This window comes from Paraburkholderia solitsugae (genome assembly GCF_013177695.1).
GTDB lineage: Bacteria > Pseudomonadota > Gammaproteobacteria > Burkholderiales > Burkholderiaceae > Paraburkholderia > Paraburkholderia solitsugae.
This window is the reverse complement of the sequence record NZ_WOEY01000090.1, coordinates 57,672-114,433: the sequence shown is the minus strand read 5'-3', so window position 1 is coordinate 114,433 and position 56,762 is coordinate 57,672. Positions and strand designations below refer to the sequence as shown.

Sequence of the window (56,762 nt, the reverse complement as noted above, 5' to 3'; positions counted from 1 at the left end):
CCGGCAAATGCTCGACGACATGTGCCGGCAAATTCGCGCTCAATTGTTCGGCAGGAATGACGTCCAGCTGCTTTACGAGTTCGTGCGAGTGCATAGTGATAAAAGTGTGAAGGTCCATCGGCATTCTAACGGCACACCTGCGTGCGACGTATCGCGGGCACACGCATACAACGCTTGTCGCTTGTTATAGTGACAGGCACAAGGTTTGCGAAAGGCCTCGATGCGCGGAGTGCATCAAGGCCACCTCGGGCCACCTCAACGGCACGCACACGGCGCATCCGGCGCCCGTATCCCATTGAGAAAAACGACCATGGACATCGACAGGCTTTCCGCCGAGAACCTCCAGTTGGTGGCGCGCAAGCAGGCCAATTGGGCAATCGGCGCATTCAAACAGTTTGCCGACGACCGCTGCGCGGCCATGGCCGCCAGCATTGCCTTCTATGCGGCATTTTCACTCGCGCCCACGCTGGTCATGGTGATCGCCGTGGCCGGCTGGTTCTTTGGCGCTCAAGCCGCGCGCGGCGAACTGTTCACCCACATTCACGGCCTGCTTGGCGACCAGGCCGCCGCGGGCGTGCAGACCATCGTCGAGAATGCCCATCACAGCGGCAGCGCCGGTGGCATCGCGGCGATTATTTCGTTCACGATGCTGGCGATCGGCGCCTCGGCGACCTTCTCGTCGCTCAATAGCGCACTCAACCTGGTGTGGCCGTATACGGGGCCGCGCTCGTCGAGCGTGATCGCGCTGGTGCGCGTGCGCCTGATTTCGTTCGGTCTGGTGCTCGGCGTCGCGTTCCTGCTGATCGTCTCGCTGGTGCTCGATACGGTCATCACGTTCATCGGCAAGTGGCTGTGGGGCGACTCGCCGTATGTGGTGATCGGCAATCTGCTGCAACTCGGCGTCGGCTTGCTGGTGCTGGCGTTTGCCTTTGCCGGTCTGCTGAAGTTTCTGCCGGACGCCAAGGTGCAGTGGCGCGATGCGTTCGTCGGAGGGATCGTCGCGGCCGTGCTGTTCTCCGCGGGCAAGAAGCTGTTCGCGCTGTATATCGCGCACGCCGGGATGGCGAGCTCGTTCGGCGCGGCCGGCTCGCTGGCTGTGCTGCTGATGTGGCTGTACTTCTCGGCCGTCGTGCTCCTGCTCGGCGCGGAGTTTTCGGCGGCGCGCGGGCGCATGCACGATCCGCGCGGCGGATGGGGCATGCAGGAAGCGTCGCCACCCGGCAGCCGCGCCAAGCTCGCTTCGGTGCTCGCGGCATCGACGGTATCGGCCGATGCGCTGCCTCGCGTGGAAGACCGCAAATCGCCTGCTGCGGGGTTAGCGCCTGCCGTCGGAACGGCAGAAGCGGCGGCGCTTGCCGCGAACGCGCCGGCATCGGCTTCACCGCGAGAGCAAGGGCGAGAGAAGACTTCAGCCCGGGCGACCGCGGTCAAGATCGGCCGCACCGTTGTCGTTGCTGAAGCACAGGCGACACACGCTGCCGCTGTCACGCTGGTCGAAGCGGGCCGCCGGGCCGTCGCGGCCGATCGCTATGTCAGACGGTATCCGTGGACCTCGGTGCTGGTTGCCGCGGCGGCCGGGCTAGCGGCCGTTGCCGTAGCGCGCCGCAACGGCGGACGATAACGACCGTCACGAGCGAAGACTGAAGCGGGCGGCGCCCGCTCACAACGCATAAATTCTGTCTAGCGCGCCAGTCAAGCGAAACGCGGCTCTGTTTTTATATGGACGCTGCAGAACGACGAGGACAGCTAGACAACTAAATTACAACCGCCATTCAAACAAGTGTCTAAATTGCAGGTACCGACGCCTTCACTGTTAACAAAACAACAATAATGTGCGATCAATGAACGAATATTGCGGAAATAGCAATAATCGTTAACGGGCTTTAAATACAAGGGTTTGCACGTTTTGTCGGTTTTTGGCGACACTCTTTTTTTTCCAGTTCTTGCCGGTTGAGGCGGTGAGCTATTCTCCTTTCCGCAACGACAAACTAATCATCTGCGTGGAGAAATGGATGAAACGAATCGCCCTGTCTACCCTCTCGCTGGCGCTCCTCGGCGCCACCGGCGTAGCACATGCTCAAAGCAGCGTTACCCTTTACGGCCTGATCGATGACTCGATCCAGTACATCAACAACAACAACGTTTCGGGCAGCAACAAGAGTTCCTTCGCTATGGCCGCAGGCAACCTGCAGGGCAGCCGCTGGGGCATGAAGGGCACGGAAGATCTGGGCGGTGGCCTGAAGGCTATCTTCCAGTTGGAAAACGGTTTCGACCCGAACAGCGGCAAGCTGAACCAAGGCGGTCGCGAATTCGGCCGCCAGGCCTTTGTTGGCCTGCAAAGCGACCAGTTCGGTACGGTCACCCTCGGCCGCCAGTATGACCCGGTGGTCGACCTGGTTCAGCCGCTGACGGCAGACAACTACTTCGGTTCCACCTTCACGACGCCGAGCGACGTTGACAACAACGACAACAGCTCGCGTACGAACAACGCAGTCAAGTACACGTCGAACGTGTACTCTGGCTTCCAGTTCGAAGCAATGTACGCATTAGGCGGCGTAGCAGGCTCGACGGGTGCAGGTCAAACCTGGTCCGCCGCAGCAACGTACGCGAACGGTCCGTTCAGCGTCGCTGCTGGCTACATCCGCATGGACAACTCCAACTCGGCGGCCGCTCGCGCAGCTGGCGACCCGAAGGGTTGGAACGCGACGTCGGACGGCACGTTCAACTCGATCAATGCACCGTTCGCATCGGCGAAGTCGATCGGTATCGCTTCGGTTGCTGGCCAGTACGTTATCGGCCCGGTCACGGCTGGTATCCGTTACAGCAACGCACAGTACAAGCCGGACGCCCTCTCGACGTTCAGCTCGACCGAGCGTTACAACGTCGGCGCTGGCTTCGTGAACTACCAACTGACGCCGGCAGCATTGCTGGGTCTGGGCTACACGTTCACGCACGGTTCGGGCAACGGTCCGTCAGCCTCGTATAACCAGATCTCGCTGGGCGGCGACTACAACCTGTCGAAGCGCACGGACCTCTACCTGGTCGGCGCCTATCAAAAGGCATCGGGCACGGGCGCAACGGCATCGGTTGCCGACTACGACGCCGAATCGGCCTCGAACTCGCAAATAATCGTCAGCCTGGGCATCCGCCACAAGTTCTAATCAAACTTGACGGACTGCTGAAGCGACACGCAGTTGAAGACCAGCCACGGGTGATAAGCCTGTGGCTGGTTTTTTTTTCGTCCCCAGGTTTTGCATCCCCTGGCTTTGTCGCTCGCGGCGACGGCGGGTCCGTTCGGGTCACGCCGCGAATAGACGGACAGCCATGCGCGCACTGCGCGTCCATCGTGATCAGTTGACCGGTGAGGTAAAAGAAAAGGCCGCCAGCAAGCCCTTAACAGGCTCGTGACGACCTTGATGTAATGCTCCCGGCCGCAGAGACCGACTCTGAACTGCCTAGCGCCGCTGGGCCTTGCCCTTCTCCGCCTGCGCCAACGTCTGCGCCGGCTTCGCATCGAGCTCATGCTCCACGCCGTCTGCCCCCACCGGCGCGCGATGCAGCACCAGTGCACGCTCGCGCTGCAGCAGCGGCACATTGGGCGAATCCTGCCAGTCAGGATCGGGAATCTCGCCGAACACCTGGCGCAGCCGCTCGCCCCACGTGCGGTGAATCATCTCGAAGTACGCATTGTCGTGATCGATCGAGACGAAGCGCGTGACGTGCAGCGAATCTTTCTCGTACACCAGCAGATCCAACGGCAGTCCGACCGACAGATTCGAACGCAGCGTCGAATCCATCGAAATCAGCGCGCACTTGGCCGCTTCGTCGAGCGGCGTGGACGGCGTCAGCACGCGATCGATGATCGGCTTGCCATACTTGGCCTCGCCGATCTGGAAATACGGATTCACGGCCGACGCTTCGATGAAATTCCCCGCCGCGTAGATCATGAACAGATGCGGCCGGTTGCCCGCGATCTGGCCGCCGAGAATGAAGCTGCAATTGAAGTCGATGCCGAATTCCTGCAACGCCTCCGCTTCGCGCTGATGCACGCCGCGCACCGCGCGGCCGATCACGCGAGCCGCGTCAGCCATGGTGGGCGCATTCCAGAGCGTGGGCTGCGAGGGATCGGCGGGCTCGGACAGCTCGTGCAGCACCGCTTGCGTGAGCGACAGATTGCCGGCGCCCAGCAGCACCAGTATGCGTTCGCCCGGCAGCTCGAACACCGACATCTTGCGCGCGGTGCTGATGTGATCGACGCCCGCGTTGGTGCGCGTGTCCGACAGGAACACGAGCCCGTCGTCGACGGACATCGCTACACAGTAAGTCATAAGGAAAAGTACCCGCAAAAAACGACAGAACGTCGCTATTGTAATGCGGCCCGCATGCGCCTTTCTCCGTATTACGGCGGACGCGGGCCTAATCTGAATAGCTATGCGGGCTGACGCTCATTCAAGCCCTTGCCATGGCTGCCGGCAAGCGGCCCTGCAATGCGCCCGTCAAGGCGGCCCTGACAACCCATTGGCCTCCTCCCAGCGGCCGCTATTGCGACAGTTGCCCACTGACCGTGACGGACACCTTCAACTGCTCTTCCAGCCCGCCGATACGCCGCCCGCGCACCGGTGCGGCGGCTTCGTAGTCGCGCGCCACGGCGAGCCGGCAGTAGATCTCGCTGGCAAACGCGGCGTGCGTGACGTCGATGGAAATCCAGCCCTTGCCGTCGAGCCACACGTCGACCCATGCGTGGCTCGCTCCGTGCTCGACATCGCCGGGTTCGATGTAGCCGCTCACATAACGCGCCGGAATGCCGCGCGCGCGGCAGCAGGCCAGCATCAGATGCGCATGGTCCTGGCACACGCCGTTGCCGAGCGCGAGTGCCTGGGCAGCTGTGCTGGTGACTTCGGTGATGCCGGGGTTGTACTTCACGCGCTGCAGGATCTGTTCGGACAACGCGATCAGATTGCTCGAGCTCGCGAGGCTCGGCACCGATTCGGCCAGCTCGCGGATCGCCGCATCAGCCTCGGTGAGACGCGTCGAGCAGGTGAAATGCTCGAGCGGAATCGGGCCGACGGCGTCGGGTAACCGGCCGTCGCTCAGCGGGATCGTGTCGACTTCGCCCGCTACATGCAGACGGATCTCGCCATGCGGCTTGTTGATCACGAGCGTATGCAGCACATTGCCGTAGGCGTCGAAAGTAGCGTCGAGCTTGCCGGGCGCATCGATGCTCCAGCGCCGCACCACTTGCGAGGCGCCGCTTGCCGGCGTCAGACGCAGTTGCTGGATCGAATAATGGACAGTCGCTTCGTAACGATAGGACGTGTCGTGGCGGATCGTCAGGTACATAGAAAAACTCCGTCAGGCGACTGGCAACATCAGATAGGTACGCGCAACCAGATTGCCGAGCTCGAACACGCGAGCAAGGAACTGCGTCAGATAGGCGTGCAGGCCGGCTTCGAAAATCTGCCGGATGTCGGAGTACACCAGCTCGGCGCGCAGCTTGCCGGCAAACCGCTCGCACTGGTTCGAGCCGGACGTGCGCAGCATCGCCAGATTCGTGCAGACGCCTTCGAGCGACGCGAGCAGCGAGCGCGGCATCTGCTGGTTCAGGATCATCAATTCGACCACCCGCGCCGGCGTGACGACATCGCGATACACCTTGCGATAAATCTCCAGCGCCGACACCGAACTGAGAATCGAAGTCCAGTAGTAGAAGTCTTCGAGCTGGCGCGCGGCATCGCGTGAATTCGGCTCGACGTCGGCAAAACGCACGTCGAGAATCCGCGCGGTGTTGTCGGCGCGTTCGAGGAAGGTGCCAAGCTGCGTGAAGAAGAATGCGTCGTCCTGCAACGCCGTGCCGATCGTCACGCCGCGCGACAGGTGCGAGCGGAACTTCACCCACTCGAATAGCGCGCCCGGATTGCTCGCCGCCTGGCCGGCCGAGGAACGTTCGTTGAACTCGAGCCAGGTGTCGTTGATGGTTTCCCACCATTCGGTCGTCAAGGTGCCGCGCACGGCGCGGGCGTTTTCGCGCGCGGCCTGCAAACACGAGTGAATGCTCGACGGATTGGTCGCATCGGCCACCATGAAATCGAGCACATGTTCGCGGGTCGGTTCATCGTAGCGCTGCGCGAACGCGCTTTCGAGTTCGGAAATGCGCAGCACCGAGCGTTGCGCGCGCGCCTCCTGTTCGGGCGTCTGCGGCAACAGCAAGGCCTTCAGGTTGATGTCGAGCATGCGGGCGGTGTTCTCCGCGCGCTCCATGTAGCGGGCCATCCAGAAGAGGTGATCGGCGGTTCGGCTTAGCATGACGGCGTTCCGTATCTGATGACGCGAGACCTTTGCAGAAGTAAAAGGCTCGCGCGGGTTATCCGTGTGCGCCGGCGGCGGTTTGACTCATCTGCCGGCGCGTTGGGTTGCGGGCGCGGTTGCCTGCATGGCGACAGGCATTGCTGCATGCGCTGCCACATGAGCTATTACAAGAGCAACCGCATTGGCAACCGCGTCAGTCGACCATCCACGTATCTTTGGTCCCGCCTCCCTGCGACGAATTGACGACGAGCGAGCCCTCCTGCAACGCCACGCGCGTGAGACCGCCCGCGCACATCGTCACGCTCTTGCCGGACAGCACGAAGGGGCGCAAATCGATATGGCGCGGCGCGATGCCCGCTTCGACAAAGGTCGGACACGCGGAGAGCGCGAGCGTGGGCTGCGCGATATAACCCGCGGGCCGCGCAATCAGGCGCTCCCGGAACGATTCGATTTCGGCTTTCGTCGACGCCGGCCCGACCAGCATCCCGTAGCCGCCCGCGCCGTGCACCTCCTTCACGACCAGCTCCGGCAGATGGGCGAGCGTGTACGCGAGATCGTCAGGCTTACGGCACTGGAACGTGGGCACGTTGTTGAGGATCGGCTTCTCGCCGAGGTAAAACTCGATCATTTCCGGCACATACGGATAGATCGATTTGTCGTCGGCGATGCCGGTGCCCATGGCGTTCGCGAGCGCGACACGTCCGGCGCGATACGCGGTCAACAGACCCGGCACGCCCAGCGCCGAATCGTTGCGGAAGGCGAGCGGATCGAGAAAATCGTCGTCGACGCGGCGGTAGATCACGTCGACGCGTTTCGGCCCCTGCGTGGTGCGCATGAACACGTAGTTGTCGTCGACGAACAGATCCTTGCCTTCCACCAGTTCGACACCCATCTGCTGCGCGAGGAAGGTGTGCTCGAAATAGGCCGAGTTGTACATGCCCGGCGTGAGGACCACCACGACCGGATCGTCGACGCCTTCGGGCGCCACCGAGCGCAGTGTGTCGAGCAGCAGATCGGGATAGTGCGCGACCGGCGCAATGCGGTTCTGCACGAACAGCTCGGGGAAAAGCCGCATCATCATCTTGCGGTTTTCCAGCATATACGACACGCCCGACGGCACCCGCAGGTTGTCTTCGAGCACGTAGAACTCGCCCTCGTCGCCCGCGCGCACCACGTCGACGCCGGCGATATGCGCGTAAACACCGAGCGGCACATTGACGCCCTGCATTTCAGGCCGGTATTGCGCGTTGGTATAGACCTGTTCGGCCGGCACGATCCCGGCGCGCACGATGTTGCGATCGTGATAGACGTCGTGGATAAACAGATTGAGCGCCTGCACCCGCTGGCGCAACCCGGCCTCCAGCGTCTGCCATTCGCTGCGCGGAATGATGCGCGGAATCAGGTCGAAAGGAATCAGCCGCTCGGTCCCGGACAAATCGCCGTTCACCGCGAAGGTGATACCGACCCGGCGAAACAGAAGGTCGGCTTCCGCACGCTTGCGTGCGATCGCCTCGTTGCCCTGCTTCACCAGCCACCGCTCAAAGCGCGCGTAGTGTGGCCGCACGGAATCGTCATGATGACGCATCTCGTCATAGCATCGCATGTCACGCCCCGCTCTTGTTGTCGGATAGAAGGCGAATGCGCTGCGCATTCGGTGTTCGACAAACGTTCAAGCAAGCGCTATGCCACTGAGCTTTTCGCGTGCGACACACGGTGCATGCACGCTAAAAGCGCATCCCGACCGGCATGGCTTCGTTGCCATCGTACTGCGGCGGCTCATGATGCGCTAGTACGGTGCATCGGGGCACCGTGGCGGGCGGCGGCGAGTTCGCCAAACTGCAAGCAGACGCCCATAGTAAAATCCCCGAGGATTCGCATCCACGGGGATTCGGACAACTCGCACTGCGGGTCGGCTCAAACGTTAACGACGGTTAAAAGCGGACGGTTAAAAGCGGATGGCTAACAACGCACCGTTAAAACGCTCGCTCAAAAACCGCCGTAACGCATGAAGCGCGATCAGCCTGCTGCTGCGTCTTTCAGCTTCTTCAGCGGACGTGCCTTGATGCGCACGCTAGCCGGCTTGGCCGGGAACCAACGCTCTTCGCCCGAGAACGGGTCTTTGCCGAAGCGCTTCTTCTTCGCCGGCACAGCTTGCACGACGATCTTCAGAAGACCCGACAGCGTGAATTCGCCAGCGCCCTTCTTGTGCACGGCGCCGAGGATCGTGTCTTCGAGCGCGGCCAGCACAGCCTTGGCAGCCTTCGGTTCCACAGCAGCGCGTTCAGCGACGTGTGCAGCCAGCGAGGCCTTCGTGAAGGTGTCCTTGATCGGCGACGGAGCGCTGGACGCCTTCACGGCGACCTTCTTAGCTGCGACGGCTTTCTTCGCAGGAACTTTCTTTGCAGCAACCTTCTTGGTCGGTACCGGGGCAGCAGCCTTCTTGGCCACCTTTTTTGCGGAAGTCGGCATGTTTCTCCTACCTGTAGTGGTCAGTGAATTGCACGAAGCGCACACGGTATGTGCACGCTTCAACGCCGGATTCTACAAGCGCTAATACGATTTGCGCGACTCTTTTGTGTATAACAGCGAAGGTTTGTTGCGCGGCGCAGACTGCGCAACACATTTTGATCCTTGTTTTAGCGGGTAAACGTGCGTCGTCGAGCGTCGGACTGGTCTGCAACACGAACACGTAACGTGCGTTACAAGTCATTTCGATGCCTGAATAGAGGCACTTTCGGCACCGGGCGATGGCCGGCGGATGGCGACTCGATGGCCCGGCCGCGGCTCGCCGGCACGCTCGCCATGCCGATTCACGCGGCGGAAAAAACACGCCCCCTGCAGCGAAAGTCTCTGCAGGGGGCGGCTAACGTTGCTCTGCGACAGAAAATCTCAGGTGTTTTTCAACGCGCGATCATGGCCGGCTGACGTGCTTCAGATCGTGCTCGCTCTCTTTCACGTGGGCCCAGTACGCGTCTTCGTCGCGCGCCATGCCGAGCTCGCCGTTGCGATAAGCGATCGCCAGCGCCAGATTTGCCTCGGGTAACTCCGCATTGGCCGCGCGCGTCAGCCATTGCAGCGCGAGGGCGTCGTCATGCGGCAGCGTCGAACCGAAGCGATACGCGTTGGCGAGCTGGAATTGTGCGAGCGGCACACCCGCGTGCGCCGCCCGTTCCAGCCAGTGAATCGCGAGACGTGGATCGCGCGCGACGCCGTAGCCGTTGCGATAAAGCGTCGACAGATCATAGGCAGCCTGCGGATCATGCGATGCGGCTACGCTCAACCAGCGGCGACTTTCCGCAAAATCCGGCGCGATGCCGGGCAGTCCGCGCAGCAGCAGACGGCCGAGCGTGGCTTGCGCACTCGGCACGGCATCGAGCGCAAGTTGACGGTACAAGTCGACACCTTCGCGCCGCTCGTCGAGTTTCGCCGAGCTCACCAGCACGTCGGCCAGGGCCTCGCGCGCCGCCGCGTTGCCGAACGCCGCGGCGAGGCGCAGCCGCCACACCGGCCACGCCGCGTGTGTGGCCGTGCCCTGCATCCGCCAATCGTCGATCTGCACGTTGGAGACGGGCGTCGCCACGCGCGTGGCTGCGACCGTGGCGAGCGTACCGGCAACGACGGCGACAGCCACCGCCACGGTCACCGCCACGGCCGCCGGCTTCAAAGACAAGCGCGCCGTCATTGGCTGAGGTTCACCGAGTAGACCGCGAGCCCCTTGCCGCTGCCGTCGTCGGCCTGGAGCTGGGTGACGTTGGTGATGCCGTAGGTTTGCGCGAGCGCCACCAGGTTCGGCGCCGCCTTGAAGGTCACCTGCCCGGCCGTCGCCACCTTCGTGAAACGCCAGCTACGGTCGCTGCCGTTGCTGGCCGCCTTGATGGCTTGCACCTTCTTGATGTAGGAAATCAGGACGTCGCGGCTCGCATCCGGCGACGCGTAAATCGTCTTGCTGCCGTCCAGCCCCGGGAAATTGCCGCCGCCGCTCGCGCGATAATTGTTGGTCGCGACGATGAACGACTGCGACTCCGAGATCGCCGCACCCTGATAGGTCAGGTTGCGAATCCGGCTGCCGACCGCTTGCGTCACGTCGATTTCGTAGCTGAAATCCTTCGACGTGATCATGTCGAAGTTATAGCCGGGGTAGGTGCTGACCAGCGCCTGCGCCGCCGTGTTAGCCGGATCGATCTTGTTGAAGCGCTTCGCCGCGGTTTCCAGCCAGGCCTTCAGATCGGCGCCCGTCACCTTCACCGCGTAGATCGTGTTCGGGTACAGGTAGAGGTCGGCGGCGTTGTTGATCGCGACGTTGCCCTGCGCGACGTCGGTGAAATCGTTGCCGCCGCCAAAGCCGCTCTTGAACGGCGCGCTCACCGACAACACCGGAATACCCGCATATTGCGGCAGATTCGCGCTGATGTAGTCCTGCACGTAGGCGGCCTGCGCCTGATTGACGATCTCGATGGCCGACACGTCGCCCACGTCGGCGAAGTAGGTGCTCATGCGGAAATCGGTCGTGCCAACCGGCGTTTTCACATAATTGATGGTGGCACTGTGTTCGGCCGCGATTGCCTGCGAGATCGCCGGATCGACCGCCACGTAGCTGTTATCCGCGTTCTGGATCGAGCGGGCTTCCGCCGTGCTCGAATTGCGGTCCACCGTCCATGTGCCGTTCGTGTAGTTCAGCGCGAGCTTGATCACGCCGAGATGCTTGCCCCAGAAATTCGCCATCACGGTCGGCACGCCGTTGACGGTGCCCTTCACCTTGTCGACGCCCGGCAGGTTGAATTGCGTGACCGTGCTGTTCTTGTCGGGGAATACCTGGTGCGAGTGGCCGATCAGCATCGCGTCGATGCCGGGCACCTTCGAAAGATAGTAGCTGCCGTTTTCCATCGACGGTGAATAGGTCGAATTGTCGAGCCCCCCATGCGACATGGCGACGATGATCTGCGCGCCCTTCGCCTTCATTTCCGGCACGTACTTCGATGCGCTTTCCACCAGCCCTTGCGTGTAGACGTTGCCGTCCAGCCAGCGTTTATCCCACGCCATGATCGCGGGCGGCGTAAAGCCGATCACGCCGATTTTCACGGGCGCGCTGACGGTCTTGCCGTCGGGCGTGGTGGCGCTCAGCGTGCGCTCGAGGATCGTGTACGGCTTGAAAATCGGCTGCTGCGATTTCGCGCCGAGCACGTTGGAGAGCACCAGCGGAAAGTTCGGCCCCGCGCACGCCGGTTGCGACGCCACCGGGCTCATGTTGGGCACGTCGAACGCGCTGCCGGTTACCTGCGCGAGGAACGGCAAACCGTAGTTGAACTCGTGATTGCCGATCGTGCCCGCGTCGTACTTCAGCAGGTTCATAACCTTATAGACGCCGAGCGTCGTCTTGCAATCGATCGGCGCGACCTGCGCCTCGTAATCGGCGAGCGCCGTGCCCTGAATCGTGTCGCCATCGTCGAGCAACATCGTGTTCGGGAATTCCTTGCGCGCGGCCGCGATCAGCGTGGCGGTGCGCTCCAGACCGAGCGACTTGTCTTCGGCCAGCTTGTAGTAGTCGTAGCTGAGGAGATTGGTGTGGATGTCGGTCGTTTCCAGCAACGCGAGCGTCGCCTTCGTACCGTTCGCCACCTGCGGTTGCAACTGCGGTGTTTCAATGTCGCTGCTGCTGCATGCCGCGATGCCGATCGCGCTCACCACGCCCAATCCACCCAGGGCGCCGACCGCGCGAAGCCTGCGCATCCTCTTTGCTGCCATAAACGTCACTCGCATCCCTACTGCCCTCCGGTTTGTTGTGTGGTCGTGCCGGCTCATCCGGGCCGGCGTTGCATGACAAACAATTACAGAGGCGCAAGGGTACGGCTGATTTGTGACACCTATTTGTATGGAATTAGACAGGTTTGAGTAATATTCGAGCTTCGGATCGTCAGCGCGCGAGGCGCGGCAGAATGCCGGCGAGCTTCGTGAGCGCCGCGTCGATGTGCTCGACAGCGATGCTGCCGTAGCCAAACATCAAGCCGGGCTGCGGCTTGACGCGCTGATAAAACGGCGCGAGTCCATACAAACCGATCGACGCTTCACGCGCGGCGCTCACCAGCGCCTCCTCGGTCAACGGTGCTTTCAGATGCGAGGCCATGTGGATGCCGGCGGTCGGCACGATCGGTTCGAACCACGGCGCGAGATTGCCCTGCAGATGCTTCAGCAGCATCGCGCGGCGCGCCGCATAGGTCTTGTGCATGCGCCGCAGATGCTTGGCGAAGTCGCCGTTGAGCATGAAGGTCGCGAGCGCGGTTTGCGTGAGGGTGCAGCCGTGGCAATCGGCGATCTGGCGGGCCTTGATGAGCGGCCCATAGAGGGAAACCGGCGGCACCACGTAGCCGACTCGCAGCTCCGGGAAAATCGTCTTCGAAAACGTGCCCACGTATGCGACGAGACCGGCGCGGTCGAGACTTTTCAGCGGCTCCATCGGCCGGCCTTCGAAACGGTACTCGCAGTCGTAGTCGTCCTCGATGATCACGGCGCCGCGTTTCTGCGCCCATTCCAGCAACTCGACGCGCCGCTCCAGGCTCATCGGCATGCCGAGCGGAAACTGATGCGAGGGTGTCACGTAGACGAGCCGCGCCTTGTCCGGGAGCTTGCTCACGATCAGGCCTTCAGCGTCCACCGGCACCGGCACCACACGAGCGCCCGTGGCCGTGAAGCATGCCTGGACCGGCGGATAGCCGGGGTCTTCGAGCGCCGCGATCTCGCCGGGCCGCAATGTGACGCGTGCGATCAGATCGAGCGCGTGCTGTGCGCCTTGCGTGACGATCACGTCGACCCAGTTGCTCGTGACCGCGCGGTTGAACGCCAGGTAGCGCGAAATCGCGAGGCGCAATTCCTGCTCGCCGGCCACGTCGCGATACGTGCCTGGACCACGCGCTTGCACACGCAATGCGTGGTTCACACAGCGGCGCCAAACGTCGAAGGGGAACAGCGATTTGTCGGTCGCGCCACCGATGAAATCCTGCGGCGAGGCCACCGTGGGGCGCGGCAACGGCAAGGTCTCGGGCATCTGCTCCCAAAGCGGCTGGGCGCGCGCCGCGGCTTTCGGTTTAGCCTTCGCCCGCTCACGCGCGGACTCGGCAGCGAGAGCATGCGACGAGCGCTCCACCGGCAGACGCTCGAGGCCGTCGGCGACGAAGGTGCCCGAACCGGCGCGGGTGTGCAGATAGCCTTCGGAGAGTAACCGTTCGAACACGTCGAGCGTCGTCTTGCGCGAGACGCCCAGTTGCGTGGCGAGGTCGCGCGTGGACGGCAAACGCGTGCCGCCGGCGAGGCGCCCTTCGAGTATGCCGGCACGCAACTGCCGGTAGATCTGTCCTGACAGATCGTGACGCCCTTCGACCGCGATATGGATCTCCATCCGAGTGGTTACCTTAAATATCCGAGAAATGGTTATTCCGAAAGACCAATACCAACCGTAAGCTTACCTCCGTCGCCGCCATCGGAGCGGACACTTACCGGACATTTACGACAAGGAACAGCGCATGCAATCCCGACTCGACTTCTACAAGGCCACTTGCTGATCATTGCGATCAACGGCTGGAACCGGATTGCGGTTTCTTTCCGGAAAATGCCGGAGTAAAGGCGCGGAGCAGGGACGATTACGCGCAAGCGAGCAAGCATAGCGCAGCGCATGAAACGCAAAATGGCGCGCCCCTGTCATACGGGGCGCGCCATTTTTTTCGCTGCTGAGCGCGGCGGACGCTGGGTGTCGAACGGCCGGCGCTTACTTTCTTGCGACTGGCGCCCGGCACCTTGGCGCCGTGTTTCGACGCCGTGACACGTTACTCCGCCACCGCGCCGCTCAATGCAGCCGCTTGCCGCGCATTCTCGCGCGCTTCGTCGCCGCAACGCTGATGCTCACGCGACAGCTTGCGCATCAGCGGCAACAGCAGCACGGCAACCAGCGCGCCCACTGCCGCGAGCCAGCCCAGACCGGTAAACAGCTTGGTGTAGAGCGGCAACGATTCGAGCGGATCCATATTGCCCGCCGGCATCTGCGCGAAATTCGCCACCACGCTGCCCAGATATTGCGACACGCCGGTTGCGACGAAGTAAGCGCCCATCATGAAGCCGCTCATCCGCGCCGGCACGTAGCGCGCAATCATCGCGAGACCCAGCCCGCTCACCAGCAATTCGCCGAGCGAATACAAGCCGTAGCCGCCCACCATGAACCACGACGACACGCGCCCGTTCACCGCGTAGTTGCCGCTCGCCGCGTACACGAAGAAGCCGGCCGCCACCACCGCGAAGCCGAACGCGTACTTGACCGCCACCGGCACGTCCTTGCCGCTCTTCGCGAGCTTCGTGTAGAGCAGCGCGAGCACCGGGCTCAGCAGCATGATCCAGATCGGATTGAGCGCCTGGAACTGCGCGGCGCTCCACGTGAACAGCGTCTCGCCGAACAGCATGAAACGCGGATCGACATTGCGCAGCGCGAACAGCGTGAGCGACGTCGACATCTGCACGTAGAACACGAAGAACAGGATTACCTGCGCGGTCAGGACCAGCGCGGCAATCAGACCCGAGCGCTCCGAGCGTTCACACTTCATCAGCATGTAGCCGAAGATCGCCAGAATCGCGACGCCCGCCGTGTACACGCAGGCCACGGCAATCGCCTTGTGTTGCAGCACGAACATCGTTGCCGTGCCGAGCACGATACCGCCCAGCGCGACCGCGCCGACGCGTTTCCAGCGGATCGGTTCGGCGTCCGGCGCGGAGCCGATATGCGCGAGCGTGCGGAACATGATGAAGTAATTCAGCACCGACAGCAGCATGCCCGCGCAGCAAACCGCGAATGCCGTGTGCCAGCCCCAATGGTCCTTGATCCACGGTGTCGCGAGCATCGACGCTGTCGAACCGATATTGACCGCCATGTAATAGATCGTGAATGCGCTGTCGATGCGCGCATCGTCGCCTTCATAGATGCGGCGCACGAGATTCGCGGCATTCGCCTTGAAAAGCCCGTTGCCCACCACGATCACGCCGAGCGACGCGTACATGTAGCTCAATTGCTCATTGGGCAGCGCCAGCATGAAATAGCCGGCCGCCAGCACGCCGGCGCCGAAGATCATCGTGCGGCGCGCGCCGAGAATCTTGTCGCCGATCCAGCCGCCGATCGAGGGCGACGCGTACACCAGTGCCGTGAACGCCCCCCACGTGAGGGTGGCGTGGCTGTCGGTGAAGTTCAGCTTGTCGATCATGAACAGGACGAGCAGCGCGGCCATCCCGTAGTAACCAAAGCGCTCCCACATCTCGATCAGAAAGACCGTCGAGAACGAACGGGTCTGCGAGACCGGTGCGCCGGGGGGATTGGACGAATTCATCATGTACCTCGTGTTCTTACGGTTGCGGCGGCGCGTGGGCTGGCCACACGGCGCGAAAAACTGGATCTGGAAAAACGCTCAGCGGACAATGCGCGGCGCGGCGCACACATTGGCCTATGCCTGCGCATAGTCAATGGCGCGTTCATCTACACGTTCATCTGGAAACTGAGCTGCGCGCTCATCTGCAAACTGGGTTGCAAACTGAGGCGCCAATACCAGCAGAAAAACCAGGGGATGGGATAGAGGCCCGCCACGCGGTACGCCCCGCAGGAAGTCCTCCGCCCCGAAGGAAGTTCGCTCGGGGGATTGGAGGACGCTGCGCTACATTGGGCTCGGGTTCCGGCAGGCGGAACAGGCTCAATGATAAAGCATCTCGGAAAACGGGGGTCCAGCGGCCGGCGGTCCGGAGGCCAGATAGCCGGCGTCCGGCTACGCAGCGAGCGGCAGTGGGCGGCCGCGCCAGACGGCGGGCGCGAAGCCCGCAGCGGGAAAAATCAGCAGTGATAGTCATGTCCTCTTGCCGGTCAGCGTTCGGATGGAACGTGCCGGACAATGCTCCGCCGCGCAGGATCGCTGCGCGCGGAATGAAAAACAGCGGCCAGCGTCGCGTTTGATACGAACACGTGCGCCCAACCGCCAAGCGGGGCTGATTCTGCAAATATAAGCACGATTCGTCACTCAGGGAATTCACTGATGCCACGCCAATTACCTGCCCTTACACGCCAGATCGCTTCGTTGCGAGGTGGCATTTGACTGAAAATAGTCTTTGATGTCATGCCTTTAGCGCTTCCTGATCCTCAATCTGCCTCAATACCGGCACCCGTATGCACACTGCAGTCTTTACCGCATCTGCCTTCAGTTTCTCGCCGATTACCGGTCAAAACGGCGGGAGCGAATTTCGGTTCTGGCAACATAGAGCGTTGTCTCGAAAATGTGGTCCCTTGCACGACCGGGCGCTGAACGGCCCGCCACCCCGGCCTGGACCGCAATCAAACCATATTTACTTATATCAAACAAATTTTGACGGGCTAATTTCCTCCTGCTATGGTCACGACAATTCAAAAGAACAACCCGGCACTCGAACTTGGGAGCAAGATCCGCGCGCTGCGGCAACGGCTTAAGCGCACCCTGGATGACACGGCAACAGCGGCGGGGATTTCCAAACCGTTTTTGTCGCAAGTCGAACGCGGTCTGGCGTCACCGTCCATCACTTCGCTGGCCGGGATTGCTCACGCACTCGGGGTGACGGTGCAGTATTTCGTCGACACACCAAGCGAAGAGCGCTCGATGTGCCGCGGCGATCAGTTGAAGTTTTTCGGTTTTGCGGACTCGGCCAATCTGTTTGCGCGATTGACCAACTTGACAGGCGGCCGTCAGCTCGAAGCGATTCTCGTGAAGATGCCGCCCGGGCAGAAACGCTCGGAAGTCACCACGCATGCCGGTGAAGAGTTTATGTATGTGATCAGCGGCGAAGTGACTTTGACGCTGGAAGGCAAGACATTCGTGCTGCACGCGGGAGACAGCGCGCATTACGAATCGACGGTGCCTCATAGCTGGGCGAATACCGCGCGTATCGAGACGGTGGTCGTCTGGGTGGGTACACCGAGACTGTTTTAAAAAGCAGGCACCTTTTCCGGTTGATCCGGCCAGGGTTTGCCTGCATTACAAAATGTAAGGAATCCTGCATGTCGCGCAACCAACACGGGCAACAAGGGCCGCCCCGGCCCGAGCACCGCGGATAACCGGGCGCCCTGGCGCCAGCGCGCTCTTCTTTCGACCTTTCCGGCGATCTCAACCGATGAAAACCCCGTTCGTCTACGCGACGGCGCTGACCGCGCTCGTCCTTACGTTTCAGCCCTCCGCCTTCGCCGTCATGGTACCCGCGGGTGTCACGCTCGCTGCCAGCCAGGAGATGACCCGCCAGGTGCCGGCCGAAACCGAATCGCTCGACCCCGCGCATATTGAATCGTGGACCGGCGACACGATCGCGCTTGACATGTTCGAAGGCCTGACGCGTATCGACGCGGCCGGCGCGATCGTGCCGGGCGTCGCGCAATCGTGGACGCGCACCGGGCCGGATACGTGGGTTTTCAAGCTGCGCCACGACGCGCGCTGGAGCAATGGCCAGCCGGTCACGGCCGCTGATTTCATCTACGCATGGCAACGCGTGCTCGATCCGAAGACGGGGTCGAAATACACGGTGCTGGTCGAATTCGTCAAGAACGCCAAGGCGATTCTCGCCGGCAAGGCGCCACTGACGAGCCTCGCCGCACGCGCCATCGATCCGTATACGCTCGAAGTCACCACCGAAGTGCCCGCCGCCTTCTTCCCGCAACTGACCGCCATGCCGGCCATGGCCCCGGTCAATCGCGCGACCATTGCCAAATTCGGCAACGACTGGACCCGGCCGGGCAACTTCGTCGGTAACGGCCCGTATGTGCTGACCGACTGGCAGCCGAGCAACCGGCTGGTGGCGAGCAAAAGCAGCACGTACTGGAATGCCAGCAAGGTCGTGATCACGAAAGTGACCTATCTGCCGATCGAAAACGACGAAACGGCGATGCGCATGTATCAGGCCGGCCAGTTCGACTACACGTACTCGATTCCGTCGGGCATCTACCCGCAGGTGAGCAAACAGTTTGGCTCCGAACTGAAAACCGGCCTGCAGATCGCCACTTACTACTACAGCCTGAACAACGACGACCCGGCCTTCAAGGACAAGCGCGTGCGTCAGGCGCTGGCGATGGTGTTGGACCGCGACCTGCTGACCAAACGTCTGACGGCCGACGGCGAGGTGCCGATGTACGGCCTGATCGCCAAGGGCACGGAAGGCGCGAACGTCTTCACGCCTGACTGGGCGAGCTGGCCGATGGCCAAGCGCGTCGATTACGCGCGCAACCTGCTGAAGGACGCGGGCTATTCGGACGCGAAGCCGCTGACGTTCACGCTCACCTACAACACCAACGACCTGCACAAGAAGGTCGCGCTGTTTGCCACGTCGGAATGGCGCACCAAGCTCGGCGTGACCGCCAAGCTCGAAAACGTCGAACAAAAGGTCCTGTTCAAGCAACGCCACGACGGCAAGGTGCAGGCCTCGCGCGACGGCTGGTTTGTCGACTACAACGACGCCAACTCGTTTTTCGATCTGATCCGCTGCAACAGCGTGCAGAACGATCAGCGCTACTGCAACCCGCAAGTCGACAAGCTGATCGATGAAGGCAACCAGCAGCTCGACGACGCGAAGCGCACCGCCCTGCTCACGCAGGCGCACGATCTGGCCATGAACGACTACCCGCTGGTATCGCTCTTCCAGTACTCGGCCGACCGGCTGGTCAAATCGTATGTGGGCGGCTACACGTCTACCAACTACGTCGACCAGCGTGCCACGCAAGACATGTATCTGATCAAGCACTAAGCGCGGGAGCACTGTCATGCTGGCCTATACGCTGCGCCGCACGCTCTGGGCGATCCCGACGATTCTCGCCGTGATCACCGCGTGCTATCTGCTGCTGCACCTTACCCCCGGCGGGCCGTTCGACACGGAGAAACACCTGTCGGCGGCCGTGCTCGCGAACCTCAACGCCAAGTATCACCTCGACGAGCCGCTGTGGCTGCAGTACTTCCACTACCTCGGCTCGCTGCTGCACGGCGACCTCGGGCCGTCGTTCCGCTACGCCGACTGGTCGGTCAACGATCTGGTGTGGAAGGCGTTGCCGGTGAGTCTCGGCGTAGGCGGCGTATCGGTGCCGATCGCGGTCGTGATCGGCGTCACGCTCGGCACGCTGGCCGCCGTGCGGCGCGACCGTTTCATCGATCACCTCGTGATGGTGCTCGGCAATATCGGCAACGTGGTGCCGCCGTTCGTGCTGGGTCCGGTGCTAGTGTGGATCTTCGCGATCCTGCTGAAGACCTCCGAAGGCCACGGCTGGCTGCCGGCCGGCGGTTGGGGCGAAGGCGAGTGGCGCTACCGTGTGCTGCCGATCGTGCTGCTCACCATCATCAACGTCGCCGCGATCGCGCGCGTGATGCGCGGCAGCATGATCGAAGTGCTGTCGGGCAATTTCATCCGCACCGCGCGCGCCAAGGGTCTGCCGGGCCGCACGATCGTGTTGCGCCATGCGATGAAGCCCGCGCTAATGCCGGTGGTGTCGCTGCTCGGCTCGATCTGCATCTCGTCGATCACGGCGGCAGTGGTCACCGAATCGGTGTTCGCCCTGCCCGGCCTCGGCCAACTGGTCGTCAACGGCGCGATCAACCGCGACTACACCCTCGTGCTCGGTCTCGTCGTGCTGACCACCGCGGTCGCTGTCCTGTTCAATCTGCTGGTCGATCTGGCGTATGCCTGGCTCGATCCGCGCATCCGGTACTGATTCATGCCCCGCTCAATTCAATCGACTGCCGCAGCGCTCGATCCGCTCGCGGCTATTGCAAGAGCGCCGCGTTCGCGCGGGCCGCTCGCCACGGCCGCGCTGCGCTTCGTACGCAATCGCGCGGCGTTTTCCGGCTTCGTCATCTTGCTGCTGATCGTGATTGCCTGCGTGGCCGGTCCGTGGTTCCTGCCGAACAATCCGATCGATAGCGACTGGAGCGCCATTAGCCTCGCGCCGACGCTCTCGAACATGCACTGGTTCGGCACCGACGAACTCGGCCGCGATCTGCTTGCGCGCACGCTGCAAGGCGGACGCGTATCACTGGAAGTGGGTCTGCTCGGCACGCTGGTGTCGGGGCTGATCGGCGTGGCGTACGGCGCGACCGCCGGCTATCTGGGTGGCCGCGTCGATGCGGTGATGATGCGCATCGTCGACATGATGTACGCGATCCCCTACATGCTGATCGCCATCCTGATGATGACGATGTTCGGCCGGGCGTTCTACCTGGTCGTGCTGACGATCAGCGCATTCTCGTGGCTCGACATGGCGCGCGTGGTGCGCGGCCAGACACTGTCGCTGCGCTCGCGTGAATTCATCGACGCCGCCCGCGCCATCGGCGTGAGTTCGCGTTCGATCATCGCGCGCCACATCGTGCCGAATCTGCTCGGCGTGGTGGTGGTGTATGCCAGCGTGACGGTGCCCAACATCGTGCTGACGGAATCGGTGTTGTCGTTCCTCGGCCTCGGCGTACAGGAACCGATGACGAGCTGGGGCGTGCTGATTCAGGACGGCGCGCAGAAGCTCGAATCGATGCCGTGGCTGCTGCTGTGCCCGGCGGTGATGCTGTGCGTCACCCTGTATTGCGTGAATTTCGTCGGCGACGGTCTACGCGACGCATTCGATCCGAAGGACCGCTGACATGCCCCTACTCGAAGTCAAAGACCTGAGCGTGCGTTTCACACGCCGCGAAGGCACCCCCGTAGACGCCGTGCAACGCGTATCGTTTTCGCTCGAAGCGGGCCGCACGCTCGGCATTGTCGGCGAATCGGGCTCCGGCAAAAGCCAGACCGTGATGGCGCTGCTCGGCCTGCTGGCCGGCAACGGCAAGGTTTCAGGCGCTGCGACTTATCGCGGCGAGAACCTGCTGACGATGAACGAAGCCGCGTTGAACAGGATTCGCGGCGACCGCATTGGCATGATCTTCCAGGACCCGATGACCTCGCTCAACCCGTTCCTGACGATCGAACGGCAGATGACTGAGACGCTGCAACTGCATCGCAAGATATCGCGCCGCGAAGCGCGCCGCCGCGCCATCGAAACACTGGAAACGGTGCGCATTCCCGACGCCGCGCGGCGCATCAACATGTATCCGCATGAGTTCTCCGGCGGCATGCGGCAACGCGTGATGATCGCGATGGCCTTGCTCTCCGAGCCGGAAATCCTGATCGCCGACGAGCCGACCACCGCGCTCGACGTGACCGTGCAGGCGCAAATCATTGAGTTGCTGCGCGAACTGAACCAGGAACGCGGCACCGCAATCATTCTGATCACGCACGACATGGGCGTGGTGGCCGGGTTGTGCGACGACGTGATGGTGATGTACGCCGGCCAGACCGTCGAGCAGGCGAACGCCGCCACGTTGTTCGCCGCGCCGACGCATCCGTACACGATCGGCCTGCTGAACGCGTTGCCGCGCCTGACCGATGACGATGACCGTCCGCTGCAAACCATCCCCGGCAATCCGCCCTTGCCCGGCGAAGTCGGCGAGGGTTGCGCATTCGCGCCGCGCTGCGCGTATTGCAGCGATCGATGCCGCGAGTCGCGGCCTGTACTCACAGCGTCGCCAACGGCTGCCGACGCGTTGCGCGCATGCCATCGACCGGTGCAGGAAATCATGGAGGTACAACACGTATGAACGCCACTTCCATTGCAAGCCAGGGTCAAGGCCAAAGTCCGGCAACGCTGTTGTCGGTCGACAATCTCAAGGTTCAATTCGGCGTGCCGCGCGGCGGCTTTCCGTGGTCCGGCAAAGCGACGCTGCGCGCGGTGGACGGCGTGTCGTTCAGCGTGCGGCGTGGCGAAACCGTGGGACTTGTCGGCGAATCGGGTTGCGGCAAGTCCACCCTGGCGCGCGCAATCATTGGCCTTGCGCCGGTGGCGAGCGGCAGCGTGCGCTGGCTCGACAACGAAACCGTGCTGACGGGCGCGCGCCGCGACACCTCGCGCTTGCGCCGCGACGTGCAGATGATTTTCCAGGACCCGCTCGCCTCGCTCGATCCGCGCATGACGATCGAACAGATCGTCGCCGAACCCTTGCTCACGCATGGCCAGGATGTCGCACGCACCGACGTGCAGCGTCGCGTTCTGACGATGCTCGAACGCGTCGGCCTCAATGCGCAGCATCTGCGCCGCTATCCGCATGAGTTTTCCGGCGGCCAATGTCAGCGCGTCGGCATTGCGCGTGCGTTGATCGGCGAGCCGCAACTGGTGATCTGCGATGAGCCGGTGTCTGCGCTCGACGTCTCGATCCAGGCGCAAATCGTCAACCTGTTGCGCGATCTGCAGCGCGAGTTGTCGCTGTCGCTGTTGTTCGTCGCGCACGACCTTGCGGTCGTCAAGGCAATCAGCCACCGCGTGCTGGTGATGTATCTGGGACGTGTAATGGAGTTCGGCGACAAGCGCGACGTATATGGCACGCCGCGTCATCCGTACACGCGCGCGTTGCTGTCGGCGGTACCGGTACCCGATCCGGTGGTTGAACGTGCACGCCGTCATCTGCTGTTGCGCGGCGAGATTGCGTCACCGCTCAGCCCACCCTCCGGCTGCGCGTTTCGCACGCGCTGCCCGGATGCGATCGAGGCCTGCGCCAGCGAGATTCCGCAGGCTGTCACGCATGGCGCGAGCGCCACACGCGTGGCGTGCATTCGCGTGAGCGACGCCCCGAAGGCAGTCCCCTTGGGGGTCGCCTCGTAGGACGTCCCCTTGGGGCACCGCTAAAAAACAGTCTGGCAATTTAAAACCGTATTCCCCGGCGCGGCGGGCCGTCGCGCCGATGGATTCGTTCGTCCTGCCATCAGCGGGACGAACGATAAGCGTGGACTGGCTAACCGCCAGCCAAAGATTCACCAAAATAACAGAGAAGTACACCTTGAAAGATAGCCGAACAAAAAACCGGTCAAAAAAAAATAGTGCCGCCACCTTCTTTTACTGCGCATTCACCCTGCCCGCGCTGACCATCGGCGCAAGTGCCTACGCCGATGACGCCGTATTGGAGCCCACCTCCGATACGACGAAAACTCAAACACTCGCGCAAACGTTTCCCTCTCCTACGCAACGGTCGCAAGCTTCATCGGCCTCGCAAACTTCGCAAGCCAACACGCCCGGCAAGCGCAGAGCCGAACAGGGCGGCCAGGTGCGCAACGATCAGCCCGACACCACCAATGCCGTCGTCAACTCGGAAGCCGACCAGACGGTCACGCCGCCCGCACCGCAGTCGAGCCAGGCGGCAAGCAAGGGCTTTATCGCCGATAGCCATCTCAACCTGCAGTTCCGCAACTATTCCGACTACTTCCAGGCGCCCCCCTCGATCTATCGTCACGCGTGGATTCAGGGCGCGCAAGCCAACTACGAATCAGGCTTCACGCAAGGCCTGATTGGCTTCGGCGTGGATGCGTCCCTGTTTGCCGCACTCAAGCTCGACGGCGGCAAAGGTGCCGGCAACATGGTGCACGTGGGCAAGGACGGCGGCGGTTCGCAACAACTCGCCTGGGCTTACCCGGGTATGTATGACATCAAGGGCCGTATTTCGGAAACGGTCGTGAAGTACGGTCTGCAAACCGTCACCAACCCGTTCCTCGAACCGCACGACAACCGCGCACTGCCGCCGACGTTCCTCGGCGTCTCGACGGTCAGCAACGATCTGGTGCATACGACGCTAGAAGCCGGCAGTTTCACCAAAGTCGACGCACGCGGCCACACGAACCTGACCAACCTGACCACCTCGTATGGCGGCACCCGCATCGACCGCCTGACCTACGTAGGCGGCACGTGGCACTACGCGAAGAACGGCGAAATGGCGCTGTACGTGGACCAGGCGGACGACGTCTGGCGTCAGTACTACGGCTCGGTGGCGCAGTCGTTCGGCGACCCGACCACCATCAAGTGGAGCGGCCTCGCGAATATCTATTCGACGCACGATACCGGCGCATCACGCCAGGGACATATCAACAGCAACGCGTACAGCCTGTCGGTCTCCGCGCAGCACGGCCCGCATGCGCTGCTGCTCGGTTACCAGCAGGTGCTCGGCGACCAGTTCTTCGACTACGTCAACGAGACCAACGGTATCTACCTGACCAACTCGATGGACGTCGACTACAACGCGCCGCATGAGCAGTCGCTGCAACTGCGCTACACATTCGACGGTAAGTACGCCGGCGTGCCGGGGCTCAAGGCGATGTTCTGGGGCGAGTACGGCTGGGGCGCGGACGCGTCGGCAGGTGCCGCGGACAATGCTTCGGCGTCGGCACCGCTGCACAACCTGTACTGGAAGAACGGCGAACCGGTGCATGGCCACCATCACGAGTTCGGCTTCATTCCGAGCTATACGCTCCAAAGCGGCCGCTTCAAGGACACGAAGGTCACGTTCATCGCGATGTGGCACAACGCCTCGCGCTATTACTCCGACGGCAACAACATGGAGTACCGGCTGGTGGTGAACGTGCCGGTGAAGGTGTTCTAAACTGGTCCGGGTTCGACGGGGGCAACCTGTGGACCCAGGCCAGCCTTGATCCTCCAGCGGCGTTCCGATCGATGTCACGAGCGCCGCCCAGCGAGGGAACGTATCAAGAACGGTCGTTCGGTGGCAACGCCGGCGACCGTCTCTTCACGGAGTCTGATATTCGCGTGAATGCCAGTACACTAAACGTACTGAACGCAATGGGTCCGGATCAGACGTGCCTGGTCCGATATTCGGTTCTTGAAAGAGGGAGACGATCGTGGCAGATGAGAAGATGCTTGCGCAAGTTCGTGAAAAACAGGGATTTTTCGCGGCCCTGGACCAGAGCGGCGGATCGACCCCCGGCGCCTTGAAGCTTTACGGCATTCCGGAGAGTGCCTACAGCGGTGACGCCGAGATGTTCAAACTGATCCACGAGATGCGGGTGCGCATCATCACCGCGCCTGCCTTTACAGGGGACAAGGTCATCGGGGCCATTCTGTTCGAAGCAACCATGGACGGACAGGCACAGGGGAAACCCGTTCCGACGTTCCTGTGGGAGGAGCGCGGCGTCGTACCCTTCCTGAAGGTCGATAAGGGCCTGGAAGCCGAAGCCGACGGTGTGCAACTGATGAAGCCGATACCCGGGTTGGACGAGCTGCTCGATCGGGCCACGAAGCGCGGTATCTGCGGCACCAAGATGCGGTCGGTCATCAACCTGAATTCGGAAAACGGTATCGCTGCGATTGTGAAGCAACAGTTCGCACTGGCAGCGCAGATCGACGCGCACGGCCTGATGCCGATACTGGAACCCGAGATTTCGATCAAGAGTCCGGACAAGCCAGGGGCGGAAGCCACCCTCCTCGCGGAACTGACCAAAGGTCTCGACGCCTTGCCGGATAGCCGTCGCGTGATGCTCAAGCTGACCATACCTGACGTAGCGGACTTCTATCGTCCACTGATCGAGCACCCGCGCGTCGCGCGGGTAGTCGCGCTTTCAGGAGGCTACACGCGAGCCGACGCCTGCGAACGGCTCGCTGGAAATCACGGCATGATTGCCAGCTTCTCAAGGGCATTGATCAACGAACTCAAGGAATCAATGACTGACAGTGAATTCGACGCGACGCTGGCGAAGAGCATCGACGAGATCTATCGGGCCTCTGTCGTCAAGGTTTGAAGCGACTTTCGGGAAGGCGGACCCTGGCGGATAAAGATCCGCCAGGGTCGCCGAATATGAACACCCTGCTTTGCCCGGCCCCATTGCCGGGCAAAGCTCGCGGCCTGATGGTCCGCGAATGCCTCCCCACACTTCGCAAAACTTTGCGAAGCGTTCAATCCATTGCCGCGGTGGCTTTATCCATGCTCGATGTCAAGCAGCCGCGCGTCCAGCCGCCGCGCTAGCGCCGCGCCGCCTTCGCGCATCACTGCATCGTGGTTCCATTGGAAAGCCGGTCGCAACAACGGTGCCAGTGCATTCATCCACGCGCGGTTCGTATGCACATACCAGTCATAGCGGACCACGGTAAGGTTGCGTCCGTCGGTCGAAAAGCTCCACTGGCCGGTGCCTTCGACGTCGCCACTGGCTTCTCCCTCCAGCGCGACCAACGGGTCGACGCGCGTCACCCGCATATCGAACACGAGGCGATAGGGTAACCAGCCTTTCCACGTATAGCGTTGCACAGCGCCCACGCCATGATCTGACCCCGCCTCTAGCTGGTCCACGCGCTCGACGTTATTCCACCACTCGGGCCAGCGCGCCGAATCGTGGATTGCCGCCCAAACGTCCTGCACGGGCGCTTCGATGCGCCAAATGGTGGAAAAGCGGTATTCGACCGTCCGCAAGCTGCCTCCATTCTTAGTATTCTTCTAGAGATTTTGTCAGATGCTCACTGCACTTGCCATGACCGGCGAAACAGAAATGCGTCTCCCCCCTCGATATCTCGTCAGTCATCTGCAACCAAACGTAGGACAGCTAGCGGCGCCCGGCAAGTGCACGAGAGCCGACGGCCGAGAGCTTCACCTCAGCTACCAGCATTCGAGGCGGTTCCTACTGTTTGCCTTTTACGAAGCCAGCTTCGCCCGTCGGCCACCCGGCTCAGCCGCGCTTTCCTCAAGGGCAAGCGCGACGAATGCCCGCGCTGCTGCGGTTCGATATGCGCCTTTGCGCAGTAGCAGCGCAGCGGTCCGCTGCGGTAGCGCCGGCTCCAGGTGTACCAGACACAGTTCGCTGTGTGCGCGCGCGATCGCGGCCGGTAGAAGCGTTGCGAGCTCGCTACGCTGTACGATCTCGATAGCCGCGCTGATCGAATTGACCTCCATTGCAATGCGCGGCGCGACGCCATTCTGTTTGCAATATCGATCGATGGTCTGGCGGGTAGCAAACTCTTCGTTGAGCAGCACGAGCGCTTCGTTTTCGAACTCGGGAAGCGTCAATGCAGCGCGCTTCTTCGCATGCGGATGAGACTTGCCGACCACCATCGCCAGGGCTTCGACGAAAAGGACATGGGTCTCGACGTCGGGGGACTGCGTATCGGTGAACGCGATGCCGACATCGAGCGCATCTTCGTTCAACAGCGTCTCCATCCGGTCCTGCGGCATTTCGAGGATGTTCAGCGTGATGTTCGGATAGCGGCGGTTGTACTGCTCCAGCAACGGGCCGATCAGGTAGGCGGTGAACGTCGGGGTCATGGCGAGGCGCAGCGAGCCGCGGTTCAATTCCTGCACGTCGTGAATCGCCCGCGTGCCCGCCTCCAGGTCTTGCAGCGCGCGCTGCGCGTAGCGCACATAAGCCGCGCCGGCGTCGGTCAGCTGGATCGTCCGGCCGGACCGGTCGAGCAACTGCACGCGCAGCGTGTCCTCAAGCTGCCTGATCTGTTGCGACAGCGTCGGCTGCGACACGTGCAGCGCCTCGGCCGCGCGCGTGAAATTGCGATGTTCCGCGACCGCCAGAAAGTAACGGATGTGCCGGAGCAGCATGGAGCCCCTCTCGAACTATTGGCGTTGCCTATAGAGAAGATAATAAACCGATCTTGGACACTATAGTTTGAGCGGCGCATTCTTCGTCCATCGGTTTGCAATAACCCCCGTGACTCACCCCGATGGAGCGAAACATGCAAGAAATCATTGACGGCTTCCTGAAGTTCCAGCGCGACGCGTTCCCGCAGCGCTCCGAGCTTTTCAAGCAGCTGGCCACGAGCCAGCACCCCCGCACCTTGTTCATCTCGTGCTCGGACAGCCGGCTCGTACCGGAACTCGTCACGCAGCGCGAGCCGGGCGACCTGTTCGTGATCCGTAATGCCGGCAACATCGTGCCGTCGTACGGCCCGGAACCGGGCGGCGTGTCCGCCACGATCGAATACGCGGTCGCCGCGCTCGGCGTCACCGATGTGGTGATCTGCGGTCACTCCGATTGCGGTGCGATGACGGCAATCGCTACCTGCAAGTGCATGGACCACATGCCGGCCGTGCGCAATTGGCTGCACTACGCGGATTCCGCGAAAGTCGTCAACGAGGCGCGTGAGCACAGGAGCGAACGAGACCGGGTCAACTCGATGGTCCGCGAAAACGTGGTGGCCCAGCTTGCCAACATCAAGACTCACCCCTCCGTACGGCTCGCGCTCGAACAAGGACATTTGGCCTTGCACGGCTGGGTGTACGACATCGAAACCGGCTCGATCGATACGCTCGACGGCACGACGAACCGCTTCGTTTCTCTCGCGGAACATCCGCATGTTTGTGCAAGCCCGGCTCGACTCAACCTCGCTGCCTGAACCACTGCTTTTCAACTTCATCCCATCTCAAGGAGCAAGATCATGACGCAATCTCAATATAGCCAGGCCCCCCGTGAAATCCTAGCCGACGCGATCATCGACGCGAAGGTCCGCAAGAACCTGACGTTCGAGCAGATCACCGAAGGCACTGGCCTCAGCCTCGCATTCGTCACCGCCGCGCTGCTCGGCCAGCATCCGCTGCCGGCGGACGCCGCCAAGGTCGTGGCCGACAAACTGGACATGGGTGAAGACGCGGTGCGCCTGCTGCAGACGATTCCGGTGCGCGGCAGCATCCCCGGCGGCGTGCCGACCGATCCGACGATCTACCGGTTCTACGAGATGGTGCAGATTTACGGTTCGACGCTAAAGGCGCTGGTTCATGAGAAGTTCGGAGACGGCATTATCAGCGCAATCAATTTCAAGCTCGACATCAAGAAAGTCGACGATCCGGAAGGCGGCTCGCGTGCCGTGATCACACTCGACGGAAAGTATTTGCCGACCAAGCCGTTCTGAGGCGGCACAGGAGTCGTTTTTGCGGGAACGGCTCCTGATATATTTATTCGTAATACATATTATTAAATTGAAGCCATGAAAGCTTCAGGGGCACTCGCCAAACTCTTTTCCTCGATGAAGAAATTCATGAAGGTCCGCATTCTTGCTGCCCTTATCGTTGCAAGCGCTATTGCCGCTCCCGCTTTTGCAGGCACCGACGCTCCTGCGTTGACCCGCGCACAGGTGCGCGCAGAACTCGTCCAGCTGCAAGAGGCCGGCTACGACCAGTCCCGCGGCGAAGACGCGAACTACCCGGTCGAGATTCACGCGGCCGAAGCGCGCCAGCGCGACCGTCGCCTCATGACCGGTCACTGCCTGACGGCGATTGGCAGCACCCGACCTGTTTGAGTCATTTACTTGTCGCGTGGGAGAATCGCGAGCCCGCATCGTGGAGCGGCCCGCGATGGGTGATCAGCTGGGTTGTTGTTGTGTCGTGCAGTGAATTCCACCGCCGCCTGCGGCGACGCCGTCGATATTCAGTTGAATCACGTCCCGGCCGGGAAACAGATCCACGAGAACATCGCGCGTATTGCGGTCCGCTTTGCTGTCGCCGAATTCCGGGGCGATCACCGCGTGGTTGCACACATAGAAGTTGATGTATCCGGCCGCGAACTGGTCGTTCTCATACTTGCGGCGCACGGTCGCCGGGCCTTGCAGCACCACTACCTTCAATGGACGGCCCTTCGCGTCGGTGGACTTGCGCAAGATCTCCAGATGGCGCTTCGTCACCGTGTGATCGTAGGAAGACGGATCCGGATCGAGCCCGGCGACCACGACACCCGGGCTCGTAAAGCGCGCATAGAAGTCGGTATGGCCGTCGGTAATATCCTTGCCTGCAATGCCCGGCAGCCAGATGATTTTCCGCAGCCCGAGCAGGCGGGACAATTCCGCTTCGCACTGCGCCTTGCTGAGACCCGGATTGCGATTGGAATTCAGTACGCAGCTCTGCGTGATAATGGCCGTGCCTTCGCCGTCCACCTCAATGCCGCCGCCTTCCAGCACCAGACGCGTTTCGAGTAATGTCGCCCCGGCTCGATGCGCGACGAAGGCCGCGACTTCCGCGTCCTGTTCGTGCTGCTGCTTGTTCCCCCAGCCGTTGAAGTTAAAGTCCACGGCGCCGATCTGGCCTGCGGATCCTTTGACAAACACGGGCCCTGTATCGCGCATCCACAAATCATCGACGGGTTGAAGCACGAGCTCGACCGCAGCACCACAGAGGCGAGCGGCGATGTCGTGGTCTTCTTCCCGCACCAGCATTTTCACCGGCTCGTGCGCTGCAATGGCCTTCGCGATGCCAGCCAGATTCTCTCTGACCACGGGCAGCAGTTTGCCGCCCCAGATTTCCTCGCTGGGGCCGAATGCCATCCAGGTCGCGGCGTGGGTGCCGCCTTCGTCCGGCATCTGCCAGTTGTCGCTCTGCGCGAGCGCTATCGTACTGAAGCCGCTGCCCAGCGCGCCCGATAACAGCGCGCCGCCGGAGGCCAGCAATCCCCGTTTTAGGAAATGACGTCTTGTCGTCATGAAAAACACCTCAACCATTTCGGTGAAACTTTATGCATAGCCGGCCATTCAGGGCTTGCTCGCCTTGAGGCCGAGCCAGATTCGGCCCTCCAGACGAGCGGTGGCGGGTGCTTCGACCACCGGCGTAAACAGAGTCCGTTTCTTTTGCTCATTCGGATAGATGTTCGGATTATTGACCAGCGCCGGGTCCATCAGCTTCACTGCGGCCAGATTGGCATTAGCGTATCGCGTGGCATTGGAGATCTTCGCCACGACGTCCGGCCGCAGGATGTAGTTGATGAACGCATGCGCGTTGTCCGGGTGCTTCGCGGTCTTGGGAATGACCATGCCGTCGAACCACATCAGGCTGCCCACGCTCGGGATGTCGTAGACGATGTCACGCTTGCGGTCGAACTCCCGAGCCTTTTGCGAGGCCACGTTGATCGCGCCGGAGTAGCCCACCATGACGCACAGTTCGCCGTCGATCAACTCGTTGGCGTTGGCCGAATCGACGAACAGATGAATATAAGGCCGGACTTTCTGCAGCATGGTCTGCGCGACGGCATAGTCTTGCGCGGTCGGGTTCACCGGATCGCGGCCGACATAGCGCAGCGCCAACGGCAGCACCGTGCTAGCTGAGTCCTGCAAGCCGATACCGCAGTGCGCGGCGATGCGCGACGCGATCGCCGGATTGAACAGCAAGTCCATGCTGTTGACGGGCATGTCTTTCCCGAGGATCGCGCTGACCTTGGCGCGGTCATATCCCACGCCCACGGTGCCCCACATGTACGGAACGCCGTACTGATTGCCGGGATCGGACCGCGCCATCAATTTCAGCAGCGCGGGGTCCAGATACTTGAGGTTCGGCAGCTTGCTCTTGTCGAGCTTGAAAAATGCGCCAGCCTGGATCTGCTTCGCCATGAAATCATTGGTCGGCCACACCAGGTCGTATCCGCTGTCCCCTGTCATCAGCTTGGACTGTAGTGTCTCGTCGCTGTCGTACGCGTCGTAACGGACCTTGATACCGGTTTCCTTCTGGAACTCGGACAACGTGTCAGGGGCGAAATAATCGCTCCAGTTGTACAGATTCAGTACCTTCTCTTCCTCTGCGTGGGATTGCCCTGCAAGCAGGCACAGACAAAGTCCAAGAGCGGCGAACGACGGCAGCCGGTGCTTTTTCATAAAGTATTCCTTAGCGATAGCAGGACGAATTGCCATCGCTGGTGAGCAGCGTGCGATACATTTCCGGACGGCGATCGCGGAAAAAACCCCACGACTGCCGGTCTGCCCGAATGGCGTTCAGGTCGAACGTGTGCAGAAGAATGGTTTCGTCCGTGCGATTAGCCTCGGCCAGCTTCGCGCCCGTGTGATCCGCAATGAAACTGGAACCGTAGAACACGCCGGTGAGCCCTTGCTGTTGCGGATTGCCGTTGCCGAAGCCGACTTCACGGCCAATCCGGTTAGCCGCGACGACCGGCACCATATTGGCTGCCGCGTGGCCTTGCATCGTGCGTTGCCAATGACCGGCGGAGTCGAAGTCGCTGCTGAACGGCTCGGACCCGATGATGGTCGGAAAGCACAGGATTTCCGCGCCCATCAGCGCGAGGCTGCGTGCCGTCTCCGGATACCACTGATCCCAGCAGATGCCGATGCCGATCTTGCCGAAGCGCGTGTCCCACACCTTGAAGCCGGTGTCGCCGGGCGTGAAATAGAACTTTTCCGTATAGCCAGGTCCGTCCGGAATGTGGGTCTTGCGATACACGCCGAGTACTTTTCCATCGGCGTCGGCTACAGCAATCGAGTTGTAGGCGGCATTGCCGGCCCGCTCGAAGAAACCGATCGGCAACACGATGCCCAGTTCACCGGCGAGTCTCGCGAAGCGGGCAATCCGAGGATTACCGGCAAACGGTTCGGCCAGCTCCAGATGCTGCACGTTCTGATCCAGACAGAAGTACGGCATCATGAAAAGCTCGGGGCACAACACGAGGTTGGCGCCCTGCTTCGCGGCCTCACGGATCAATCGTTCCGCCGTGGCCATATTGTCTTCAAAGGTCCAGCTGCCGGATGCCATTTGCACCGACGCTACCGTGATGTTTCGCGACGACATGTGAAGGTTCCTTCGATCGGATTCGGTCTGGATCAGTTAGCGGTGACGTGAGTGGTAACAGCCGGCTGTTGCTGCGTCGAACAATGAATGCTGCCGCCGCCGATCGACAAAGTGGGAATCGGCAGCAACTCCACGCGCCGCTCCGGAAACGCCAGAGCGAAGACCTCGCGCGCGGCCTGGTCCTGTTCCACACCAAACGCGGTCGAAATCACCGCGCCGTTGACCAGAATGTAGTTCGCGTAGCAATCGCAGTAGCGCTCGGAGCCATAGCGTTCGCTGATGATCGGCGACGGCAGGTCGAGCAGTTCGAAGCGCCGGCCGGCAGCGTCAGTGGCTAACTCCAGTGCGCGGCGATTCTCACGCATCACATGAAAGTAATCGCCCTGCACCGGACTCGCGCTCTGGCACAACATCTTGCCCGGCGCGATGAACGACGCAATACCGTCCACATGCCCATTGGTTTCGACTTCGTCCGGATTGCCAGGCAACCAGATAATCTTCTCCACGCCCAGCATGCGCTTGAGTTCGGCCTCGATTTCAGCACGGTTCATGTGCGGATTGCGGTTCGGATGCAACAGGCAGCTTTCCGTGGTGATCAGCGTACCCTGCCCGTCCACGTTAAAGGCGCCGCCTTCCAGCACCATGTGCGAGTTGAAAATCTGCGCCCCGGCCGCGCGGGCGATGTCCTGCCCTACCTGCTGGCAACCGTCGTAAGGCTGGTATTTCTCGCCCCAGCAATTGAAGCGGAAAGCGGCAGCGCCCAACTGGCCACGCTCGCCCAGCAGGAAAATCGGCCCGCAGTCGCGCAGCCAGTTGTCTTCTGCCGCAACGCTGAGAACCTCGACGCCGTTGCCGAGCAATTCGCGCGCGGCATCCGCCTGGCTGTGATGAGCGGTCACTACGCAACGCTGATAGCGGGCGACCGTCTGCGCGACCAGCGCAAACTCCCGGCAGACCCGCAGATAGTGGCTCCCCCACAAGTCTTCGCGGCCTTCCAGAATCGGCCATCCCAACCAGGTGGTGTCCATCGTTTCCCATTCAGCGGGCATCCGGTAGCCATGTTGGCGAGCATCAAAGCGACTCATCCTGCTATCTCCGTCGTTAGGTGGTGAGCCATTGTGATACGGGTTACACTTGATGAAAAATGATGTTTATTGCTCGAATCAATTAACTTCTCTCATACCTCCATGCAACGTGTCCCCTCCCTGAAGTTGCTGATGGGCTTCGAAGCGGCCGCGAGACTGGGCAATTTCTCCCGCGCGGCCGACGAACTGCACCTCTCGCAATCGGCGATCAGCCACCAGATCCAGCAGCTCGAGGAGCAACTGGGGCAACCGCTGTTTCGCAGAATCGGCCGCGGCGTCGAATTGACGGTCGCGGGCGAGGTGCTGCAGCGAAGCGTGCAGCGCTCGATGGACACGCTGCGCAGCGGGCTCGGCCGGATCGCCACCTATCTGGACCCCGGGCTGGTCGTGCTGGTGTGTCCCGCGCCGTTGCTGCACGGCTGGCTGCAACCGCGCCTCGATCAATTGCAACAGGTGCTTCCCGATCTATGCCCGCTGCTCTCCACCGACGAGAGCGCGCGTTATGTCGATGAGATCGATGTCGATATGACGATCGGCGCGCGGCCGATGCAACAGGCCGGTTTGTTGGAAATGCCGTTTCTGCAGGACGAGTGGGTGACCGTGTGCGCCACGGAACTGGCGACGAAATTAGACTGCGTGCCACGCGCCAAACATCATTTGCATACGGGCCTCATCTGTCTGGAAGAGAACCTGACCAGCGAGAGCATCGCGCCGATTTTCCGCGAGCAACTGTCCGCCTATCGCATGAGCGCGATCTATGACGATCAGCGTCTGGTGCTGGATGCCGTGTTGCGTGGGCGTGGCATTGCCTGCCTGTCCCGGCTGGTGGCGCAAGGCAGTATCGATCAGGGCGCGTTGACCATCCTGGCCGATTACCCGCGTTTGCCGGGCATGACATGGTGGATATCGCGAGTGGCCGGGCTGTCGCGCTCACCGATCGTCGAGCAGATGTTCGAATGGCTGCTGACGCAGGGCAAAGAAGCCGATTCCGGCCGTGGTCCCGGAGCCTAGCTTGTAGCTGGACCACGGCCGGCTCATTCACGCGGGACGTTCTCTCGGCGTGCAGTGGATTCCGCTGCCTCGATTGGGCATCAGTGTGATTACGGCCGACGGCGCCATCGGCCCGACGCCGAAGGTCTTCTTGATGTCGAGATACAGATCGCCGAACTTGCTGTTGAAGTAGCCACCAATGCTTTCATCGTTCGCGAACAGATCAGCGCCCCGCTTTCAGTTGCGCCCAAAGTCGGTTTTCCAGCCGGACGATGTCGGCGGGCAAGGGTTTCATCAGGGTCATTTTGCTCAGCACGTCATCGTCCGGATAAACGCTCGGGTCCTGCGACACGACCGGGCTGACGAACGAACGAGCGGCACGGTTCGCGGTCGGATAGAACACCTCGTTGGTGATCGCCGCATTGACCTTCGGGTCTTCGACATAGTTGATCCACTTCATGGCCGCTTCGGGATGCGGCGCGTCCTTCGGGATCACCATCATGTCGAACCACAGCAGGCCACCTTCCTTGACGTTCGAGAAGCGGACCTCATAGGACCGTTTCGCTTCTGCCGCGCGCCGCCGCGCAATGCCCACGTCGCCGGACCAACCGATTGCCACGCAGACATCGTTATTCGCGAGGTCATTGATGTAGCCCGACGAGTTGAACTGGGTGATGTAGGGACGCACCTTCTTCAGCAGATCGAAGGCGGCCTGATAGTCGGCAGGATTCGAACTGTTCGGATCCTTGTGCAGGTACTGCAAGGCAGTCGCGAATGCGTCGGCGGCCTGATCGAGGAACGAGACGCCACAGCTTTTCAGCTTCGACACGTTAGCCGGATCGAACACCAGCGCCCAACTGTCGACGGGCGCGTTTTCGCCCAGCGCTTTCTTCACTTCCTGCACGTTGTAGCCGATGCCATCGGTGCCGTACGCCCAGGGTACGCCGTATTGCGCCCCCGGATCGGCATCCGCGATCATTTTCATGAGTACCGGGTCAAGATTCTTGAGGTTCGGGATTTGCGACTTGTCGAGCTTCTGAAGTATGCCCGCCTGAATCTGCCTCGCCATGTAGAGCGACGACGGCACGACGATGTCGAAACCTGAACTCCCCGCCAGAAGCTTGGCCTGCAGCGTGTCGTCACTGTCGTAGTTGTCGTATCTCACGTGAATACCAGACTCCTTTTCGAAGTTCGGGATCGTGTCCTTAGCGATGTAGTCCGACCAGTTGTAGACATTGAGTTCGGCATCGGCCGCCATTACCGGCGGCGAGCAGGACAGAAAAAGTCCGGCGATCGCAACAAAAGCAACAGCCGCGACCTCATGACGAAGATGACAAAAGCGCATTGTTGTTTTCCTTGAAGGTAGTAGATTGTGTTTACTTTAAGTAGGAATACATAAGAAACCATAAAACGATCGGATCGCCCCGTCCGGATATCCTCCGCTCATGCAGTGACGGCACTGTGCCGACGAAAATGCAAGCCGCCGAGTACTGGCACCGACCATTCTTTTTTCGCATCTGAACCAGCCAGCCATTTAATCTACATTCCTAACTATTTGGATGAACTGAATAGCGACAGGAATGGATGGAGAATCGTTGCTCATCCGGCATCGCGTCTCTCGCGTTGCCGACTGGTGAACCATTCTCGGCCGAACAATATCTGATGAGAATTGATGTTTTTTGCTTGGTTTGATCAATTTCTCTCATGTCTTCTGCAGCGGGCAGCAGGAGACACAAAAGCCGCCCGCTAACCCGGAGCTAGACACGCGTGTGTTCGAGAGGCTGCCGCAGCGGCAGCCCAAGGTCGAAAATGGAACATCGGTGGGAACTTCGATGACGTCCGTCTGCCTCGGCGCGGAGCCCAGGCGGAGCCCAAGCCGCGGCTAATCGTCCGGATCGTGCAAACTTTGGCGGTGGACTCGCGCAAACTGCTAAACGGATGCCATCGCGCCATGGACGGTCAATAACTGCAGCGATCCACGCGGTGTTCGCCACGTAAGGTAGTGAATCTGACAGTCGCTGAGATAACTCAGTCAGCAAGGTCGCTGAGAAATTTGCGGGCCGGAGCGAAGAACGTCACGCCGGCGACGGCCTTGGAGAAGTCCAGGATCCGGTCGTGAAGCGGTGGAGGATCGCCGATGAACATCCGCTCCATCATCTTCTCGATCACCCAAAGGTGGCGCGAATAACCGATGAAGTAGGTGCCGTACTCGCCCCGTCCCGGGACCGCGAACGGCATGTTATCGCGCAGGATGTCGTGCTCGCCGTCGGCGTCCTGGATCGTGCAGAGCGTCTTGTGCGACTTTTGACCCTGCGTCGCGTCCGGTAACTCGACGTTGTCGAACTTGGTGCGCCCGATAATCGCCTCCTGGGTTTCGACTTTTTGAGCGCGCCAGGCTGAGAGGTCATGAAGGTACTTCTGGATCACGACATAGCTACCGCCGGCGTAGTCGGGATCCTCCTCGCCGACGATCGTCGCGGCGGGCAGGTCAAGGCCGTCGGGATTCGCGGTGCCGTCGACAAACTCGAGCAGGTCGCGCCCGTCGAAGTAGCGGAACCCAGCCACGTCGTCGACCGCCGTGACGGCGTCGCCGAAGGCCTCAAGGAGAAGCTTCTCGAACTCGATGATCAGATCCATCGTGTCGGCACGGATGTGATAGAGCAGATCACCTGCTGTGGCCACCGCCGTGTGCGTAGCGCCCCGCACCTCCCGGAACGGCACAAGCTCGCTCGGCGCGGGTTTGCCGGTGAGCGGTCCCCAGACACGATGCGAGATCCCGACGTTGCAGGTAAACAGGCCGCTATTGGCTCGGATCCTGAGGTCTTTTATGAGGTCGCCGGTACTGGCCACCACGGAGCGGGCGGTGGCGATCGATGCGTCATCATCCTTGACGACAAGCACGAGAAACGCGGCGGCCGCCGACAGCGGAGCATCGACGGATTGCGGCTCGGTGTCGAGTGCGCGCTGGGCGTTGGAGATCGGCGAAGCTTTCGGGCTCACGGATGCCTCCTGTGGCGAAGCGAGGTGAGCATTGCCGAAGAACACCCTTGGCAAATTCAATCATGGCCGTGAGGCACGGGTCAAGCGCAATGTGACCGTAAGCCTTCTAATTCACAATGAGACTTCCCCCCTTTGGTTAAGAGACGTCAACATGCGCAAAGACCCCGTTCACCTCAAGTTGAGCGAGCTTCTCGATGCAAACGCACACTTTGACCTTGCGGCTAGAGGGACAACGAACCATTGCCCGATGGCGCTTGTTGCCTTGGCCGAAATGGGGGCTTCGCCAGTTCGACTGCAGGCGTTCTTCGATATGTGGGAGCGCGAGTACGCCTTGAGTGCTCCGCCGATCGACGCGGTTATCGCTCGTCACGAATGGGCACGACATTTAGGCGAACGAGCCGCATTCGGCGCATTGCGCCTTTGCTTTCAGGACTGGATCGCCGACGCCGGCCCCGATCCCGTGATCACGACAGTGCTGCAGGAGGTGCCTTTCGCTCCTGCTACGCAGGCCTTCCACTCGCTGATCCGGCTGGCCTACGGCATTGAGGCCGGGCATGCCGGCGAGATTGCCGCGGGCTTGGCGTCGTTAATCTCGTCGCATCTGCCGATTGACGTTAGTCCGGAAGAAAATCGCACGGCGAGGCGCGCTGATGCAGGATTCGACCACGTCGCCCAGGCACTGAGCGGCACGGCTTTCGAGGGCACCTCGATCACGTCGCGCTTGCGTGCTGTTGGAGCCGATCCGCGGTTTGGCAACGCCGTGCTTGCGCCTCCCGCCGATGTGGCGTTGCTGGACGATCTGGCGCGGGCGACAATTGGCGCTTACTGGCGTAAGCCGGACTTCACCTTGCTCCATACGGTTACCGCAACGCGAGCCGCGCGAATCGTCTTTGCCCAGCTTCCCGATGAACTGGTCAAGCAATTGCTGCCGGGCCTGTGGATTGCGCTATGCGCCGCTTATGCAACGGTCGGCAGACTGGCTGACGCAGAAGCAAACATCCCGGATCTCGCCATCGACTGGAACGACGTGTGCGGGATGGCGGTCGCCTCGGACGACGATCACGTGATCAAGATGACCTACACCTGTTTTTGCGAGCACCGACGCGACCCATCGCCGCTATACCTCGCATCAGCGGCAAGGCTAGTGTCGTAGCGGCCTTCCGTTCGCGTCGCATCATGGCTTACGGAAAGATCAATAGCTCGGAGCCGTCTTGAGCTGAGGGCGCAGCGCCAGACAGAAAGCGGCAACATGCGTAATCATCAGCAAGGGCACGTAGATGATCGGAATCGCGTACACGGCGCCAAATTCTCCCGCATGCGCAGGAAGGTCGGCCTGAATTGCGTGGTAGTAGTCGACGATGATGTCGGTCGCACCCACAAAATTGAAGGCTACGACGAACAACCAGAAGAGTCGGCGTATGCGTACCGTCAGGAGCGCCAGCATCGCCAGCACGCCCGTTGCGAAATCGCCGTATGCGGCAAACACGGCGAAGCTGGCAGGAAGATCGGGACTGACGATGCCCGGGAGGATGAAGACAAGCCCGAAAAAACGGAAACTGTGCAACGTGGCGATTGCGCGCTGCGCGTCGAATGGGGCCATCGACTTGAGCCTGGGCCAGACGTATGCGCCGAAGCAAAGAAGCCACGCGACATACCCCAGAACGAGTTGCAACTGAAAGAGAAGTTTCGGTGACATGGTGCTTGTTATCCAGTGTTGGGTGGAGCATTGATGGTCGGGAACGCGATCAGGCGGCGCGTCGTCGGATCAGTTGCCGCAGCGACAGCGCGTGCAGCAGGATCGAGCTGGGCACCACGAAAGCAGGGGTCAGTACATACGGATAAGCGCCCGCGCTAATGCTTAGCCCATGCAGAGCGATCAACTGGAAGCGGCCGGGCGCGGTGATCATCCCCAAGGTAATCGCGACGGCGAAATCGGCAAGGCCGAAGAAGTTCCAGGCGATCGCCGTCTTGCGCCCTGGAGCCGTGCCGCTTGCCAGGGATATCGCCGCCGGCAGTGCGAATAGGCCGGTCAGCACGTCGCCCATCCCTGCCGGCAGCGCGACGATGCCTGGCATCACGCCGTGCAGCCAGGCAGCGAGAGCCCAGCTGCCGAATATGCGGTAAAGCTGAAGCGCGACGAGCCAGGTCGCCGGCATCGCGTCGAGCACTTGACCGACCCGCTTCGAAAACAGCAACAGAGGCGCGCCAATGATTACCGGCAGGAAGATCGCCATAGGCAGGAACGGCACCGGTGGGGGTGTGGCACTCAGGAGAAAGACGCCATTGATCGCCGCACTCCAGACGACTGCAAACCAAAGCGTGTCCGGGATCATGATCGCAAGCCAGGTCGCGCGGCGTTGGCCCGGCGTCAGGTCAGTGCTTTCGAGACCGCGCCACAAGCCAAGCGCGATAAACGCATGGGCCATCAGCTGGTGGGCCGTGGTCTGAACCCCGCTGGAGGGGATTATTGGCTGCCAGTAGATCAACGCAATCCACATGGCCGTCAGCGGCGCGAACCAGAGCAGGCTGCGCCAGGCGGGGCGCGGCGGGACGATCCTGGCGGAATCAGCGCGCGTAATCAGCGGCGGTTCGCCAGATGAATCCTGGACTTCGTGGCCGGTCAGGCCGGTCGTGCGATCGTGTTCGCGCACGCCATCAAGTACGTCAGTCATTGAAGGATCTCCCACTCCTGATCTGCAGGTGTTAGGTGTACCATCGTCTCGCGCGAGTGACTATTCATCACAATGTTGACAGGCTATGAAGCAGAACTTCACAGTTCGGCAGGGTGCGCTCGATGGCGTGGAGGTGTTTTTGAGCGTTGCCCAGCATCGCAGCTTTCGAAAGGCAGCTGCAGAACTCGGCGTGACGCCATCGGCCGTCAGCCAGACGGTGCGCGTGCTCGAAGCGCGCATTGGCGCAGCGCTCTTCATGCGCACCACGCGCAGTGTCGGCCTGACCGAGGCCGGCGAACGGTTTCTTTCGCGCGCCAAGCCCGCCTTCGAGGAACTTGTCGCGGCCGGCGAGGTTGCGCGCGGGCTCGGTCAGCGGCCGACCGGATTGCTGCGTCTCACCGTACCGCGCGCGGTTGTCCCGATCCTGCTGGAACCGCTGATCGCATCCTTCTGCAAGGCCTATCCCGAGATCGAGGTGGAGCTTGCCACCAGCAAGGAGGTGATCGATATTGCGGCGGAAGGATTCGACGCCGGCATCCGGCTGGGGCATCTCGTCGCCGCCGACATGGTCGCGGTGCCATTGACGCCGCCGTTTCGCCTCATCGTTGTCGGTAGTCCTTACTACTTCGCGGCGCATGGCCGGCCCGAAAACACGGACGATCTGCGCCAACACGCATGCCTGCGATGGCGGCGCTCCAGCGGCGCACTCGCGCCATGGTCATTCAACGTCAACGGGCAGGCGATCGAAATCGCCGTATCCGGTCCGTTGATCGCCGGCGATTTTCCGACCATGCTTGGCGCCGCGATCGAAGGCCTGGGCCTCGCGCAGCTACCCGAGCCGATGGTCGCCGAAGGGTTGAGAGCAGCAAGACTGGTGCACGTGCTGGAAGCGTACGCGCCGGTGCTTCCGGGGGTGTTTCTCTGCTATCCCAGTCGCCGGCAAATCTTGCCGAAGCTGCGCGCGTTCATTGATCACGTGAAGAGCCGCCAGGCGGGCGATGGCAAAGTCCAGGCACAAAGTGTCGCCGGGCGAGCCGGATCGCGGAAGAAGCGTTGATGGCCGTTCGGAGACGGACGGTCGGTGCAGGACCCGGGCCGACCCTTGAATGCCGAACTTGCGCGGCCGACCAATCTGAGACGTTAAGGAAGAAATCTCAGCGTGGCCAAACCAGGGCCATCAAGCGGCGTTCGCAAACGAAATTTTTAGCCTATCCGGACAGGATCCATGACTGCGCGACCGAGACTGACGTTGCATGAATGCGTCTTCATGTCCCCGAAAAAATGCTAATAGACCTACCTCGGACATGTGAAACCCTGTATCTTCGACTGAATAGTGGCGTGGCATAATCGGCGTCGTTCATTGCTTCCTCCCGTCCTTAGCGGCCAGCATGCTTCGTCTTCGCCTTCAGAAAATCGGTAGCCTGTTGGGATTGCTTGCAATCCTGATGAGTACGCTTGCGCCGACGGTTTCGCAGGCACTGGCGGCACACGATCGGCTCGGCCAGGCACTCGCCACCTACTGCTCGGCAGAACCGGACAACAGCCCGGTCGCGCAGAACAGCAAGTCCTCGCATTCACCGGCATTCCATTGGCAAGCTTGCGCCTATTGCGGCATGCTTGCCCACGCGCCGGTGCTGCCGGGCACGCCAGCGGTGTTTGCCGCCACGCTATCGGTGGCGCGAGCACCGGTCGTCGCAACGCGCGACGCGGTCCACGTCCCCCTTTTCTACACCGCGGCCCAGCCGCGTGCGCCTCCCGTTCTTTCCTGAGTCGATCTGTACCAGAACAGAGTCCGCACTGCGCGAGCAGTCGCGGGATGTCGCCGCACCTAAACGCGGCGATGTATCAAGACAATTGGAGAAGAATTAGATCATGCGTACGTTTTTCAAACGGCACGCGGCGCCCGCACGCGCCGCCCTGATGGCGGCGGCCAGCGCCGCCTGCCTCACCGGTTCGCCGGATGCTTCGGCCCATGCAGTGGTCGGCGACCGCGTATTTCCTGCCACGCTGACCATCGACGACCCCGGTGTCGGCGACGAATTCGACACCCAGTTCGGCCACATCAAAACCCCGGACAGCAACGGTGACAACATGAACGTCAACACCGTGTCGTACGAGTGGGACAAGCTCATCACGAAGAACCTCGCGTTCAGCGTTGCCAGCGACTACGTGACCCAGAACGACCCGAACGGCGGCTCCGCCAAGGGTTGGAACAACGTCACCGTCGGCGCCAAATACCTGATCTACGCGAATGCGCGGCACGAATTCATGGCGTCGATCGGGCTGCTGGCTGCAATCGGCGGCACAGGCGCGAAATCGATCGCCAGCTCGTACTCGACGTTCACGCCGAACGTCTATTTCGGCAAAGGCTTCGGCGATCTGCCCGCCTCGCTCAGCTACCTGCGGCCTTTCGCGATTACGGGGCAGCTCGGTCCCAACCTGACGACGGCATCGTCGGATAACGGTCCGAATTCGTTGGGCTGGGGCCTCACGTTGCAGTACAGCATTCCTTACCTGCAATCGCAGGTCAAAGACCTCGGGCTCCCGCAACCGTTCCGCAACCTGATTCTGGTCGTAGAAGCCCCGATGAGTACCTGTACGGCGGGCGCGTGTGCCGGTCAAACAACCGGGACCGTCAACCCAGGCGTACTCTGGCTCAACCGTTATGGCCAGTTCGGCATCGAAGCGCAGATCCCGGTCAATCGCCTGACCGGCAACCACGTGGGCGTCCTGTTCGACGCTCACCTGTATTTCGACGACATCTTCCCTAACTCTCTCGGCAAGCCGCTCTTCAACTGATGAAAACCGCTCTCCTGAACTCCTCCATGGTGCGCGGCCTCGTCGCCGCGCTGACGTTGACTGTCGCGCAATTCGCGCACGCCCACGCCTATCCGACTCACCAGGTGCCGTCTGCCGGCTCGACCGTCACGACGTCGCAGAAAGATGTGGCCATCGACTTCGATGATGGTCTCGAACCGGCGTTCAGTTCGATCACCGTCACCGATGCGCAGGGCAAGCCGGTGACGAGCGGCAAATCCGTGATCGATCCGTCCAACAGGAAGCACATGTCGGTGGCGCTGAACCCACTGACGCCGGGCGCCTACTCGGTTGCCTGGGTGGCGGTCGCTGACGACGGGCACCGCACGCAGGGGCACTACACCTTCACGGTGAAGTAACAGCGAATCCGCCCCTTCTCGTTTCCGCTTATCCGGCGATGCGCTCGGTCGTCATGGCGCGCGACAACCCGTGCATCGGCCGGCGCAACGCGACATCGAAGGGATTGGTTTGCGGGCCGATCGCATCGGCCTGGCGGCGCAGCAATTCGACCACCATCGGCAGTCGATCGTCGCCGAGACGCGCCGCCAGCGTGCCGACGCTCAATGCCGCCACCGCCACGCCGGTACGGTCCAGAATCGGCACCGCGACGCCCGCCATGCCGTCGAGCACCCCGCTATTGCGGCCCGCGTAACCGAGTTGGCGCACGCGTTCGATCTCGGTACGCAAATACACTTCGTCGAGCACGCCATAGCCGCGAATGCGCGGCACGTTAAAGCGAATGATCTCTTCACGCTCGGCTTCCGGCAGGAACGCGAGAATCGCCAGACTCCCCTGGCCGACACCCAATGCGACGCGCCCGCCGATATCGCCGGTAAACGAGCGAATCGGAAACGGCCCTTCGCAGATGTCGAGACACACCGCGTCGAAGCTGCTTTTGACCAGCAGGAAAATCGTGTCGCCGAGACTCGCGCACAGCCGCAGCAACGCCGGACGGCACAGCGTGCGCATGCCGCTCGGATTGCCGGCCTGCGCGGCAAGCGCGAAGAAATCCACGCTCAGCCGATAGAGCTTCGAGCTCTCGTCCTGTTCGACAATGCCTTCCGCGATCAGCGCGTGAAGAATGCGGTGCACCGTGCCTTGCGTCAGACCCACCGCTTTCGCGAGACGCGTGACGCGGCCGCCGTCGGATTGCGCTTCGGATAACGCGCGGATCACAGCGAAGGCGCGCTCCAGCATCCCGGGACCGGGCGCACTGCCGGTTTCGGTCAGTGCGGCATCGGCATCTCGTTTGGCGGCAGCATTCATCTCCAGCGCTCCGAATTATTTCATTGATCGGAACACTATAGAGGGTTTTATCCGTGAATGGAATCTTCACGGCACGCTCGTTCCATTTGTACTTTGTTCTGATTCATAGGGATTTTCCGGACTTCATGCAGCGGAACACCTGACGCCGGTTTCATCGAATATCTTCCATTCAACGGAATTTTTCTGAATCTTATACCGGCAAACGGAATTTGAAATTGACGCGATCCAATTTGGCTAGATAGAGTCGGCTCCATCGAGGCAGTAGCCGATTGAACCGGTGTCGATCCATCCAAAGGCCAGATCATGTCGTTCCTCACACTCACGGACGTAGCGAAATCGTTCGGCGATCTGCAGGCCGTCGCCGACGTGAACCTGTCGGTTGAAAAAGGCGAGTTCGTTTCGCTGCTCGGGCCGTCCGGCTGCGGCAAAACCACCACCTTGCAGATGATCGCGGGCTTCGTCGAAACGACGCGCGGGCGCATCACGCTCGACGGCCGCGACATCACGCACATGAAACCGAATAAGCGCGGCCTCGGCATCGTGTTCCAGAGCTACGCGCTGTTTCCGCATATGAGCGTCGCGGACAACGTCGCTTTTGGGCTCGAGATGCGCAACGTCGACAAGGCCGAGCGCAAGGAACGCGTGCGCGAAGCACTGGCGCTGGTGCGGCTCGATACGCTCGCGCACCGCTTTCCGCGCGAGTTGTCCGGCGGTCAGCGCCAGCGTGTGGCGCTTGCCCGCGCGATCGTGATCGCGCCGCCCGTGCTGCTGCTCGACGAACCGATGTCGAACCTCGACGCCAAGCTGCGCGAAGACATGCAGTTCGAACTGCGCGCCATTCAACGCAAGATCGGCACGACCACCATTATGGTGACGCACGACCAGTCGGAAGCGCTGTCGATCAGCGACCGTGTGGTGGTGATGGAAGCCGGCCGCATTACACAGATCGACACGCCGTACGAAGCCTACGAGCGGCCTGAAAACCGATTCGTCTCGCAGTTCATCGGCAAGGCCAACATGCTGGCGGGCACGGTGGTGGCGCGCGACGGCGACGCGATCCGCATCGATCTCGGGCACGACCTCGCCGAGACCGGCCACACCGCACAACTGCCCATGCGCGAACGGGTGATCGGCGTCGGCGACGCGGTCACGTTGTGCATTCGTCCGGAAAAGCTGCGCCTATGCGCGCCGAACGCGGGACGTTTACCGGCCACCGTGACGAGCCGCTTCTTCCTCGGCAGCCAATGGCTGTACCGCGTGGATAGCCGGCTCGGCGAAGTGCTGGTGTGTTGTCAGAATGAGGGCACCGAGCCGCTGCCGGAGGGCGCGGCGGTCGGTGTCGACTGGAACAGCGAGGCGATTCGCTTCATTCAACGGGATGCGCATCATGGCTAGTACGCTGCCCGCTTCGAACCACAGCATGAAGACCGGCAAGGCGCGCCGCGCGCCGTGGCAGGCGTTTTTACCGTTGTGGCTGATGTGCGCGCCGGCTTTCCTGCTGTTTGCGACGCTCGTGCTGGTGCCGCTCGTGATGACGCTGGTGCTGACCTTCTACCGCTTCGATCCGTCGAGCGGCCCGATCGCCGCATTCCAATTCGGCAACTACGCGGAAGTGCTGAAATCGTCGTATTTCCACACGATCTTCCTGCGCACCTTCGGCATCGCCTTTCTGACCACCCTGCTGTGCATCGTGATCGGTACGCCGGAGGCCTACGTGCTGTCGCGAATGCGCGATCCGTATCGCTCGATGTTCCTGCTGATCATTCTCGCGCCGCTGCTGGTCTCGGTCGTGGTGCGCGCGTTCGGCTGGAGCATGCTGCTCAACAGCAACGGCCTCGTGAATCAGGCGCTCGGTCTCGTCGGGCTAGGGCCGTACAAGCTCGAATACACCACCTTCGCCATCGTCATCGCACTGGTGCACGTGATGCTGCCGTTCATGGTGATTCCCGTGTGGACCGCGTTGCAGAAGCTCGACCCGCAAACGGAGAATGCGGCGCTTTCGCTGATGGCATCGCCCGCCATGACCTTGCGGCGCATCGTGTTGCCGCAACTCACGCCGGGCATTCTGTCGGGCAGCCTGATGGTGTTCGGCCTGTCGGCGAGCGCATTTGCGATTCCCGGCCTGCTCGGCGGACGGCGCCTGAAAGTTGCGGCCACTGCCGTCTATGACGAATTCCTCGGCTCGCTGAACTGGCCACTCGGCGCAACCATTGCGCTCCTGCTGCTGGTCGCGAATCTGATCGTGATGCTCACGTACTACCGGATTCTGGAACGCAAGTACACCAGAAGTCTCGGTTAATGCATCGGCTCGTTCATCAGCTCATTCATCGGCTCACTGAGTAAGATCATCATGAGAAAAAACGGCCCCATTGCGCTGATTTTCCACACGCTCGTCATTGCGTTCGTGCTCGCGCCGCTCGTGATCGTCGTGCTGGTCGCCTTCACGCCCGACGAAACGCTCACGCTGCCCACGCACGGCTTCTCGCTGCGCTGGTTCCGCGCGATCCTCGATTACCCGGACTTCATCTCGGCGTTCTTCAACAGCCTGAAGCTGGCGTTTGCCTCTGCCACGTTGTCTTTGATCGTCGCTTTGCCCGCCGCCCTGGCGATCGGCCGTGCCCGCTTTCCGGGCCGGGGCTTCCTCAACGGCTTACTGTTGTCACCGTTGGTGATTCCCGGCCTCGTGCTCGGCATCGCACTGCTGCGCTTCTTCGCGCTGATCGGCGCGACCGGCTCGTTCGCGTGGCTCGTGCTCGCGCACATGATCATCATCACGCCGTTCGTGATGCGGCTCGTGCTGGCCTCGGTCAGCGGTCTCGACCGCAGCGTCGAACATGCCGCGCACTCGCTCGGCGCCGACGCGTGGACCACGTTTCGCCGCATCACCTTCCCGATGATTCTGCCGGGCATTACCGGCGGCTGGTTGCTCGCGTTCATCAACAGCTTCGACGAACTGACGATGTCGATCTTCGTCACCTCGCCGCAAACCGTCACGCTTCCGGTGCGCATGTACATGTACGCAACCGAATCGATCGACCCGATGATGGCTTCGGTCTCCGCGCTGGTGATCTTCATCACAGCGGGCGCGATGCTGCTGCTCGATCGCGTGTATGGGCTCAACCGGATTCTGATCGGCCAGCACTGATGTCTTCTCCTGCCCTCTCTCCCATGCCGTCGAATTTGCCGTCTTCCGAACCCGCCGCGCCGATGCGTGATGCGCAATTTGTTCGCGTTGCGGAGACGCAGCGTGAACCGCTCAGCTTTTTTATCGACGGTCGCGAAGTCTTTGCGCTGCAAGGCGATACGCTGCTCACCGCCGTGCTCATGCAACAACGTCGCGTGCGCGAAAGCGAATTCAGCGGCGCGCCGCGTGCCGGTTTCTGCCTGATCGGAGCTTGCCAGGACTGCTGGATGCGCACCGAAGCGGGCATGCGCTTGCGCGCGTGCTCGACGCTGGTGACAGAAGGCATGCGTGTGGTCACGCGGCTCGCTGACGTTGCCTCTGCTGCTGATGTTGCCTCTGACGTTGCCTCCGTCGCTACAGTTGCATCTGCGGCGGCGGCGACGACGACAAACGGAGACACGCAATGAGCAACGAACACCGCGTGGTTATCGTCGGCGCGGGACCGGCAGGTGTGCGCGCCGCCGAAACGCTGGTGGCGGCCGGTATCAGGCCCATTGTGCTGGATGAAAACGCCCGCTGGGGTGGACAGATTTATCGTCAACCGCCCGCGAACGGTGCATTCCAGCGCTCGAAAAAGACGCTCTACGGTTTCGAAGCGCACAAAGCCGACGCGTTGCATACGACGATGGCCGCGCTTCTTCCGCACCTCGACTATCGCCCCGACACGCTGGCCTGGGCTTGTGAACCGGGCCGTCTCGATACGCTGCACGAGGGACGGGAAATCAGCGTGCCGTTTTCGCATCTGATCATCGCGAGCGGCGCCACTGATCGCGTGCTGCCGGTGCCGGGCTGGACACTACCCGGCGTCTACACACTGGGCGCGGCGCAGGTCGCCTTGAAGGCGCAGGGCTGTGCGATCGGTCGGCGCGTGGTGCTGGCAGGCACAGGGCCGCTGCTCTATCTCGTGGCTTACCAGTACGTGAAAGCAGGCGCACAAGTAGTAGCCGTGCTCGACACGAGTCCGCTATCGCAGCAGATTGCCGCGGCGCCGAAACTCGCGCGGCAACCTGCTACGTTCGCCAAAGGACTCTTTTACGTCGGCTGGCTAAAGATGCACGGCGTGCGGATCGAACGCGATGTGAGCCTGATCGGCATTCACGGCGCGCAAGGCGTGAGCGCAATCAAATGGCGTCCTTCAACCGACTGCTCAAAGACCGAAACCCTCGCGTGCGACGCCGTTGGCATCAGCTTCGGCCTGAAGCCTGAAACCCAACTCGCCGATCTCGCCGGGTGCCGCTTCCGCTTCGATACGCACAATCGTTGCTGGCTGCCCGATCTCGACCCCGCCGGCCGCAGTTCCGTACGGGGCATCTATCTTGCGGGCGACGGTGCGGGCATCGCCGGCGCCGACGCGGCCGAACTCGCCGGCCGCCGCACCGCGCTGGCGCTACTCGACGACCTCGGCATCGCGCATCCACGGGACCTGGGCATGCGCGACGCGGCTTCCCTCGACCGCAGCCTGCAACGTATCGCGGTGTTTCGCCAAGGTATCGAAGCGGCATTCGCGCCACCCGCACAATGCGCGGCGCAATGGCCCGACGACATGACCGTGTGCCGCTGCGAAGAAATCGACGCGGGCACTCTGCGGCGCTGTATCCGCGGTGGCGAAGCGAACGAGATCAATCGCCTGAAAGCGCTCACGCGCGTCGGCATGGGCCGTTGCCAGGGACGCATGTGTGGCGAAGCGGCATTGACGCTGCTGGCGGAAGAAACCGGCAAACCCCTCGAAGCCGTCGGCCGCTTGCGCAGCCAGCCGCCTGTCAAACCGATTCCGCTATCGCCCGCGATGTATTCCGATGACGTCATCGAGATTCCCGAGGAGGCGCGCGATGAGTGACACCCTGCACTACGACGTCGCGATTGCGGGCGGCGGCCTAGTCGGCTCATCGGCGGCGTTGGCGCTGGCACGGCGCGGCTTGCGCGTGGGCCTGTTCGAGCGGCGCTACTGCGGCGCGCAGGCAAGCGGCGTGAACTACGGCGGCGTGCGCGTCCAGGGACGGCCGGTCGAACAGATGCCGCTCGCCATGCGTGCACGGCGCATCTGGGATCGCTTGCCGGAACTGATCGGCATTGACGGCGAGTTCATCGTGTCAGGACATTTGCGGCTCGCGCGCAGCGAAGCCGATATCGCCGCGCTCGAAGCATGGGCCGAGATGGCGCGCGGTCACGGACTGCAAGCGCATTTGATCAGTGGCGCCGCGTTCCGCCAGTGCTATCCATGGCTGGGCGCCGCAGCGATTGGCGGCTCGCTGTGTGCGACCGATGGTCATGCGAATCCGCGTCTGGTCTCGCCCGCGTTCGCCCGTGCCGCGCGAGCCGCACGCGCGGATGTACACGAGCAAACCGAGCTGACCGAGATTCATCACAACGGCACACGCTTCCAGTTACGCGCAGGCGACATGCGCATCAGCGCCGACTGGTTGATCAATTCCGCGGGTGCATGGGCGAACACGGTTGCCGGTTACTTCGGCGAAACCGCACCGATGCAACCGATCTACCCGAACATGTGGGTCACCGAACCGCTGCCACGCTTCATCACGCACAACCTCGGCGTGGTCGGCGGCGGTATCTACGCACGGCAAGTGGCGCGCGGCAATTGCGTGATCGGTGGCGGGCGCGGACATGGCGACGGCGAATACGGTCAACCGTCGACGGAAACCACCCGCGCCGTGATGCGCGACGCGTGCGCCCTGCTGCCCGCGTTGCGCGAGGCGCTGCTGATCCGCACATGGAGTGGCGTGGAAGGTGAAACGCCCGACAGCAATCCGATCATCGGTGCGAGCCGCACGGTGCCACGTCTGCTGCATGCGTTCGGCTTTTCGGGCGGCGGGTTTCTGCTGGCGCCGGGCGTGGGAGAAGTACTCGCGGATCTCGTGATCGACGGCGCCACAAGCACACCGCTCGACGCTTTCTCGATCAATCGCTTCGCCGCTGTTGCTGCGTCATCCGTCGCTTAGTTATTACCTGGTCATTGCTCAGTCATCGCCTCGTTATCGTTTAATGAAACTCAGGAGCCTCACAATGAAACTGTTCAAGACGATCGCGGCGCTGGCCGCATTGTGCGCATTCGGTGCGGCCGCGCCGGCATGGTCGGAGACCAAGACCATTTACATCGGCATGAACGGCGGCCCGATGGAAAAGGCTTATACGAGCCAGGTCTTGCCCGACTTCGAGAAAGCCAACGACGTCAAAGTGGTCGTGGTGCCCGGCACCTCGTCGGACATTCTCGCCAAGCTGCTCGCCAACAAGGCCAATCCGCAAATCCATGTGGTGTTTCTCGACGACGGCGTGATGGCGCGCGCGGTCAGCATGGGCGTGTGCAAGAAGCTCGACGACTCGCCGGTGCTCAAGGAGCTCTACCCGTTCGCGCGCATGAAAGACGACATGGGCGCGGGCGTGCAACTCGGCATGACCGGCATCGCGTATAACAAGAAGCTGTTCGCTGAAAAAGGCTGGGCGCCGCCGACTTCGTGGATGGACTTTGCCGATCCGAAGTACAAGGGCAAAGTGGTGTTCCAGTCCGCTTCGAGCAGCACCTTCGGCCTGCACGGCTTTCTGGCGATCAACCGTTTGATGGGCGGCAGCGAGCAGAACGTCGAACCGGGCTTCACGAAATGGGCGAGCACAGTCGGGCCGAACGTCGTGGAGTACGTGCCGAACTCGGCGAAGATTTCCGAAATGGTCCAGACCGGCGAAGCGGGCCTGTTCCCGTTGACGCCGACGGCCGTGAGCGACCTGCAGGACAAGGGCATTCCGGTCGGCTATGTGAACCCGAAGGAAGGTCCGGTGTTGTTGCTGGTCGACCTGTGCGTGGTCAACAACAACCCGGATCCGCAATTGGCGCAGAAACTCGCGCAGTTCCTCCTGTCCGCGCCGGCTCAGACAAAAGCGGCCGAGGCCGGCAAGCAGATTCCGACCAACCGGCTCGCGAAAATGACGCCGCCGATGCAGCAAAGCCTCGGTAGCGTCGACGATCTGGTGAAGAAAGTGACCGTGGTGGATTGGGACACGATCAACGCGCATCGCGCGCAGTGGGATACGCGCTGGAATCGGCAGATCGAGCGTTGAGCCTGACTTGCTGCGGTGACGCGCGCGCCTTGTTTGCTGCAAGGCGCGCGCGTTTTAATGGGTGCGCCGCGCCTTATGCGACGACCGACAGCGCCACCGCGAGCCATATCGCCGCCACGCCGGCGAGAAACAGACGCCGCGCGACGCGGATGCCGGCGTCGCTGGTTTCGGTTGCGACGGGGCGCGTCGCCATCCACGGCACGAGCCCGAGGCAGGCAAAGCCGACCAGCGCAAACACCACCACCGTCACCTCGCTGAGGCGCCATTTCGCCGACTCGTGCACGCCCCAATAGCCGAGAAACACAATACCGATCGAGAAGATCGTGGCTGCGGCCGAACTCAGCGCGGGCACCGATCCGGTTGGACTCGGCATGCTTGACCTCCGAAACGTTAGGCTACTATAGGCATGCACTGATACCCGCGACGCTCACGACGTGCGGGTCTGGCGCGCTTCATACGTCTTCAGATGACTATAGGCGATACGCAGCAGCGACAAGCCGTGCTCGCCCTTTTGCGCATCGCCGCCGCGCGAGATCAGATCGCCGAGAATGTGATCCGCCTCGGTATGCGAGTGATTTTCGACGTCGCGCATCATCGAAGCCGTGAGCGGCGAAGGCGTAAAGAGCGTTTGGGTCGCTCGGGCATCGAAGTCCGGGCCCATGGTAAAGCCATTGTTTTCGGCCACGCCACGGCACTCGCCGAGCAGGTTTTCAATGATGTGCTTGCCATCCGGCGCGGCCAGAATATCGCCGACCGAACCACGCATCAAGCACGTACCGGCCGCCAGCGTGGCCAGGAACACCCACTTTTCCCACATGCGCAGCAGGATCTTGTCGCTGATCACCGCATCGAAATTCGCGCCGGCCATCGCGTCCGCGATCGCCTCGACGCGCTCGGACGTGCCGCCGTCCAGCTCACCGAAGGTGATCGCGTGCGTTTCGTTCAGATGCAGGATGTGCTGCTCGGGGCTGAGCGTCGCCGCGATCACGCATTGACCGCCCAGTACGCGTGACGCACCGAACTTTTCCTTGAGCACGTCGATATGGCGCATGCCGTTGAGCATCGGCAGAATCAGCGTCGATTCGCCGACCAGCGGTGCGAACGAATCGATCGCGTCGTCGAGACTGAACGCTTTGCAACTGAGCAGCACCAGATCGAACGGCTCCGCGCCGACGCCGGCGAGTATCGTCTTGACCTCGTGCAACGTGAGATTGCCGCGCGCGCTGTTGATGACGAGACCGTCACGCTGGAGTTTTTCCGCACGGCCAGGGCGCACGAGGAAGGTCACGTCCTGGCCCGCCGCTGCGAGACGTCCACCGAAATAGCCGCCCACGGCGCCCGCCCCTACGACTAGAATTCGCATCTTTTGCCTCTTGATAGATTTGGGTCACACACGCCGGGTCGATAAGCCAAGGCTTCGCGGACCACGCACGCAGCACGTCTGCAGAAATGTAGCAAAGATTGACGATGCGCATCGGCCACACATGCGGGACCGGCTTGCTGCAACGCACCGCGGCGGCGCTGTTTTCCGCACTGTTCTCCGCACTGCTCTCTTATGTCAGATCAATCGCCGCGCCGCCAGCCGTCCGCTACGCCCAGGTCTGCATAAAACGAGGTACTGAGAGAGGGCTTCCCGGAACAAGCGGCAGCGACGTTGCGAGATCGTCCTACAGCGTGCCACAAAGGGTTCGCTCGTAGAGCGCGAGCATTCCGGGCACATCCACGTCCACACAGACTTTGCACTCGGGCCGGCTGTCCCAGTCCGGCGCGGGCACCGGCATCGTAGAAGGCTTCTGGATGGTCTGGCCCACCGCGATACCGTCCGTCAGCACACGTACGGGGCCATTGCGCGTCGTATAAAGGTGCGGCGCCAGCACATAGGTCACCGCCGACGAATCATGGACGTAAATGCCCCTGAGTTGCGCGCTTTGCTCATGAAAGGCCTCGTAGTGCCGCGACACGTCCCACACGAACTGCCCTGCTGCACCGCCGCGATCGCGCAGCGACGCCAGATAGTCCCGGCTCATGATGGTGCGCTGCGTGACGTCGAGCCCGACGATCGCCACCGGCCAAGGCGCGCCGAGCACCATGTCAGCTGCATCGGGGTCGCCGAGGATGTTCGCTTCGGCGGCGGGGGTCACATTGCCGAGCACGCCGTCCGTACCGAACGCGCCACCCATGATGACCACCTGCTTGACGAGCGAGGCGATCTGCGGATCGTCGGCCAGCGCCAATGCCAGGTTCGTGAGCGGGCCCACGGCGATCAGCGTGACTTCGCCGGGATGCGCGCGCACTGTGTCGATGATGAAGCGGTGTGCGGGGCGTGCGTCGAGCGCGGCTTCAACCCCGGCTTCGATCGCGATGTTGCCAAGTCCGTTATCGCCGTGAATCCAGGCGAGCGGCTCGGGCGCTGCGCGCTTGAGCGGAGCGGCAGCGCCCTGCGCAACCGGCACGCCCGGCGCGAATCGCCCGGCCAGGAAACGCGCATTGCGCGTGGTGGTCTCGATCGTGGCATTGCCGAATACGCTCGTCAGACCGAGCAATTCGATGTCCGGATGCCGCGCCTGGAAAACGAGCGCCATCGCATCGTCCACACCGGGATCGGTGTCGTAGATAACTTTGTGCTTGCTCATAGATAAAACGCGTCCGGCAATTGTTCACGCGCGGTGGTGTCGCGGGTCGCGCCATGCAGATTGCCGAGGCGGATCGGCAATTCGGGGCCGCCCAGTTCGATGATCACCTGGCGGCACGCGCCGCACGGTGCGATCGGTCCATCCGTATCGCCGATCACGGCCAGCGCGGCGAACTGGTCGCGCCGATAGCCCGCGGCGATCGCGCTGAAAAAAGCCGTACGTTCAGCGCAATTACACAGTCCATACGATGCATTCTCGACGTTGCAGCCGTCGAATACGGTGCCGTCTTTGGTCAGCAGCGCGGCGCCAACCTTGAACTTCGAATAAGGCGCATAGGCCTTTTCTCGCGCAACACCCGCGCGTTCCAGCAGTTGTTCCATGTTCATGCAACGATCCTCAATTCAATTCAGCGTCAGGAACATGCCCGCGATCGTGGCGCTCATCAGATTCGAGAGCGTCGCGGCGAGCACGACACGCAGGCCGTAGCGCGCGACTTCGGCGCGGCGTTCCGGTGCGACGGCGCTAAAGCCACCCGTCAGCACCGCGATCGACGCAAAGTTCGCGAAGCCGCACAACGCAAACGACAGAATAGCAAGGGTACGCGGATCGAGCGCCTGCAGGCCGGCCGCGCTCACGCTGGCGGCATCTTTCAGATACGGCGACAGCGATGCATAAGCGACAAATTCATTCAGAATGATCTTCTGGCCGAGGAAATTGCCGGCGATTGCCGCCTCGTTCCACGGCACACCGATCAGATAGGCGAGCGGCGCGAACACCGTGCCGAGCACCGACTGCATCGACAATTGCGGATGGCCGAACCAGCCGCCTATGCCGCCCACAATGCCGTTGAGCAACGCGATCAAGCCGACGAACGCGATCAGCATCGCGCCGACCATCACGGCGATTTTGAGGCCCACTGTCGCGCCTGAACTCGCGGCTTCAATCACATTCGCGGGACGCTTCTCGTCGAAGCTGAGATGCTCGAGATGGACGCGGCTCGGTTCGGTGGTCGGGTGAAGGATCTTCGCGAACAGCAAGCCGCCTGGCACCGCCATGAACGACGCAGCCAGCAGATAGTCAATCCGCACACCGAGGCCCGCATAGCCGGCCAGCACCGAACCGGCAATCGCCGCCATGCCGCTCGACATCACCGCGAACAGTTCAGCGCCGGTCATGTCGCGCACGAACGGTTTGACCACGGCAGGCATTTCGCTTTGGCCCAGGAAGATCGTGGTCACGGCCGAGAACGATTCGAGCTTCGATACCCCGAGCAGTTTGTGAAACAGCGTGCCGAGCACGAGCACGATCCAGCGCATCACGCCGATGTAGTACAGCACCGAGATCAGCGCGGTCACGAAGATGATGGCCGGCAGCACCCGCACGGCAAAAACGAATCCGCCGTCGCCGAACACCTGGAACATCTTCGCTTGCACGAGGCCGCCGAACAGAAACGCGATGCCCGCGTTGCCATAGCCGAGTACATCATTGACGCCGGACGCGACGGACGCGAGGATCGTCTTGCCGAGCGGCACGAAGAGAATGAACGCACCGATACCGATCTGCGCAAGCAACGCCGTAATTACAGTCCGTAAGCGGATGGCGCGCCGGTTGGTCGAGAAGATGAAGGCGATAAGCAGCAGTACGGCAATCCCAAGGATGTTTCGTGCGATCAGTGCCATGTCTCTTGGTGTTCTTGTGAAAGTGACAACGATGCTAAACGAAACCGATGCTGGAGAAAAACTTTCAATGTGGCCTCACTCCAACACCGACGACCAGGCGGTCCACGACAGTGCGCCTCGCGCGCAGTCGTTGTTGGATCACCGCCGTTCAGGTACCCTCACGCCACAGGCGTTTCCCATTCGCTTCTTGACCGCTCCACACGCCGTCAGACGCCTCGTCAAGCTGTGAAGACCATTCATTCTCAACGAGGTCGCCTATGAACGTCGGTATCTACGGAACACTCGTCGCGGCCTCACTGGTTCTGCTGTTGGGGAACAGGCTAGTCGGATGGATCCCCCCGCTGCGCAGCTATACGATTCCCGAACCCGTTGCCGGCGGGCTCCTGGTGGCGATCGTCCTGCTGATCCTGCGCACCACGAGCCACGTCGAAGTACGCTTCGATACCGCGCTGCAAACACCGCTGATGCTCGCCTTCTTCGCGACCATCGGCCTCAACGCCAACCTCGCCAGCCTCAAGTCAGGCGGCCCGCTGTTGCTGCGTTTTCTCGGTCTCGTGATCGGCCTGCTGGTCCTGCAGAATGCAGTAGGCATTGCCCTCACTTATCTACTGGGCATCGATCCGCTGTACGGTTTGCTGGTCGGTTCGATCACCCTGTCCGGCGGTCATGGCACGGGCGCAGCATGGAGCAAGG

General features: G+C 61.9%; 53 protein-coding genes and 1 pseudogene (2 of these 54 cut by a window edge). 27 read left to right on the top strand and 27 right to left on the bottom strand.

What is annotated here, in order from left to right; genetic code table 11:
- Positions 1-94: the 5' end (the start) of a YbaK/EbsC family protein gene (locus GNZ12_RS23450; RefSeq protein WP_172314140.1), read on the bottom strand. The gene continues 446 nt to the left of window position 1, outside the view; 94 of the gene's 540 nt are visible here — the first part of the coding sequence; its start codon is at positions 92-94; the stop codon falls past the left edge of the window.
- Between the two features lie 216 nt (positions 95-310).
- Between GNZ12_RS23450 and GNZ12_RS23445 the strand changes: the two genes are divergently transcribed.
- Positions 311-1,621: a YihY/virulence factor BrkB family protein gene (locus GNZ12_RS23445; protein WP_172314118.1), complete on the top strand. Its 1,311-nt coding sequence runs from the start codon at positions 311-313 to the stop codon at positions 1,619-1,621.
- 391 nt (positions 1,622-2,012) lie between these two features.
- Positions 2,013-3,161, top strand: coding sequence for a porin (locus GNZ12_RS23440; RefSeq protein WP_172314116.1), 1,149 nt, complete (start codon positions 2,013-2,015; stop codon positions 3,159-3,161).
- A 294-nt stretch (positions 3,162-3,455) separates the two neighbouring features.
- Here GNZ12_RS23440 and GNZ12_RS23435 read toward each other — a convergent pair whose 3' ends face one another.
- The 9 genes from GNZ12_RS23435 to GNZ12_RS23395 all read right to left on the bottom strand — a co-directional run bounded on the left by GNZ12_RS23435 (position 3,456) and on the right by GNZ12_RS23395 (position 15,662).
- Complete coding sequence (locus tag GNZ12_RS23435; protein ID WP_172314114.1) at positions 3,456-4,328, bottom strand: proteasome-type protease; 873 nt, start codon at positions 4,326-4,328, stop codon at positions 3,456-3,458.
- A 211-nt stretch (positions 4,329-4,539) separates the two neighbouring features.
- Positions 4,540-5,340, bottom strand: a complete 801-nt coding sequence (locus GNZ12_RS23430) for a transglutaminase family protein (RefSeq protein ID WP_172314112.1) — start codon at positions 5,338-5,340, stop codon at positions 4,540-4,542.
- Between the two features lie 12 nt (positions 5,341-5,352).
- Complete coding sequence (locus GNZ12_RS23425) at positions 5,353-6,303, bottom strand: alpha-E domain-containing protein (RefSeq protein WP_172314110.1); 951 nt, start codon at positions 6,301-6,303, stop codon at positions 5,353-5,355.
- A 196-nt stretch (positions 6,304-6,499) separates the two neighbouring features.
- A complete protein-coding gene (locus tag GNZ12_RS23420) occupies positions 6,500-7,909 on the bottom strand; it encodes a circularly permuted type 2 ATP-grasp protein (protein WP_121108534.1) in 1,410 nt (469 codons plus the stop codon).
- Positions 7,910-8,322: 413 nt separating this feature from the next.
- Complete coding sequence (locus GNZ12_RS23415) at positions 8,323-8,775, bottom strand: HU family DNA-binding protein (protein ID WP_028198339.1); 453 nt, start codon at positions 8,773-8,775, stop codon at positions 8,323-8,325.
- Positions 8,776-9,217: 442 nt separating this feature from the next.
- The gene (locus GNZ12_RS23410) at positions 9,218-9,976 is read right to left on the bottom strand and encodes a tetratricopeptide repeat protein (RefSeq protein WP_172314108.1); all 759 of its coding nucleotides are present in this window, start codon (positions 9,974-9,976) and stop codon (positions 9,218-9,220) included.
- Between the two features lie 8 nt (positions 9,977-9,984).
- On the bottom strand, positions 9,985-12,033 hold the full coding sequence (locus GNZ12_RS23405) for a bifunctional 2',3'-cyclic-nucleotide 2'-phosphodiesterase/3'-nucleotidase (protein WP_235993852.1): 2,049 nt from the start codon (positions 12,031-12,033) through the stop codon (positions 9,985-9,987).
- Between the two features lie 184 nt (positions 12,034-12,217).
- A complete protein-coding gene (gene pdxR / locus GNZ12_RS23400; protein WP_172314104.1) occupies positions 12,218-13,696 on the bottom strand; it encodes a MocR-like pyridoxine biosynthesis transcription factor PdxR in 1,479 nt (492 codons plus the stop codon).
- Positions 13,697-14,120: 424 nt separating this feature from the next.
- Entirely contained in the window at positions 14,121-15,662 is a 1,542-nt protein-coding gene (locus GNZ12_RS23395; protein WP_172314102.1) for a peptide MFS transporter, read from the bottom strand.
- Between the two features lie 1,044 nt (positions 15,663-16,706).
- Here GNZ12_RS23395 and GNZ12_RS23390 point away from each other — a divergent pair.
- The 8 genes from GNZ12_RS23390 (at position 16,707) to GNZ12_RS23355 (ending at position 25,923) form a co-directional block, all read left to right on the top strand.
- Entirely contained in the window at positions 16,707-17,279 is a 573-nt protein-coding gene (locus tag GNZ12_RS23390) for a cupin domain-containing protein (protein ID WP_172314100.1), read from the top strand.
- Positions 17,280-17,460: 181 nt separating this feature from the next.
- Positions 17,461-19,077 carry a peptide ABC transporter substrate-binding protein gene (locus GNZ12_RS23385; protein ID WP_172314098.1) on the top strand — a complete coding sequence of 539 codons (1,617 nt, stop codon included), beginning with the start codon at positions 17,461-17,463 and terminating at the stop codon, positions 19,075-19,077.
- 16 nt (positions 19,078-19,093) lie between these two features.
- Positions 19,094-20,032: an ABC transporter permease subunit gene (locus tag GNZ12_RS23380; protein ID WP_172314096.1), complete on the top strand. Its 939-nt coding sequence runs from the start codon at positions 19,094-19,096 to the stop codon at positions 20,030-20,032.
- Between the two features lie 3 nt (positions 20,033-20,035).
- On the top strand, positions 20,036-20,950 hold the full coding sequence (locus GNZ12_RS23375) for an ABC transporter permease (RefSeq protein ID WP_216673330.1): 915 nt from the start codon (positions 20,036-20,038) through the stop codon (positions 20,948-20,950).
- Position 20,951: 1 nt separating this feature from the next.
- Complete coding sequence (locus GNZ12_RS23370) at positions 20,952-21,947, top strand: ABC transporter ATP-binding protein (RefSeq protein ID WP_172314094.1); 996 nt, start codon at positions 20,952-20,954, stop codon at positions 21,945-21,947.
- Positions 21,944-23,005: an ABC transporter ATP-binding protein gene (locus GNZ12_RS23365; protein ID WP_172314092.1), complete on the top strand. Its 1,062-nt coding sequence runs from the start codon at positions 21,944-21,946 to the stop codon at positions 23,003-23,005. The genes GNZ12_RS23370 and GNZ12_RS23365 overlap by 4 nt, the downstream gene beginning before the upstream one ends.
- Before the next feature lie 175 nt (positions 23,006-23,180).
- Entirely contained in the window at positions 23,181-24,770 is a 1,590-nt protein-coding gene (locus GNZ12_RS23360) for an OprD family outer membrane porin (RefSeq protein ID WP_172314090.1), read from the top strand.
- A 256-nt stretch (positions 24,771-25,026) separates the two neighbouring features.
- Positions 25,027-25,923 (top strand): fructose bisphosphate aldolase, encoded by an 897-nt coding sequence (locus tag GNZ12_RS23355; protein ID WP_172314088.1) that lies wholly within the window; start codon positions 25,027-25,029, stop codon positions 25,921-25,923.
- A gap of 176 nt (positions 25,924-26,099) precedes the next feature.
- Here the strand turns inward: GNZ12_RS23355 and GNZ12_RS23350 are convergent, their stop codons facing one another.
- Positions 26,100-26,588, bottom strand: a complete 489-nt coding sequence (locus GNZ12_RS23350; RefSeq protein WP_172314086.1) for an SRPBCC family protein — start codon at positions 26,586-26,588, stop codon at positions 26,100-26,102.
- 219 nt (positions 26,589-26,807) lie between these two features.
- On the bottom strand, positions 26,808-27,722 hold the full coding sequence (gene cynR, locus GNZ12_RS23345) for a transcriptional regulator CynR (protein ID WP_172314084.1): 915 nt from the start codon (positions 27,720-27,722) through the stop codon (positions 26,808-26,810).
- Positions 27,723-27,856: 134 nt separating this feature from the next.
- On the opposite strand from cynR, the gene GNZ12_RS23340 reads away from it, so the two are divergent.
- The 3 genes from GNZ12_RS23340 to GNZ12_RS23330 all read left to right on the top strand — a co-directional run bounded on the left by GNZ12_RS23340 (position 27,857) and on the right by GNZ12_RS23330 (position 29,416).
- Positions 27,857-28,516, top strand: coding sequence for a carbonic anhydrase (locus GNZ12_RS23340; RefSeq protein WP_172314082.1), 660 nt, complete (start codon positions 27,857-27,859; stop codon positions 28,514-28,516).
- A gap of 42 nt (positions 28,517-28,558) precedes the next feature.
- Complete coding sequence (gene cynS, locus GNZ12_RS23335) at positions 28,559-29,029, top strand: cyanase (protein ID WP_172314080.1); 471 nt, start codon at positions 28,559-28,561, stop codon at positions 29,027-29,029.
- A gap of 126 nt (positions 29,030-29,155) precedes the next feature.
- On the top strand, positions 29,156-29,416 hold the full coding sequence (locus GNZ12_RS23330) for a DUF4148 domain-containing protein (protein ID WP_172314078.1): 261 nt from the start codon (positions 29,156-29,158) through the stop codon (positions 29,414-29,416).
- 63 nt (positions 29,417-29,479) lie between these two features.
- Here the strand turns inward: GNZ12_RS23330 and GNZ12_RS23325 are convergent, their stop codons facing one another.
- Genes GNZ12_RS23325 through GNZ12_RS23310 form a run of 4 tightly spaced genes read right to left on the bottom strand, consistent with a single transcriptional unit; the run spans position 29,480 to position 33,760 of the window.
- Positions 29,480-30,589 carry an agmatine deiminase family protein gene (locus tag GNZ12_RS23325; protein WP_172314076.1) on the bottom strand — a complete coding sequence of 370 codons (1,110 nt, stop codon included), beginning with the start codon at positions 30,587-30,589 and terminating at the stop codon, positions 29,480-29,482.
- A gap of 48 nt (positions 30,590-30,637) precedes the next feature.
- Positions 30,638-31,750, bottom strand: coding sequence for a polyamine ABC transporter substrate-binding protein (locus GNZ12_RS23320; protein WP_172314074.1), 1,113 nt, complete (start codon positions 31,748-31,750; stop codon positions 30,638-30,640).
- Between the two features lie 10 nt (positions 31,751-31,760).
- On the bottom strand, positions 31,761-32,675 hold the full coding sequence (aguB, locus tag GNZ12_RS23315; protein ID WP_172314073.1) for an N-carbamoylputrescine amidase: 915 nt from the start codon (positions 32,673-32,675) through the stop codon (positions 31,761-31,763).
- Between the two features lie 32 nt (positions 32,676-32,707).
- Positions 32,708-33,760: an agmatine deiminase family protein gene (locus GNZ12_RS23310; RefSeq protein WP_172314072.1), complete on the bottom strand. Its 1,053-nt coding sequence runs from the start codon at positions 33,758-33,760 to the stop codon at positions 32,708-32,710.
- Between the two features lie 102 nt (positions 33,761-33,862).
- Here GNZ12_RS23310 and GNZ12_RS23305 point away from each other — a divergent pair, with 102 nt between their 5' ends.
- Positions 33,863-34,771 (top strand): LysR family transcriptional regulator, encoded by a 909-nt coding sequence (locus tag GNZ12_RS23305; RefSeq protein ID WP_172314070.1) that lies wholly within the window; start codon positions 33,863-33,865, stop codon positions 34,769-34,771.
- A gap of 57 nt (positions 34,772-34,828) precedes the next feature.
- Here the strand turns inward: GNZ12_RS23305 and GNZ12_RS23300 are convergent.
- The 3 genes and pseudogenes from GNZ12_RS23300 to GNZ12_RS23290 form a co-directional block, all read right to left on the bottom strand.
- Positions 34,829-34,972, bottom strand: a pseudogene (locus tag GNZ12_RS23300) (DUF3138 family protein); the annotation flags it as partial.
- Position 34,973: 1 nt separating this feature from the next.
- A complete protein-coding gene (locus GNZ12_RS23295) occupies positions 34,974-36,095 on the bottom strand; it encodes a polyamine ABC transporter substrate-binding protein (protein ID WP_172314068.1) in 1,122 nt (373 codons plus the stop codon).
- Between the two features lie 683 nt (positions 36,096-36,778).
- On the bottom strand, positions 36,779-37,750 hold the full coding sequence (locus GNZ12_RS23290) for a Dyp-type peroxidase (RefSeq protein ID WP_172314066.1): 972 nt from the start codon (positions 37,748-37,750) through the stop codon (positions 36,779-36,781).
- A gap of 151 nt (positions 37,751-37,901) precedes the next feature.
- Between GNZ12_RS23290 and GNZ12_RS23285 the strand changes: the two genes are divergently transcribed.
- Positions 37,902-38,903 carry a questin oxidase family protein gene (locus GNZ12_RS23285; RefSeq protein WP_172314064.1) on the top strand — a complete coding sequence of 334 codons (1,002 nt, stop codon included), beginning with the start codon at positions 37,902-37,904 and terminating at the stop codon, positions 38,901-38,903.
- A gap of 39 nt (positions 38,904-38,942) precedes the next feature.
- Here the strand turns inward: GNZ12_RS23285 and GNZ12_RS23280 are convergent, their stop codons facing one another.
- Together GNZ12_RS23280 and GNZ12_RS23275 are read right to left on the bottom strand one after the other, a co-directional pair.
- A complete protein-coding gene (locus tag GNZ12_RS23280; RefSeq protein ID WP_172314062.1) occupies positions 38,943-39,446 on the bottom strand; it encodes a hypothetical protein in 504 nt (167 codons plus the stop codon).
- Between the two features lie 49 nt (positions 39,447-39,495).
- A complete protein-coding gene (locus GNZ12_RS23275; protein WP_235993851.1) occupies positions 39,496-40,422 on the bottom strand; it encodes an MFS transporter in 927 nt (308 codons plus the stop codon).
- 85 nt (positions 40,423-40,507) lie between these two features.
- Here GNZ12_RS23275 and GNZ12_RS23270 point away from each other — a divergent pair, with 85 nt between their 5' ends.
- The 4 genes from GNZ12_RS23270 (at position 40,508) to GNZ12_RS23255 (ending at position 43,598) form a co-directional block, all read left to right on the top strand.
- The gene (locus tag GNZ12_RS23270) at positions 40,508-41,479 is read left to right on the top strand and encodes a LysR family transcriptional regulator (RefSeq protein WP_172314060.1); all 972 of its coding nucleotides are present in this window, start codon (positions 40,508-40,510) and stop codon (positions 41,477-41,479) included.
- A gap of 388 nt (positions 41,480-41,867) precedes the next feature.
- Positions 41,868-42,191, top strand: coding sequence for a DUF2946 domain-containing protein (locus GNZ12_RS23265; protein WP_235993850.1), 324 nt, complete (start codon positions 41,868-41,870; stop codon positions 42,189-42,191).
- A gap of 103 nt (positions 42,192-42,294) precedes the next feature.
- A complete protein-coding gene (locus tag GNZ12_RS23260) occupies positions 42,295-43,221 on the top strand; it encodes a hypothetical protein (RefSeq protein ID WP_172314056.1) in 927 nt (308 codons plus the stop codon).
- On the top strand, positions 43,221-43,598 hold the full coding sequence (locus GNZ12_RS23255; RefSeq protein ID WP_172314054.1) for a copper resistance CopC family protein: 378 nt from the start codon (positions 43,221-43,223) through the stop codon (positions 43,596-43,598). The genes GNZ12_RS23260 and GNZ12_RS23255 overlap by 1 nt, the downstream gene beginning before the upstream one ends.
- A gap of 28 nt (positions 43,599-43,626) precedes the next feature.
- On the opposite strand, the gene GNZ12_RS23250 is transcribed toward GNZ12_RS23255, so the two are convergent.
- A complete protein-coding gene (locus tag GNZ12_RS23250) occupies positions 43,627-44,505 on the bottom strand; it encodes an IclR family transcriptional regulator (RefSeq protein WP_172314053.1) in 879 nt (292 codons plus the stop codon).
- Between the two features lie 303 nt (positions 44,506-44,808).
- Between GNZ12_RS23250 and GNZ12_RS23245 the strand changes: the two genes are divergently transcribed.
- The 7 genes from GNZ12_RS23245 (at position 44,809) to GNZ12_RS23215 (ending at position 51,757) form a co-directional block, all read left to right on the top strand.
- Positions 44,809-45,900 carry an ABC transporter ATP-binding protein gene (locus GNZ12_RS23245; RefSeq protein WP_172314051.1) on the top strand — a complete coding sequence of 364 codons (1,092 nt, stop codon included), beginning with the start codon at positions 44,809-44,811 and terminating at the stop codon, positions 45,898-45,900.
- Complete coding sequence (locus GNZ12_RS23240; protein WP_172314049.1) at positions 45,893-46,804, top strand: ABC transporter permease; 912 nt, start codon at positions 45,893-45,895, stop codon at positions 46,802-46,804. The genes GNZ12_RS23245 and GNZ12_RS23240 overlap by 8 nt, the downstream gene beginning before the upstream one ends.
- Before the next feature lie 51 nt (positions 46,805-46,855).
- Complete coding sequence (locus tag GNZ12_RS23235; protein ID WP_172314047.1) at positions 46,856-47,650, top strand: ABC transporter permease; 795 nt, start codon at positions 46,856-46,858, stop codon at positions 47,648-47,650.
- A gap of 23 nt (positions 47,651-47,673) precedes the next feature.
- Positions 47,674-48,096: a (2Fe-2S)-binding protein gene (locus tag GNZ12_RS23230; RefSeq protein WP_172314134.1), complete on the top strand. Its 423-nt coding sequence runs from the start codon at positions 47,674-47,676 to the stop codon at positions 48,094-48,096.
- Complete coding sequence (locus tag GNZ12_RS23225) at positions 48,093-49,526, top strand: FAD/NAD(P)-dependent oxidoreductase (RefSeq protein ID WP_172314045.1); 1,434 nt, start codon at positions 48,093-48,095, stop codon at positions 49,524-49,526. The genes GNZ12_RS23230 and GNZ12_RS23225 overlap by 4 nt, the downstream gene beginning before the upstream one ends.
- Positions 49,519-50,646, top strand: a complete 1,128-nt coding sequence (locus GNZ12_RS23220) for an NAD(P)/FAD-dependent oxidoreductase (protein WP_172314043.1) — start codon at positions 49,519-49,521, stop codon at positions 50,644-50,646. The genes GNZ12_RS23225 and GNZ12_RS23220 overlap by 8 nt, the downstream gene beginning before the upstream one ends.
- 64 nt (positions 50,647-50,710) lie before the next feature.
- Entirely contained in the window at positions 50,711-51,757 is a 1,047-nt protein-coding gene (locus tag GNZ12_RS23215) for an ABC transporter substrate-binding protein (protein WP_172314041.1), read from the top strand.
- A 73-nt stretch (positions 51,758-51,830) separates the two neighbouring features.
- On the opposite strand, the gene GNZ12_RS23210 is transcribed toward GNZ12_RS23215, so the two are convergent.
- The 5 genes from GNZ12_RS23210 to GNZ12_RS23190 form a co-directional block, all read right to left on the bottom strand.
- Positions 51,831-52,130 carry a hypothetical protein gene (locus GNZ12_RS23210; protein ID WP_172314039.1) on the bottom strand — a complete coding sequence of 100 codons (300 nt, stop codon included), beginning with the start codon at positions 52,128-52,130 and terminating at the stop codon, positions 51,831-51,833.
- A gap of 54 nt (positions 52,131-52,184) precedes the next feature.
- Positions 52,185-53,120: a 2-dehydropantoate 2-reductase gene (panE, locus tag GNZ12_RS23205; RefSeq protein WP_172314037.1), complete on the bottom strand. Its 936-nt coding sequence runs from the start codon at positions 53,118-53,120 to the stop codon at positions 52,185-52,187.
- A gap of 304 nt (positions 53,121-53,424) precedes the next feature.
- Positions 53,425-54,390: a nucleoside hydrolase gene (locus GNZ12_RS23200; RefSeq protein ID WP_172314035.1), complete on the bottom strand. Its 966-nt coding sequence runs from the start codon at positions 54,388-54,390 to the stop codon at positions 53,425-53,427.
- Positions 54,387-54,776 (bottom strand): cytidine deaminase, encoded by a 390-nt coding sequence (locus tag GNZ12_RS23195; RefSeq protein ID WP_115776755.1) that lies wholly within the window; start codon positions 54,774-54,776, stop codon positions 54,387-54,389. Before GNZ12_RS23195 ends, GNZ12_RS23200 begins: the two co-directional genes overlap by 4 nt.
- A 15-nt stretch (positions 54,777-54,791) precedes the next feature.
- The gene (locus tag GNZ12_RS23190) at positions 54,792-56,069 is read right to left on the bottom strand and encodes a NupC/NupG family nucleoside CNT transporter (RefSeq protein WP_172314033.1); all 1,278 of its coding nucleotides are present in this window, start codon (positions 56,067-56,069) and stop codon (positions 54,792-54,794) included.
- Between the two features lie 257 nt (positions 56,070-56,326).
- Between GNZ12_RS23190 and gltS the strand changes: the two genes are divergently transcribed.
- On the top strand, positions 56,327-56,762 hold the start of the coding sequence (gene gltS, locus GNZ12_RS23185) for a sodium/glutamate symporter (RefSeq protein ID WP_172314031.1). Its footprint extends 794 nt past the window's final position; 436 of the gene's 1,230 nt are visible here — the first part of the coding sequence; the start codon lies at positions 56,327-56,329; the stop codon falls past the right edge of the window.

Coding starts and splice junctions, on each gene's coding strand:
- GNZ12_RS23445 (WP_172314118.1), top strand. CDS start 311: ATGGACATCGACAGGCTTTCCGCCGAGAACCTCCAGTTGGTGGCGCGC.
- GNZ12_RS23440 (WP_172314116.1), top strand. CDS start 2,013: ATGAAACGAATCGCCCTGTCTACCCTCTCGCTGGCGCTCCTCGGCGCC.
- GNZ12_RS23435 (WP_172314114.1), bottom strand. CDS start 4,328: ATGACTTACTGTGTAGCGATGTCCGTCGACGACGGGCTCGTGTTCCTG.
- GNZ12_RS23430 (WP_172314112.1), bottom strand. CDS start 5,340: ATGTACCTGACGATCCGCCACGACACGTCCTATCGTTACGAAGCGACT.
- GNZ12_RS23425 (WP_172314110.1), bottom strand. CDS start 6,303: ATGCTAAGCCGAACCGCCGATCACCTCTTCTGGATGGCCCGCTACATG.
- GNZ12_RS23420 (WP_121108534.1), bottom strand. CDS start 7,909: ATGCGATGCTATGACGAGATGCGTCATCATGACGATTCCGTGCGGCCA.
- GNZ12_RS23415 (WP_028198339.1), bottom strand. CDS start 8,775: ATGCCGACTTCCGCAAAAAAGGTGGCCAAGAAGGCTGCTGCCCCGGTA.
- GNZ12_RS23405 (WP_235993852.1), bottom strand. CDS start 12,033: ATGCGCAGGCTTCGCGCGGTCGGCGCCCTGGGTGGATTGGGCGTGGTG.
- pdxR (WP_172314104.1), bottom strand. CDS start 13,696: ATGGAGATCCATATCGCGGTCGAAGGGCGTCACGATCTGTCAGGACAG.
- GNZ12_RS23395 (WP_172314102.1), bottom strand. CDS start 15,662: ATGAATTCGTCCAATCCCCCCGGCGCACCGGTCTCGCAGACCCGTTCG.
- GNZ12_RS23390 (WP_172314100.1), top strand. CDS start 16,707: ATGGTCACGACAATTCAAAAGAACAACCCGGCACTCGAACTTGGGAGC.
- GNZ12_RS23385 (WP_172314098.1), top strand. CDS start 17,461: ATGAAAACCCCGTTCGTCTACGCGACGGCGCTGACCGCGCTCGTCCTT.
- GNZ12_RS23380 (WP_172314096.1), top strand. CDS start 19,094: ATGCTGGCCTATACGCTGCGCCGCACGCTCTGGGCGATCCCGACGATT.
- GNZ12_RS23375 (WP_216673330.1), top strand. CDS start 20,036: ATGCCCCGCTCAATTCAATCGACTGCCGCAGCGCTCGATCCGCTCGCG.
- GNZ12_RS23370 (WP_172314094.1), top strand. CDS start 20,952: ATGCCCCTACTCGAAGTCAAAGACCTGAGCGTGCGTTTCACACGCCGC.
- GNZ12_RS23365 (WP_172314092.1), top strand. CDS start 21,944: ATGAACGCCACTTCCATTGCAAGCCAGGGTCAAGGCCAAAGTCCGGCA.
- cynR (WP_172314084.1), bottom strand. CDS start 27,722: ATGCTGCTCCGGCACATCCGTTACTTTCTGGCGGTCGCGGAACATCGC.
- GNZ12_RS23340 (WP_172314082.1), top strand. CDS start 27,857: ATGCAAGAAATCATTGACGGCTTCCTGAAGTTCCAGCGCGACGCGTTC.
- cynS (WP_172314080.1), top strand. CDS start 28,559: ATGACGCAATCTCAATATAGCCAGGCCCCCCGTGAAATCCTAGCCGAC.
- GNZ12_RS23330 (WP_172314078.1), top strand. CDS start 29,156: ATGAAGGTCCGCATTCTTGCTGCCCTTATCGTTGCAAGCGCTATTGCC.
- GNZ12_RS23325 (WP_172314076.1), bottom strand. CDS start 30,589: ATGACGACAAGACGTCATTTCCTAAAACGGGGATTGCTGGCCTCCGGC.
- GNZ12_RS23320 (WP_172314074.1), bottom strand. CDS start 31,750: ATGAAAAAGCACCGGCTGCCGTCGTTCGCCGCTCTTGGACTTTGTCTG.
- aguB (WP_172314073.1), bottom strand. CDS start 32,675: ATGTCGTCGCGAAACATCACGGTAGCGTCGGTGCAAATGGCATCCGGC.
- GNZ12_RS23310 (WP_172314072.1), bottom strand. CDS start 33,760: ATGAGTCGCTTTGATGCTCGCCAACATGGCTACCGGATGCCCGCTGAA.
- GNZ12_RS23305 (WP_172314070.1), top strand. CDS start 33,863: ATGCAACGTGTCCCCTCCCTGAAGTTGCTGATGGGCTTCGAAGCGGCC.
- GNZ12_RS23295 (WP_172314068.1), bottom strand. CDS start 36,095: ATGCGCTTTTGTCATCTTCGTCATGAGGTCGCGGCTGTTGCTTTTGTT.
- GNZ12_RS23285 (WP_172314064.1), top strand. CDS start 37,902: ATGCGCAAAGACCCCGTTCACCTCAAGTTGAGCGAGCTTCTCGATGCA.
- GNZ12_RS23280 (WP_172314062.1), bottom strand. CDS start 39,446: ATGTCACCGAAACTTCTCTTTCAGTTGCAACTCGTTCTGGGGTATGTC.
- GNZ12_RS23275 (WP_235993851.1), bottom strand. CDS start 40,422: ATGACTGACGTACTTGATGGCGTGCGCGAACACGATCGCACGACCGGC.
- GNZ12_RS23270 (WP_172314060.1), top strand. CDS start 40,508: ATGAAGCAGAACTTCACAGTTCGGCAGGGTGCGCTCGATGGCGTGGAG.
- GNZ12_RS23265 (WP_235993850.1), top strand. CDS start 41,868: ATGAGTACGCTTGCGCCGACGGTTTCGCAGGCACTGGCGGCACACGAT.
- GNZ12_RS23260 (WP_172314056.1), top strand. CDS start 42,295: ATGCGTACGTTTTTCAAACGGCACGCGGCGCCCGCACGCGCCGCCCTG.
- GNZ12_RS23255 (WP_172314054.1), top strand. CDS start 43,221: ATGAAAACCGCTCTCCTGAACTCCTCCATGGTGCGCGGCCTCGTCGCC.
- GNZ12_RS23250 (WP_172314053.1), bottom strand. CDS start 44,505: ATGAATGCTGCCGCCAAACGAGATGCCGATGCCGCACTGACCGAAACC.
- GNZ12_RS23245 (WP_172314051.1), top strand. CDS start 44,809: ATGTCGTTCCTCACACTCACGGACGTAGCGAAATCGTTCGGCGATCTG.
- GNZ12_RS23240 (WP_172314049.1), top strand. CDS start 45,893: ATGGCTAGTACGCTGCCCGCTTCGAACCACAGCATGAAGACCGGCAAG.
- GNZ12_RS23235 (WP_172314047.1), top strand. CDS start 46,856: ATGAGAAAAAACGGCCCCATTGCGCTGATTTTCCACACGCTCGTCATT.
- GNZ12_RS23230 (WP_172314134.1), top strand. CDS start 47,674: ATGCCGTCGAATTTGCCGTCTTCCGAACCCGCCGCGCCGATGCGTGAT.
- GNZ12_RS23225 (WP_172314045.1), top strand. CDS start 48,093: ATGAGCAACGAACACCGCGTGGTTATCGTCGGCGCGGGACCGGCAGGT.
- GNZ12_RS23220 (WP_172314043.1), top strand. CDS start 49,519: ATGAGTGACACCCTGCACTACGACGTCGCGATTGCGGGCGGCGGCCTA.
- GNZ12_RS23215 (WP_172314041.1), top strand. CDS start 50,711: ATGAAACTGTTCAAGACGATCGCGGCGCTGGCCGCATTGTGCGCATTC.
- GNZ12_RS23210 (WP_172314039.1), bottom strand. CDS start 52,130: ATGCCGAGTCCAACCGGATCGGTGCCCGCGCTGAGTTCGGCCGCAGCC.
- panE (WP_172314037.1), bottom strand. CDS start 53,120: ATGCGAATTCTAGTCGTAGGGGCGGGCGCCGTGGGCGGCTATTTCGGT.
- GNZ12_RS23200 (WP_172314035.1), bottom strand. CDS start 54,390: ATGAGCAAGCACAAAGTTATCTACGACACCGATCCCGGTGTGGACGAT.
- GNZ12_RS23195 (WP_115776755.1), bottom strand. CDS start 54,776: ATGAACATGGAACAACTGCTGGAACGCGCGGGTGTTGCGCGAGAAAAG.
- GNZ12_RS23190 (WP_172314033.1), bottom strand. CDS start 56,069: ATGGCACTGATCGCACGAAACATCCTTGGGATTGCCGTACTGCTGCTT.